The sequence below is a fragment of the Cesiribacter sp. SM1 genome (assembly GCF_020178975.1).
GTDB lineage: Bacteria > Bacteroidota > Bacteroidia > Cytophagales > Cyclobacteriaceae > Cesiribacter.
In genome coordinates, this window is record NZ_JAHXBU010000046.1 from 1 (window position 1) to 57,671 (window position 57,671).

42 protein-coding genes and 1 other RNA gene (1 of these 43 running past the window's edge) are annotated in these 57,671 nt (G+C 46.7%); 21 read left to right on the forward strand and 22 right to left on the reverse strand.

Going from position 1 to position 57,671, the window contains the following annotated elements; translation table 11 throughout:
• Window positions 1-72: 72 nt before the first annotated feature.
• The gene (locus tag KWJ01_RS10110; RefSeq protein ID WP_224996320.1) at window positions 73-552 is read right to left on the reverse strand and encodes an SRPBCC family protein; all 480 of its coding nucleotides are present in this window, start codon (window positions 550-552) and stop codon (window positions 73-75) included.
• 1,193 nt (window positions 553-1,745) lie between these two features.
• Here KWJ01_RS10110 and KWJ01_RS10115 point away from each other — a divergent pair.
• The gene (locus KWJ01_RS10115; protein ID WP_224996321.1) at window positions 1,746-2,093 is read left to right on the forward strand and encodes a hypothetical protein; all 348 of its coding nucleotides are present in this window, start codon (window positions 1,746-1,748) and stop codon (window positions 2,091-2,093) included.
• A gap of 1,274 nt (window positions 2,094-3,367) precedes the next feature.
• Here the strand turns inward: KWJ01_RS10115 and KWJ01_RS10120 are convergent.
• Entirely contained in the window at window positions 3,368-5,008 is a 1,641-nt protein-coding gene (locus KWJ01_RS10120; RefSeq protein WP_224996322.1) for a hypothetical protein, read from the reverse strand.
• Between the two features lie 483 nt (window positions 5,009-5,491).
• Between KWJ01_RS10120 and KWJ01_RS10125 the strand changes: the two genes are divergently transcribed.
• The 7 genes from KWJ01_RS10125 to KWJ01_RS10155 all read left to right on the forward strand — a co-directional run bounded on the left by KWJ01_RS10125 (window position 5,492) and on the right by KWJ01_RS10155 (window position 13,138).
• Entirely contained in the window at window positions 5,492-6,118 is a 627-nt protein-coding gene (locus KWJ01_RS10125; RefSeq protein ID WP_224996323.1) for a hypothetical protein, read from the forward strand.
• A 104-nt stretch (window positions 6,119-6,222) separates the two neighbouring features.
• On the forward strand, window positions 6,223-6,528 hold the full coding sequence (locus KWJ01_RS10130) for a transcriptional regulator (protein WP_224996324.1): 306 nt from the start codon (window positions 6,223-6,225) through the stop codon (window positions 6,526-6,528).
• A gap of 455 nt (window positions 6,529-6,983) precedes the next feature.
• The gene (locus KWJ01_RS10135; RefSeq protein WP_224996325.1) at window positions 6,984-10,664 is read left to right on the forward strand and encodes a hypothetical protein; all 3,681 of its coding nucleotides are present in this window, start codon (window positions 6,984-6,986) and stop codon (window positions 10,662-10,664) included.
• Between the two features lie 30 nt (window positions 10,665-10,694).
• A complete protein-coding gene (locus tag KWJ01_RS10140) occupies window positions 10,695-11,459 on the forward strand; it encodes an oxygenase MpaB family protein (protein ID WP_224996326.1) in 765 nt (254 codons plus the stop codon).
• A gap of 184 nt (window positions 11,460-11,643) precedes the next feature.
• Window positions 11,644-12,237: a class I SAM-dependent methyltransferase gene (locus KWJ01_RS10145; protein WP_224996327.1), complete on the forward strand. Its 594-nt coding sequence runs from the start codon at window positions 11,644-11,646 to the stop codon at window positions 12,235-12,237.
• Window positions 12,221-12,724, forward strand: coding sequence for a hypothetical protein (locus KWJ01_RS10150; protein ID WP_224996328.1), 504 nt, complete (start codon window positions 12,221-12,223; stop codon window positions 12,722-12,724). The genes KWJ01_RS10145 and KWJ01_RS10150 overlap by 17 nt, the downstream gene beginning before the upstream one ends.
• A gap of 12 nt (window positions 12,725-12,736) precedes the next feature.
• The gene (locus tag KWJ01_RS10155) at window positions 12,737-13,138 is read left to right on the forward strand and encodes a diacylglycerol kinase family protein (protein WP_224996329.1); all 402 of its coding nucleotides are present in this window, start codon (window positions 12,737-12,739) and stop codon (window positions 13,136-13,138) included.
• 117 nt (window positions 13,139-13,255) lie between these two features.
• Here the strand turns inward: KWJ01_RS10155 and KWJ01_RS10160 are convergent, their stop codons facing one another.
• From KWJ01_RS10160 to KWJ01_RS10215, 12 genes are all read right to left on the reverse strand, one after another.
• Window positions 13,256-13,702 (reverse strand): hypothetical protein, encoded by a 447-nt coding sequence (locus KWJ01_RS10160; RefSeq protein ID WP_224996330.1) that lies wholly within the window; start codon window positions 13,700-13,702, stop codon window positions 13,256-13,258.
• 606 nt (window positions 13,703-14,308) lie between these two features.
• Window positions 14,309-14,869, reverse strand: coding sequence for a hypothetical protein (locus tag KWJ01_RS10165; RefSeq protein ID WP_224996331.1), 561 nt, complete (start codon window positions 14,867-14,869; stop codon window positions 14,309-14,311).
• A gap of 737 nt (window positions 14,870-15,606) precedes the next feature.
• Window positions 15,607-22,899: a S8 family serine peptidase gene (locus KWJ01_RS10170; RefSeq protein WP_224996332.1), complete on the reverse strand. Its 7,293-nt coding sequence runs from the start codon at window positions 22,897-22,899 to the stop codon at window positions 15,607-15,609.
• A 609-nt stretch (window positions 22,900-23,508) separates the two neighbouring features.
• Window positions 23,509-24,192, reverse strand: coding sequence for a basic secretory family protein (locus KWJ01_RS10175; RefSeq protein WP_224996333.1), 684 nt, complete (start codon window positions 24,190-24,192; stop codon window positions 23,509-23,511).
• Window positions 24,193-24,268: 76 nt separating this feature from the next.
• Complete coding sequence (locus KWJ01_RS10180; protein WP_224996334.1) at window positions 24,269-25,681, reverse strand: PKD-like family lipoprotein; 1,413 nt, start codon at window positions 25,679-25,681, stop codon at window positions 24,269-24,271.
• An 11-nt stretch (window positions 25,682-25,692) separates the two neighbouring features.
• Window positions 25,693-26,520: a DUF4843 domain-containing protein gene (locus KWJ01_RS10185; protein ID WP_224996335.1), complete on the reverse strand. Its 828-nt coding sequence runs from the start codon at window positions 26,518-26,520 to the stop codon at window positions 25,693-25,695.
• Between the two features lie 18 nt (window positions 26,521-26,538).
• Entirely contained in the window at window positions 26,539-28,029 is a 1,491-nt protein-coding gene (locus KWJ01_RS10190; protein WP_224996336.1) for a RagB/SusD family nutrient uptake outer membrane protein, read from the reverse strand.
• A gap of 11 nt (window positions 28,030-28,040) precedes the next feature.
• A complete protein-coding gene (locus KWJ01_RS10195; protein WP_224996337.1) occupies window positions 28,041-31,514 on the reverse strand; it encodes a SusC/RagA family TonB-linked outer membrane protein in 3,474 nt (1,157 codons plus the stop codon).
• A 608-nt stretch (window positions 31,515-32,122) separates the two neighbouring features.
• Window positions 32,123-32,701 carry a sigma-70 family RNA polymerase sigma factor gene (locus tag KWJ01_RS10200; protein WP_224996338.1) on the reverse strand — a complete coding sequence of 193 codons (579 nt, stop codon included), beginning with the start codon at window positions 32,699-32,701 and terminating at the stop codon, window positions 32,123-32,125.
• A 507-nt stretch (window positions 32,702-33,208) separates the two neighbouring features.
• Window positions 33,209-34,303 (reverse strand): TlpA disulfide reductase family protein, encoded by a 1,095-nt coding sequence (locus tag KWJ01_RS10205; RefSeq protein WP_224996339.1) that lies wholly within the window; start codon window positions 34,301-34,303, stop codon window positions 33,209-33,211.
• An 80-nt stretch (window positions 34,304-34,383) separates the two neighbouring features.
• The gene (locus KWJ01_RS10210; RefSeq protein ID WP_224996340.1) at window positions 34,384-35,268 is read right to left on the reverse strand and encodes a serine protease; all 885 of its coding nucleotides are present in this window, start codon (window positions 35,266-35,268) and stop codon (window positions 34,384-34,386) included.
• A 103-nt stretch (window positions 35,269-35,371) separates the two neighbouring features.
• Window positions 35,372-36,445: a FecR family protein gene (locus KWJ01_RS10215; RefSeq protein ID WP_224996341.1), complete on the reverse strand. Its 1,074-nt coding sequence runs from the start codon at window positions 36,443-36,445 to the stop codon at window positions 35,372-35,374.
• A 329-nt stretch (window positions 36,446-36,774) separates the two neighbouring features.
• Between KWJ01_RS10215 and KWJ01_RS10220 the strand changes: the two genes are divergently transcribed.
• Window positions 36,775-37,146, forward strand: a complete 372-nt coding sequence (locus tag KWJ01_RS10220; RefSeq protein WP_224996342.1) for a hypothetical protein — start codon at window positions 36,775-36,777, stop codon at window positions 37,144-37,146.
• A gap of 123 nt (window positions 37,147-37,269) precedes the next feature.
• On the opposite strand, the gene KWJ01_RS10225 is transcribed toward KWJ01_RS10220, so the two are convergent.
• On the reverse strand, window positions 37,270-37,953 hold the full coding sequence (locus KWJ01_RS10225) for an HAD family phosphatase (RefSeq protein WP_224996343.1): 684 nt from the start codon (window positions 37,951-37,953) through the stop codon (window positions 37,270-37,272).
• A gap of 410 nt (window positions 37,954-38,363) precedes the next feature.
• Here KWJ01_RS10225 and KWJ01_RS10230 point away from each other — a divergent pair, with 410 nt between their 5' ends.
• Both KWJ01_RS10230 and KWJ01_RS10235 read left to right on the forward strand, forming a co-directional pair.
• On the forward strand, window positions 38,364-39,071 hold the full coding sequence (locus tag KWJ01_RS10230) for an NUDIX hydrolase (RefSeq protein ID WP_224996344.1): 708 nt from the start codon (window positions 38,364-38,366) through the stop codon (window positions 39,069-39,071).
• Between the two features lie 212 nt (window positions 39,072-39,283).
• Entirely contained in the window at window positions 39,284-40,414 is a 1,131-nt protein-coding gene (locus tag KWJ01_RS10235) for a DUF819 family protein (protein ID WP_224996345.1), read from the forward strand.
• A gap of 21 nt (window positions 40,415-40,435) precedes the next feature.
• Here the strand turns inward: KWJ01_RS10235 and KWJ01_RS10240 are convergent, their stop codons facing one another.
• Window positions 40,436-41,095: a hypothetical protein gene (locus KWJ01_RS10240; RefSeq protein WP_224996346.1), complete on the reverse strand. Its 660-nt coding sequence runs from the start codon at window positions 41,093-41,095 to the stop codon at window positions 40,436-40,438.
• Window positions 41,096-41,243: 148 nt separating this feature from the next.
• On the opposite strand from KWJ01_RS10240, the gene hutH reads away from it, so the two are divergent.
• The gene (gene hutH, locus KWJ01_RS10245; protein ID WP_224996347.1) at window positions 41,244-42,815 is read left to right on the forward strand and encodes a histidine ammonia-lyase; all 1,572 of its coding nucleotides are present in this window, start codon (window positions 41,244-41,246) and stop codon (window positions 42,813-42,815) included.
• A complete protein-coding gene (gene hutU, locus KWJ01_RS10250) occupies window positions 42,781-44,463 on the forward strand; it encodes a urocanate hydratase (RefSeq protein ID WP_370634709.1) in 1,683 nt (560 codons plus the stop codon). Before hutH ends, hutU begins: the two co-directional genes overlap by 35 nt.
• 132 nt (window positions 44,464-44,595) lie before the next feature.
• Here hutU and KWJ01_RS27975 read toward each other — a convergent pair whose 3' ends face one another.
• The gene (locus KWJ01_RS27975) at window positions 44,596-44,727 is read right to left on the reverse strand and encodes a hypothetical protein (RefSeq protein ID WP_255651058.1); all 132 of its coding nucleotides are present in this window, start codon (window positions 44,725-44,727) and stop codon (window positions 44,596-44,598) included.
• A gap of 158 nt (window positions 44,728-44,885) precedes the next feature.
• A complete protein-coding gene (locus tag KWJ01_RS10255; protein ID WP_224996349.1) occupies window positions 44,886-46,562 on the reverse strand; it encodes a TonB family protein in 1,677 nt (558 codons plus the stop codon).
• 83 nt (window positions 46,563-46,645) lie between these two features.
• Between KWJ01_RS10255 and hutI the strand changes: the two genes are divergently transcribed.
• From hutI to KWJ01_RS10270, 3 genes are all read left to right on the forward strand, one after another.
• The gene (gene hutI / locus KWJ01_RS10260; protein WP_224996350.1) at window positions 46,646-47,926 is read left to right on the forward strand and encodes an imidazolonepropionase; all 1,281 of its coding nucleotides are present in this window, start codon (window positions 46,646-46,648) and stop codon (window positions 47,924-47,926) included.
• A gap of 142 nt (window positions 47,927-48,068) precedes the next feature.
• Window positions 48,069-49,058: a formimidoylglutamase gene (gene hutG, locus KWJ01_RS10265; protein ID WP_224996351.1), complete on the forward strand. Its 990-nt coding sequence runs from the start codon at window positions 48,069-48,071 to the stop codon at window positions 49,056-49,058.
• Window positions 49,059-49,197: 139 nt separating this feature from the next.
• Complete coding sequence (locus KWJ01_RS10270) at window positions 49,198-49,350, forward strand: hypothetical protein (protein WP_224996352.1); 153 nt, start codon at window positions 49,198-49,200, stop codon at window positions 49,348-49,350.
• A gap of 8 nt (window positions 49,351-49,358) precedes the next feature.
• On the opposite strand, the gene KWJ01_RS10275 is transcribed toward KWJ01_RS10270, so the two are convergent.
• Together KWJ01_RS10275 and KWJ01_RS10280 are read right to left on the reverse strand one after the other, a co-directional pair.
• Window positions 49,359-49,904: a phosphoglycerate mutase family protein gene (locus tag KWJ01_RS10275; RefSeq protein WP_224996353.1), complete on the reverse strand. Its 546-nt coding sequence runs from the start codon at window positions 49,902-49,904 to the stop codon at window positions 49,359-49,361.
• A 125-nt stretch (window positions 49,905-50,029) separates the two neighbouring features.
• On the reverse strand, window positions 50,030-52,120 hold the full coding sequence (locus tag KWJ01_RS10280; RefSeq protein WP_224996354.1) for a carboxy terminal-processing peptidase: 2,091 nt from the start codon (window positions 52,118-52,120) through the stop codon (window positions 50,030-50,032).
• A 288-nt stretch (window positions 52,121-52,408) separates the two neighbouring features.
• Here KWJ01_RS10280 and KWJ01_RS10285 point away from each other — a divergent pair, with 288 nt between their 5' ends.
• The 5 genes from KWJ01_RS10285 (at window position 52,409) to KWJ01_RS10305 (ending at window position 56,520) form a co-directional block, all read left to right on the forward strand.
• On the forward strand, window positions 52,409-53,290 hold the full coding sequence (locus KWJ01_RS10285) for a DUF2279 domain-containing protein (RefSeq protein ID WP_224996355.1): 882 nt from the start codon (window positions 52,409-52,411) through the stop codon (window positions 53,288-53,290).
• A gap of 30 nt (window positions 53,291-53,320) precedes the next feature.
• The gene (locus KWJ01_RS10290; RefSeq protein WP_224996356.1) at window positions 53,321-54,289 is read left to right on the forward strand and encodes a Smr/MutS family protein; all 969 of its coding nucleotides are present in this window, start codon (window positions 53,321-53,323) and stop codon (window positions 54,287-54,289) included.
• A gap of 114 nt (window positions 54,290-54,403) precedes the next feature.
• A complete protein-coding gene (locus KWJ01_RS10295; protein ID WP_224996357.1) occupies window positions 54,404-54,802 on the forward strand; it encodes a YbjN domain-containing protein in 399 nt (132 codons plus the stop codon).
• Between the two features lie 72 nt (window positions 54,803-54,874).
• An RNA gene (gene rnpB / locus KWJ01_RS10300) (RNase P RNA component class A) lies at window positions 54,875-55,335 on the forward strand.
• A gap of 21 nt (window positions 55,336-55,356) precedes the next feature.
• Entirely contained in the window at window positions 55,357-56,520 is a 1,164-nt protein-coding gene (locus KWJ01_RS10305) for a sigma-54 dependent transcriptional regulator (RefSeq protein WP_224996358.1), read from the forward strand.
• A 28-nt stretch (window positions 56,521-56,548) separates the two neighbouring features.
• Here KWJ01_RS10305 and KWJ01_RS27980 read toward each other — a convergent pair whose 3' ends face one another.
• Both KWJ01_RS27980 and KWJ01_RS10310 read right to left on the reverse strand, forming a co-directional pair.
• Window positions 56,549-56,683 (reverse strand): hypothetical protein, encoded by a 135-nt coding sequence (locus tag KWJ01_RS27980; protein ID WP_255651059.1) that lies wholly within the window; start codon window positions 56,681-56,683, stop codon window positions 56,549-56,551.
• Between the two features lie 139 nt (window positions 56,684-56,822).
• Window positions 56,823-57,671, reverse strand: partial view of an acyl transferase gene (locus KWJ01_RS10310; protein ID WP_370634702.1) — the 3' portion only. 150 nt of this gene lie beyond the right edge of the window; the window shows 849 of its 999 coding nt (coding positions 151-999); the start codon falls outside the window, past its right edge — the gene reads right to left on this strand; its stop codon occupies window positions 56,823-56,825.

Genomic DNA, 57,671 nt, shown 5'->3' on the forward strand with positions numbered 1-57,671 from the left:
TAAGCTCAAATCAACCCTTAGCAATAACCCCTAAAATAAAGTAGCTTAACTAACGCTTCTACTCATCCATTCCTATAGGGTGTTCACTTTACCCGGAATAACCTGTTCAGTTTTAACGGAATATGCATGATTTCTTCGTTGCAATAAATTCTTCATGTACAATTCAAGAAACAATTTATCAGCGATCCTGCCCAAAATCATCAGCGGTGATTCATAATTGAAGTAGTCCATCATCTCCACTACATCTGCGTCCTTTTGTCTGAAATGATGCTCATGACGGAAAGACCTAAAGGTTCCCTTTACCATTTCATCAGCAAAGAAAACAGGCCTGTGGTAATCTGTAATCTTACTCGTCAAATCTTGCCAAATCCCGAAATGCTTTGCTCTCCACGTCACACTTTCGCCGAGCTCAATTAGTCCTGAAGTTACTCCATCTATTGCTCGTTCACCTGTATGTTGAGTTGAAATCACATGCAGATCAATACTCCTTGATAAATCAAAACACCTTTCAATTGGTGCCTTAATCTCTGTGATCAACTCTATTTTTGGCATTTATGTGTGTTAGTAGAGTCATATAAGGGAGCTACACCCACATACGTTCTCACTGATCTGAACGCGAAAGTCTCCCTTCATACGGCTCTTCTTGTTTAATCACTAATGTAATAACATTTTGGATGTGCCAGTACCTTTTCAGGTAATTGGCAGTGATCTTGTATCTAGCTATTCAATCATCCCATTAACAAAACAAGCCAGACCCTTCGCTCCAGCTCCATTACAGAACCATCATCACTACTATGATCTGGTCCGCCACCACTATCTCACACTATCCTTATGTGACTGCATCCCCTTCAAAGAGGGTTAACAGTGCGATAGTGGCTTTTCTTATTCCGTACAAAGCCTGTGTTGAGTTCCTGCCACCTTTACCCCGAATGCCGTGTGAGCAGTGATCAGGACGTCATTCACACCTATCGCAGAAGAAGAGGCAGCACCTGCTTTTGACATTAATTTATATCCTAACAAGGCTTCATAGGTAGTTCAGACTGGGCGTCCCAAATTATTCAGCTCCTCAACACGCACCTACAGAGACCATGGTCTCCGTTTTTCCTTGTCGTAACCACCAGAAGCAGCTACTCTTCCATCAGCACAATGACTTTTGCAAATTTCCCTTGACGGGCGTATACGGATGCCCAGTTCTTCCATTTGAAAGCAAGTCGGCTAGCCACCTCGCTTGGCCTCCGCACTTGTGGCGTTTACAATGTAACAGCCTTTTGTACAGTATCCTTCTCCAACTATTGCAGGGATCGATTCAAGACATACATGTCCTTTATATATAGCAGGGGACGGCTACTGCTGACTCTAACATTAGCTTAGCGCATGTTTTTAACACAGGCTAACAGTTGTGAATTTCATTAAAATTACTCTATTACTGTCACCGTACATTGTGACTGTTTTACCTTTAATGTGAGAATTTTTCGATTGAAGGCAAAAAGTAGACTGTACAGAGCAATTTGGTACAACATTTTTTATTGCATTATTGCGAATATCATACACTTAAAGCATTTTTCAATATGAAGGATATGCTTGTAAAGTTCTTTCCAAGGGTTTAGTTTCGTACCGAATCACATGATAACAACTTCCATAGAGGGCTTTGTTGAGCTGTTTAATCAACAATAAGAAATTTACCTTGATATCGTTTCGTGTGACTAAAAGTTATTTATAGGTACTATCAATTAATGCTATTAAAAATGAAATTGAAAAATTTGATGTTCGTGGCTTTTTGCCTTTTCACCTTATCAGTAGCCGTATCTTCTTGTAGTAAGGAGGAAGAGCCTGTAAAACAAGAGGTATTCAACAACATGATTGGAACTTGGAAATGGGAAAGCACTACAAATACTTACTGGTATCAACTTGAATTTAACGAAGATTTGACAGGAAGAAGAACTGATGCGGATGGTGAAGATACTGCATTTACCTATACCTTTACTGATTCAGAGGTCAACTTCACTACAGGATTTCCGAATGGAAAGTATGAATATTCGATCATTGAAAATAACAAGCTGAATCTCTTTGGGAATGTTTTGTTGAAACAATAGATTCAAAGATTTTCATTAGAGTATAAGCAAAGATAATTCAGTCAATGTTGTTAGAATTGCTCCATAATTAAACAGCATCTGGTAGCTTATGACAGCTTGTCGACACACTCGGATGTAGGTAAGGTGTTAGTGTATCAGAAGTAAGGCTGGCAATTTGTGAGTCAGTCAAAAATTTAGGGTTCAGAGCTGGCCAAGGCTGGTTTTTCATAGTAGGTGATATAACCTCAAGAAGTCTCAGCCTTACATCTGATACACTACCGGTAAGGTTACAAAGGAAAGCTTCGAGCGCCTAATAAGCAGCAATCACTGACTACTCCAGCTTTTCTATAAGTTCCGCCAGCACTGCGGTATGTATAAAATAGTATAGCATGATAGGACTGAATTAAATTTCTAAATCTTACAGCCTGACTTCACTAATATAGTGAAGTCAGGCTTTTTTTTGCTTGCTAATTGTTAAAGATTCCCTGCTTATGAATTTTACTGTAAGCAGCACCTGTACGGCTTTCAAAACTCACATACAGGACTCTGATGATGTGCCCAACATCAAGAGTGGGATCACTGAAGTTGTGAATTGGGTGAGAAAGAAGCTGATTGATATGGCTTTAGGGGAAGTGTTGTGTGATGATGACATGTTCATCAACACTCTATAACGCTCATGAAGTACAGAATATCTCCCACGATTTACCTACTGTAGAAACACCACTACAGCCTTACGATTACTACCATTTAGCTTTTATATCTACTAAGACAGTACTCTCCAGTACCAAATTTTCATACTGCTGAATCTCTCGTCTACTGGAAGAGATACAATAGGTCATAATGAGGTCATCATATTCATAGGTTTCCAATATATGTGCAGGTTGGCCAGCAGCAGTTGGTAGTTTTTACCAAAATAAACCTGTTCAACCGAGGAGATATATACAGAAAAAGGATATCCCAATGCTGTATATAAAGTCATATGAACGGTTCAAAGCATCATTTAGCAACTTTGATGGACTAAAGATGTACCACCATACCAAGCCTCGTAATCTGGAGGGGATTTTGAAAAATGGTTTGTTAACCACAATGGAGACGTTATGGCGCGGGGGGAAAGACTTACTAGCACAATCTATCATACATCAAGGAAATTTATGGAATGGTGCCAGTATTCCTGACGATGAACCCGCAGCTATTCCGTGCAAGTACAGACAAAACGGTGCAAATAACCAACCTTGATGGGCTAGTATTTGATGGGGATGCAGCCTCCTTGATGGACTACTTCTTTGACAACAACATCAACTACAAGAAAATCGCACAAGTGACTGATCTGCATAAGCGGTTGCAAGTTTATACTCCAGCTGGAGTTTACCGTTTTTCTGTAATTTGATTTCAGGCAAACTACTGAACTGAGGAGCATCCAGTACAGGTGGAACAACCTCAATTACACTCGCAGCTTCCAGTCCGGAAGGTGTGGCTGCTGTTATAATTACCTGCCGGCTCCTATCTCCTGTGTTGGTGGGTATTACCTGACAGTTGCTGCCGGTTTTACTTACTTCTAGTTTTACCAGTGCAGAATCTTCCGGGGCAACATGCCAGCTTACTGTTTCTGCCTCTAGTTCAAAATTTCCAAACCTTAGCACCTTTGCCGATAAGCCTGCCCTGTTTTTACCTGTTTCAACAGACAGCCTGGTGGGTGAAACCAACAACTGTACGGGGAGCATGCTGTAGTTTTTCTCACGCTCTTTTTCGGCAGCCAAAACTATTTCCCTGATTCCCATGGGGTCCCAGCCGTCATTTCCGCTCAAAAGGTTATAGGTGTTGTAAACCACATTGTCTCTGTGTACAAAGCGGTAGGCATCCAACACTTCTTTGCCGGCCATTTGAACCGTCGAGGCAGGACTGTTTTTACTAATCACTACATCTTTACCATTCAGACTTACATTGTGTTGGTAGTTTCGCATTTCCTTAGGCGGAATATCCATCCAGCCAATATCCAGGGATGTTTCGGCGGTAAAGCGGGTATCCACCACGGCTAGCTGACCTTCCACTTTTGTAAAGTACTGCTCTCCCCGGGTAAACAATCTGATGTCGGAATTAAGAAAAACAGCCCCGGTACCGGTGGTATGATAAAAGGGTTTTGAGCTATAAAAGTCCAGTGTACAGTTGAGGTATACTGCAGTGCCGCACAATGCATCGTCGGTAGATTCGAAATGACAACGGTCGAAGAGCACGCGCTTACCACCAACAAATGGGTTAAGGTTGAGCCTGCTGATAAAATGTGTATTGCGGGCAACGATCTTATCTCCATTGCAGTGAATCAGCTGCGCCTGCACAATAGCCGTTGCTCTTTTTTTCCTGTTTAGCTGGGGCTTCAGGGGATACACCAGGTCTACGTTACAGTAATTGCCGAAGGTAACATTTTCTGCACTTGTGCCCTGCCCTATGAATTTGAACATGGTAAAATTACCCTCCGCACCAATGGTCTGTCCACGATTGCTGGCCAGCACCACATTTTCTGGCTTGTCAGTCAAACCATAAAACCGCAGCCATTCACATTTGATCACCAGGCCATAAGGCGGCCCTTTATCTGTTGATACACGAAGGGCAGGATCATCCGGATCGTCGATCCAGTAGACATAGGGAGCCAGGTAAAGCACCATCGGAGATTCTTCAGCTCCATCTGTGAGCTTTTCCGCAGCCTTCCTTACCGAATTATACACATAAGGATAGGCCGCCACCTCTGCATCGGTGAGCTGTCCGTCTATAAAAAAAGCTTTAGGACCTAGAGTAAACGTATCATCCTGGTATATGATATAATCACCACCAAACACGATAGGATTTTTGGTATCGAGCGATTTGTAAGCTGTATTTTGTTGAGCTGAACAATGAATGCTGGCCCAAAAGACCAGGCACATTAACAATAAAAAATGCTTCATCTTTTGATTTTTACACTGCAGAACCTGGCATATGTATTTAACGAGACCCTCTCGCAGCAGACAACAGCTGGTATTCACCCGTCTTCATTCTGACTTTTCTCAACATTATCTTTATCCACTTTGGGAGTTGGCCACCCTTACGTCATTTTTAAATATAGTAAATAGTGTGCTATCAAGGTTTCATTAGTTGAAGCTTGTACCCCAAAATACCTTGCAGATACCACAGCAATCAGAATCCGACAAAAGCTTTAAATCGATATATATATCAGGAGCTTACCCTTGTTTACGATAATTAAAATCAGAAAGTCTGCGGCACCATAATTCGAAGTGATAGCCTATAAGCTATTTAATCTAGCAGAAGATCAGGCTAAGCGTAGTCTGTGTCCCTTCCCCATCAGATCTTTCAGCAGCAGTCAAAATATTTTACCTCCTGCTCTTGCCGAACAAAATATTTTTTGCACTTTGCATTACAAAGTACTTTACATGACGCAGCAACACGAACAACTGGCAACCCTGCAGGAGATCCGCAGTATCATGGATCGGTCCTCCCGATTTATTTCCCTTAGCGGCTTATCCGGTGTGTTTGCTGGCTTATGTGCACTGGCTAGTGCCGGAGTGGTAAAGTGGTACCTCTACATCCGTAGCATCCGCTACAGCGATCTGTACAGCTTGCAGCTCGAGTTGGAAACTGCTGTATTTCTGGCAATGGTAGCAACCCTGGTGCTGACAGGGGCCGTGGGAACAGCTTTCTGTTTCACCTTCCAAAATGCACAGAAAATTAAACAACCAATCTGGAATAGCCACGGTAAACGCCTGCTGATGAACTTATGTATACCACTGGCATTTGGTGCGCTGTTTTGCCTGGTGCTGATTTATCATGGTATTCTTTACCTGGTTGCTCCCGCCATGCTCATTTTCTATGGTCTGGCCCTTATCAACAGCAGTAAGTACACCTACCGGGATATCCGCTACCTGGGCCTTTGCGAAGTAGGGCTGGGCCTGGTTAGCTGCTTTTTTATCGGCTGGGGCTTATTATCCCGGGCCACTGGTTTTGCAGTGCTGCATATTGTATATGGCACACTGATGTACTATAAATACGAGCGGGCTTAGCTTGCTCTTGAAACAAGACAAAAGCAAGCCGAAAATGCAATGGCTTAGGCAAAGATTACAGTTTAACATAACCAAAACACATAGATCGCAAACAGGGAGTACAGGTGAAGGAATATCTCGAACATATTATCAAGGGGTTTGAAAGCAGGTTCCGCCTTGGCATTATGTCTGTACTCATGGTTGAAGACAAGGTGGATTTCAATACCCTGAAAGAAAGCCTGCAGCTAACTGATGGCAACCTGGCAAGTCACCTGCGGGCGCTTGAAGAGGCAGCTTATCTACGGGTGGAAAAGCAGTTCGTAGGCCGTAAGCCCAACACCAGTTACTTTGCCAATACAGAAGGATGGGATGCTTTCAAAAACCACCTTGATGCATTGGAACGCCTGATTCTGGAGAGTAAAAATATATAGAGCTATTTTTTTATGCATCAACTTTGAAATACAAAGTACTCTACATGATAAATGCCCCACCAATACTCAACTCTGCGCTCAGCTGAATACCTAAAGCATGATTGCCCATAATCCCGGAAACACCTGCCCTGCTATACATCAGATTTAGATGTATCGTTGCTGTACATCAACCTGGCTCACATCAACAAGGGAAATTCAGCTGTGGGCGCAACCACTGCAGGCTTGGCAGCATATAGGGCAGGATCTGTGGAAAGCCGGGGCGAGCAAACAATCCCGGCGCCTGTGCCACACAAACCGGCACATCACTGCATAAACCCCTTCCAGCTGCTCGATTGGGAGGAGGGCTAAGAAGAAATCAATATCGAGTAGGTAATGGTAGAGCAGACAAATACAAAAGCAGCTGCACTCCCTGAAGCCAGCGAGGGTGCCAACGTAGCAAACAAGAAGATAAAGCCATGAAGTTCTGGAAAAGCTTACGATTTGAGACTAGCTATCAGTTGCGCAAGGTTTCTACCTGGCTCCTGTTCGCTGTATTTCTGTTATTCGGTTTTATGATTCTGCGGATTGTCACACTTACCGACGAAACTCAACTCAGTGCGCCCGGTACAATTGCCTTTTTCACTGTTTTCGGCAGTGTGATATGGGTGGTGATTGGCGGTGTCATTTCCGGCGATGCTGCCACTCGGGATTTGCAGACACACATGCATCCGCTTACCTACACCATGCCGGTAAGCAAACTTAATTACCTGGGGTCGCGATTTCTTGCGGCCTTAGTACTGAATATTTCGATCCTGCTGATTCTTTATGCCGGGTTCCTCCTCTCCTTGTATGGTCCCGGAGCAAAAACACAGTTCGTGGGCCCATTCCGCTTTGCTTCCTACCTAACCAGCTTTGGTTTTCTGGCCCTGCCAACGGTCATCGCCACAACGGCTATTCAGTTTACTTTTGCCGCATTGAGCGGTAGGGCTATCTCCAGCTATATTGCCAGCATTGCCATCATCGTTTTTTCTCAGTTCGGCGGCACAACGGTACGCTTTATGCTTGAGTGGAAAACACTCGGCAGCCTGATGGACCTCCTCGGCACCAGCATACTGGCGGATATGGAAGGCTGGACGCCAATCGAAAAGAACACGCGGCTGATCCTGCTGGAAGGCACCTGGCTCTGGAACCGCATCCTGTGGTTTGCCATAGCTGCGGGAGTGCTCCTGTTTACCTACTTCCGGTTTCAACTTGCACATGTTAGGCCAGCGTTCTCCTGGCCGGTTTTTTTCAGGCGCAGGCCAGATCCGCTGCGCCCCGTAGCCCAGGTTTTATGGGAGGCAGCTCTTACCCACAACAATAGCACCAACCCTTTCCTTGTGCCACAAACAAAAGGTCGCTTTGTTTTCGCAACGCATGTGTCCCAGGTCCTCACAATCGCATGGGCATCGTACAGGGCAATTGCCGGCAGCCGCGGTGGTCTTACGCTCGTCGCTATGATGGCCCTCGGTACTGGTTTGTTTGCTACCGAATATATGGAGTGGCTTGGTGTTCCGCTCTTTGCCAGAACAGAAGAGGTGTTAAGGGTACTAACTCCCTCCCTGAGCAGCTACAGTACACAGTGGATCATCATTCCCCTACTCACCATCTTCTACGCTGGTGAACTCGTTTGGCGCGAACGTGAAGCAGGTATACATGAACTAACCGACACTACCCCCGTACCTGAATCGGTGATGTTCTTAGGTAAATTCCTGGGGCTCGCACTCATCATCACCACCTGGATCGCATTGCTGATGTTGGCTGGAATAATTAACCAGCTGGTGATGGATTATTACCATTTCGAGATGGCTGTATACATCAAGGCTCTTTTCGGTATTCAGCTAACAAACTACCTTCTATTCGCTGTGCTCGTTTTTGGAATCCATGTGGTGGTTAATCAAAAATACATCGCACACATGGTAGCCTTCTGCGCCTATGGATTTATAGTTTTTGCTTCCATCATTGGGGTTGAACATAAGTTGCTGATTTACGCATCCGATACCGGTTGGTCTTACAGCGATATGCGCGGCTTTGGCCCTTTTATAAAGCCCTGGTTGTGGTTCAAGTTCTATTGGGCATCATGGGCAGTCATCATTTCTGTGCTGGCAACCCTGTTATGGGTACGAAGCAAAGAAAAGAGACTCAGCGCAAGGCTTCGCCTGGCACAGCAGCGGTTCGCACAGCATAAAGCAGCTTCATGGACAGCACTGGCGCTGGTTCTGGTATCAGGTGGTTATGTTTTCTACAACACCAATGTGCTGAATGACTATACAACCACCGAAGATAAAATGGAAATGCGCGCGGAATACGAGCAGCGCTACGGGCAGTATGAGAAAACAACACAACCAGTACTGGTGCGTACGAAGCTGCATGCAGAGATCTATCCCGACGATGGTAGTGCCGACATACAGGGTAAGTACCTTCTCGTGAACCACAGCAAGGCCGCCATCGACTCCATTCACCTTTCTACCCCTCAGTACCTTGCAATTACAGGAATTTCCTTTGACCGCGCAGCAACCCCTGTGGTACTCGATGAAGATCTCGGCTACCGGATTTATTCCCTGGAGAATCAGCTTAAGCCTGGCGACTCTTTACAAATGAACTTCGAAGTCCATATAAAGCACCATGGCTTCAGCAACAGCGGTATAGATGCCTCTGTGGTAGCGAATGGTACTCACATTACCAGCGATGCCTGGATGCCTGTCATTGGCTACCACAAAGACCGCCGCCTGCGCAATGCGCGTGAGCGCGAAAAGTTTGGACTTCCTCCGCGTCCGGAGAGACCTTCTCTTTACGATGTTTCAGCGCACTACGATGCACATCATGCTCAGCAGATAAATTTTGAGGCTGTTGTGGGCACCAGCAAAGACCAGACTGCTGTTGCGCCAGGTGCATTGCGCCGTACCTGGACTGAAGGAGATCGTCAGTATTTCCACTATGCTACCAATGCACCCATTCACAACGATTATGCTTTTTTCTCGGCAAAATATGCTGTACGTGAAGCACAGTGGATCCCAGGGAGTTCTCCACCTGACCAAGCATCTACAGTCTCAGTTCAGGGGTCTGGGAGTAAACCAGTGCCTGTCACGATCCAGGTATTTTATCATCCCGCACATAATGCAAATGTAGAACGCATGATAAAAAGTGCACAGGCTTCGCTGGAGTATTACACAAAGGAGTTTGGCCCCTACCCCTACAGCCATTTTCGGGTGCTGGAGCGCCCTGGGCCTGGCCGCGGCATGCATGCCGACCCTATGACGATTGATTACCAGGAAGGGTATTCACTGATGAATCCCCGGCCGGGTGGCCTCGACCTTCCCTACCACATCATGGCACACGAAGTGGCGCACCAGTGGTGGGGGCTTAAGCTTTCTCCCGCAGCGGTAGAGGGGGCTGGCTTTCTTGTAGAAAGCCTGGCAACATACTCTGCAATGCAGGTTGTGGAAGAAACACTGGGCTATGAGCACCTGCTCCGGTATTTATCTCAGATGCGACTGGAGTATGAAGTGCCGCGCTCCCGTGCTGCACCTCCCTTACTTCAGTCCAACAACAGGTTCATGCTTTACCGCAAGGGACCTTTTGCACTCTTCGCGCTAAGGAATTACATCGGAAAGAACAGTGTCAACAATGCACTCAGGCGGATGCTACGCGGCTATACACCAGCGCCCCCTCTGCCAACCACCCTCAATTTCTACAGAGAGTTGCAGGCGGTAACGCCTGATTCTCTTCAATATCTGGTGCATGATCTCTTCGCGGCAAACACCTTCTGGGAACTTAAGACAGAACGAGCCTCCGCAAAACAGAGCAGCAATGGTAACTGGCAAGTGGCGCTGGAAGTGGACGCGCGCAAAGTAACAGTCGACAGCGTTGGCATCGAAACAAACATGCCTATGGATGACTGGATAGAAGTAGGTGTGTATGCGCCGCGTGCAGCAGGAGATTCAATAGCAAAAACACTCTACCTGCAAAAGCACCGGATTAGCTCCGGCAAGCAGACGATCCTCGTTAATGTGTCGGAAAAACCCGGGAAGGCCGGTATTGATCCGAACTACCTGATGATTGATCTCAAGATGGAAGATAATATCAAAAGCGTGAAGATTGAAGGCCCGGAAGAATAGGAAGCAAATCAAAACTAAACTTGTATGATTATGGAATATTTTGTGGATAAGCACTCGGTGGTGCGGCAGATCTGGGGAAAGGGTGATACCATTCTATTCATATTTGCTGGTGCCTCCGCTGAGTTTGCACTCAACAAGGCTGTAGACTGGCTATACTTTACCGGACGGCTGCCTGCAGATCCGCTCGGGAGGCTTTTTTCTACTGTTTCCTACGCCCGTGCAATCATCTTTTCAGAGAAAAAATCGGCCCTGCTTGCTATTGATGCCATGACAGCGATACATGCCGGTGTGGAAGCAAAGCGCGGGGCAAGTATTCCCGACTGGGCTTACCGAGATGTACTCTTCATGCTAATCGATTATTCCATCAGGGTATTTGAGGTGCTGGAACGAGAGCTGAGCAAGGCAGAAAAGCAGGAAGTGTTAGAAGTATTCAACAGGGTTGGAAGCCGTATGGGAGTAAAGGAACTGCCTGATACTTTCGAAGTATGGGAAACGATGCGCCAAGGGCACCTGAACCAAAATCTGCAGTACAGCCACTACACAGATAATTTAATAAGCCAGTATTGTAAACACCTGGGCGTAGTACGCTACAGGCTCCTGTTGGAGGCGCAGGTGTTGGTAGTGCCACAGCAGGTGCGTGCGTTGCTTGGCTTGAGGAGCATCTCTCTGTTGAAGCCCATGATCTGGCTGTACAAGCTAACGAGAAGCATGAAGTTTGACTGGCTGTTAAGAGACCTGATAATGCCATACAGGTACAAAAGTGAGATCAAGGCACTGGATAGTTTACCACTTTAGCGAATCGGGTTTATTACCGGCTAACTGACCAGGGCAATACTTTAGAAAAGCAGGTACAGCGGATGATTTAAAATTTCAATAAAACTAACGCAACGCATCTACTGATTTAAAAGGCCAGGCTCCTGAAGGTTGCCTGAAAGTATCCCATAGAACTCCTGCGGAAAACAGTATATAAAAACAGAATATGAGTAAGCAGACTGAATCTTTTTACAATAGATTTTCAATATTCTATCCTCTGATAGACTTGTTTCTGAGGCCACAAAAGCAATTGTTACTCAATAAAATAAACCAGCTCCCGTATGGTCAACTGCTTGATGTTGGTGTGGGTAACGGGGCCCATTTATCACAGTATAAAACCCATAAAATAACAGGAATAGACACCTCTTTAAAGATGCTCGAAATTGCGCGCAAAAGAAAAGGGAGTAATGTGGTACTTCTAAAAATGAATGGAGAAGCTTTAAGTTTCCAGGAGGAGTCCTTTGATTATGTTGTCCTCTCCCATGTACTTGCCGTGGTAGATAATCCGGAAAAACTACTGGAGGAAGCCTGCAGAGTATTAAAACCCAGTGGCAGGCTTTATATTCTCAATCATTTCACACCTGATAATTGGCTTAAATGGGTTGACAGATCTTTTGAGAGCTTCTCTGCATTATTCCATTTCAAATCTGTATTCTACACTAATAGCTTAAGTAAAACAGAAAAGCTTACGCTACTGCACGAGGTTAACGCAGGCCTGTTTTCATACTTTAAAATTTTGATCTATGAAAAGAAGCTATAGCCTCATTGCTCTAACATTAACCATCAGCCTGTTTATTTACCTGTTTTATCGAACTGAAAGAACAGTCGTTAATGAATTAGTTATTTTCATTCTGTCGTTTGATACATACGCTGCAATCAGAGGCAGTATTACAAATGCCATACCTTTGAACGGACCTGCTATCTTTTCTTTACCCGGAGGCCTATGGGTATTTTGCACAACAATTCTTTCGAAAGATTATTACATGAAGATCAGAAATCACAAAATGAGAATTGTTGTTGTGCCGATAGTATTTGCAGTAGGTCTGGAGTTGCTTCAGCTCATTCATTTCACAAATGGAATGTTTGATTTTTGGGATGTTGGGTTCTATATAATGTTTTGGTTCCTGGGGTATTATTCATTTCATTCTCAAAGATCTCAACAAAACATATTATCTCCCTTTACACTCAGTAGTTTTATCTGTTTGACATGTTTTCTCGCTGTATACCTGGCACATGTGCGCCAATGAAACAAGCCCAGAATGAAAAGTTTTTTACCCGAAAAATACAATGAGCAAAAGAAGATGAATACGATCAGGAAACATCTGGCCAGCTATCAATATGGCGCACGAGGGATATGGCTCGCATTCCGCTATGAACACAACATGCGCTATCATCTGGCCGCTGCGGTGAGCGTTCTTGTGGTTAACTATCTGCTTCACATCAGTCATACAGAATGGCTCATCACGCTGATGCTGATTGGACTGGCATGGATGGCAGAGGTGTTCAACACTGCCATTGAAAAGTTAGCTGATCGGGTTTCTAAGAATCATGATCCACTGATCGGCCAGGTGAAAGACCTGGCTGCAGGAGCAGTAACCATTATATGCTTAATTGCGGTGGTATGTGCCCTGATCATTTATTTGCCTTATTTTCTGCTCTAAGTTCCCTCCATTTTTAGAACAGCTGTTAAAGCTAAACAGGAATCAAACACTGCCATCATCCAACTGTTCAGAAACTGTAACAGCTGGAGATGGGTAAGCAGGAGCAGTTTTACTGAGTTATTTTGTTAACTCAAGCAGCTCATATTTCAAAGCGTTTTCCAGGTCATCATCAAAGCTGTCATCATAAGAAAAAGCAAAGAGTATCCATTTGTCCTTCGGCTTGTAAAATTCAAAATTGATCCGGATTGGCTGCCTGTCGTATTTTACCAGGTAGGTTGCTATGACAAAGCAGTCTTTAATATTCTTCTTTATCAAAAGCTCATGCCCGTTGTATTCTCCTACCAATGTCTTCAAATCCCTGAATTGCGTCTTTAGCTTTTCCACATCATCTTTAATTCTTTCCAGCCAGGGGGTATGGCTGTAAAGCTCATCCAGGGCCTTTACCGGCTCATTTTTCTGGTAAGTCTTAAAGAAACTATCCATCATTTCTTCGGGAGATTGTGCATTTGCAACATTTACAATGCCCATAAAGGCAAGGGCCATGATAAGGAGCTTGATTTTCATGTTAAGTTTATTATTGATTATAGAACGAAACCAGAATTACCTATTGATTACTTCTCGCCTATAGTTCCTATCATCTGGAAAATAATCTGAAAAGATCGGAGAGAAGAAAGTATAAGTGAAAGTTGGCAAATATCAACTGTATCATAAAAATAGTCTTTACTACGGACCTGGCCGTGCTTATTTGCAGAGGCTCACCTTTTTTCTTAGTGAAGGCTGCAATGCCCCCACCTATTATCAGTCCTAAGATGTTCCAGGAAAAGGCCCAGGTTATAAGATTTGTTGCGAAGGCTGTACCATAATCTAACGTACCGTCTACACCAGTGGGCACATAACCAGCTGTTAAAGGATGAAGAATGGTATTGATCAGGATTAATACTAAAATGAATAAAAAGTATTTTTCCTTGTTATAGGTGAAAATATCTGCTAACACGATTTTATCTTCTGTTTATATATGGTTAGATGCCAAAGCAATATTTAACTTCTGCATGTATAGCCTACACCCATCGTAGATTAAATCTAACCCAGACCTATTATATTGTCGAGCATCATAATTTTTGATAAGCCAAAATTATCATCTTACGAAGCTTTGCCTGTACTGCCTTTTCTTTAGGTTGTTCTGTTGCTGGTCCTTATCCCTACATACATAAAACCATAGGTAATACTGCCCATTATTACAGGAATCAATACGTCCATTTTAAATTCAATAGCCAGGTATAGTGCCGGCACAAATGAAACTACCAATCCTGCCATAGTCAGCAGCAGTATGTTTCTATTTGCAGCCTTTGCTGATTTTAGTTCATTTTCAAGCCAATATATGTTTGTCTTTCCGCTCGCTATCAGTGTTTCGTAGTTCATAAATACTCTTTCCCAAACAAGGGCTTCTTTTTTAGTAACCCATTGGTGTTTGGTATTGATAATAAATTTAGTTTTCACGTATGTAGTCGAACCCTCCTGACGAAAATCAATGTAGATATCGCTTTTCCACTTAAGCGGATTATAGGTGTACCCATTCCGGAATTCACTTCCTCTTTTTATGTGCAAAGCATCATTTCTTTCTTCAATCTGCCTAAAGCCCATAGCTTGAAAGAAAATAATAATTGCACTCTTCAATTCTGGTAGTGCGAGCTGTGTAGCCAGATTGATATCTTTCACCACTTCTTCTATCATCCCTTTTGATGTTTTGGCATGAAAACACTTTATATCCTATTTTACGATCAGGAAATAATCTTACCTAGGTCTATTTATCGAACACATAACAAGGAAGACTAAGACCAGCAGTCACCTACTTATAATCTAGATATATGGAATAACTTACCGCTCCCCCTTCCGGATCTTTCGCTTCTGTTCATAAGATAACTGCAGATTTGGTAAGGGCATCCAACACCGTCACCTTAAACTCAAATGGTTTTGGCTTCCTATGACTTTATCTTCTTTCTCACATGATATAATCAGGAAAACAGAAATGATCAATAGTAATTTTTGTTTCATTAATTCCAGCACTAAATGCATTGAGTAGTAACACTGCTGCTTTGCCTGAAACCTAAATTAGATATGATTCTTAAAATATGAATGCACAGAATATGCCCATGAACATTTGAGTATGTACCTTTTACTGAATCCTGTTAACAATGTATGGTCTTAGTACTTAAATTAGGCATGAATCAGCCATTCCAAACTTCTTGTCTGTTGATATTTTCAAGACTCAGCCACAGTCTTTTTTTTTGCTATTTCCACATATCTGCTGCGCATTTGTTCATATTCATTAACAAAACTTGATGTCTCATTAAAAGAAAAAAGCGGACTAAAAATTAGCCCGCTTTTCCGGTAGCACAATCTCTGAAACGCTTGTGTAGTGATTGCTTCAGCTTGTTTCTGCGCACACTAATTTGTGTGCTTGTAGTATTCTATTGTTTTACAAAAGTCTGTGATTGCTTAAATCCATCTTTGCCAACCAACTGCAGGTAGTATACCCCAGGCTGTACGCCCATGCCTTGCAGGTCAATGGAAAGTGTGGAAAGGCTTTCGCCTGCTACCTGCTTTTTATAGATGGTCTGCCCCTGCGAGTTGCGGATCAGTACTTCTACCGCTCCACTTACAGGCTCCTGTAGCCTGAAGTGCAGCGCATCCCGTGCAGGTACCGGGTAAAGGGTTACCACGGCTGCTGCTTTGGCATTTTCCTTCACCACCTCAAACTCCAGGGTATAGGCCTCACCGGCAATACCAGTGGCATAAGGCAGCGAATACGGTACTACGGTTAGGGCATAATGTCCTTCTTCCACAGGCCAGGGCATGTAATCCTTCTTCTTGTCACCTGTTAAGGAGAAAGGCGCTGCGTTATCAGTGCCATAGTACGTGCCATTGAGGTAGAACTTCATGCTGCCTACCCGATGGCTGCTGTGCGCCAGAAGGCTGATCTTTTTGTATTCTTTCTCCTGAATGTTGATGGTATCTCCACTCTGCAGCTCCTTCAGCTTAATACCTTTGGTGCTGACAACCTCCACCCCTGTTATGGTGGCTGTATTTATCAGGTAAAGAATTGCTTCTTTGCCCAGCAGCTCCTCTCCTCTTCCGCCGGTCTGGCTAAAGGCTTTGGTAGAGAGTTGGTGCGCCCCCTGGCTAAGCTGTGCCAGGGCAAGCCTGGAGAGCAGGTATGGCTGCTGGTTTACCAGGTTGTTTACACCGCCATCGAGGCTAAAGCTTACACTGCCTACCGTAGCCGTGGTATTGGCAACTATGCCATAGGTAAAGAAGCCGGCATCTGCTGCATCAATGGCAAGGCTATCGGTAAAGGTGGAAATAACATTGCCACTGTTTACATCAACCAGGCTAAAACTTTCAATACCTGGTTTTACAGCGCCCGGCATTACGCTTAGTACAAAGGGATGGTAAGCATAATCAGGAAAACGCGGATCGTTCGTTTTGTAGAACAGGGTATCCCTGTAAACACCCGGGCTTAGTGCGCTTGCATCGAAGTTTACATTAACTGTTACCGAAGCACCATATTCCAATCCTTCTGCACCTTCAGGACTAAAGCTTAAGTAGGAAAGATCATTAAGATTCTCCATGGAGAAATTTAATAAGCCCTCGCCCCAGTTATAAACTGTAATCGGTACTGAAACAACACTGCCAGATTCTACTTCTGCACGAATGGTGTCTGCAGGCTCTACGCTAAAAGAAGGTACCGGCGGCAGCACTTTTAGCGTAACAGGTATCATGATATCCGGGTAGAAAGACTCCTTACTCCTGATGTAGAGGGTATCATGGTACAAGCCCTCATCCTGTATGGTATTCAGCTGTACTGTAATTCCCTTGCTGCTTTCAGCTTCAACAATCAGCTCTGTATTGAGTGGATCTGGAAATGCACCGATCCAGTTCTCTTTACTTTCAAACGAAAATTCATAGCTGCTTGCTCCTGTATTGGTCAATACCATTTTTTGTTCTGCAAGGTAGCCCCAGGGTTGCTCTATATAGATAGAATCATGGGATAGTGTAACCAGGGCTGGCTTCCGCACCTTTAAGCTGGCAACCACACCAACTTGTGGAGCATTGGCGGCATCGCTATTTACGACCAGTCCTGCCACAAAATCACCAGCTTCCAGATAAGTGGCATCAAAGGTAACTTTAATATCGGCAGTACCCCTGGCTGGCAATACCCCGGATGCAGGGCTTACCGTGAGCCATGGTTTGGCATCTTCCAAAACCTGCACATTATCCAGCTGCGCATACCATGCCTCGCTGTTGCTGCTGCTGTAGTGCCAGCGCAGCTGGAAGGTGGCGGCATCCTGAAGGTATTCGGCTAAGGCTACCTGCACAAGTTCTCCGCTGCCATGCAGCTGGCCATGGTCTTCGTTCCAGTGCAGAATATTAGTCCAGGCTTTTTCTCCGTTTACACGAATATCCAGATCGAGAAAATCCTGGTTGGCGTAGTTCTGGTAATTGGCTCCATACTGAAGTACCAGCTGCTTGCTGGCCCCTACTTTGATTACAGGCGTAATCAGTTCCTGGTCTGTAGCGCCATTTTGGTCTGCTTCCATCACAAGGGTTGCTGCCCCTCCGCTGCCGCTGTAATTGTTTACACCGGGGGCTTTGGCTGTTTTCCACCCCTGTTTGCCCATGCTCCAGCTGGCAGGCGGGAAGCTCTCTTCAAAATCTTCTGTTAACAGTGCTTTGCCTGCCATTACCTGTACAGCAGTGGCTGTAGTGGCTGCAACAGGTTTTGATCTCATCTCATCCTGCAGTTGTTTCTCTTTAATATGCAGGAGTTCAGCAGCGGTCATCTGCGGAGCTACCCTGGCTGATGTACTGTCAATCACTACAGTGCCGCCCACAACATCAATAGAGTAGTTGATCGGCGAGCCCCCTGTGTTGCTGATTTCGAACTGGCTTTCTGCCTGCTTTTTGTAATCAATCGTGTTGTTAAGCACTGTTCTGTTCAGGCTAATGGCTGATGCGCCAGTGAGCGTTAAGGCAGTGGGCACCACTATTCTCTGTGCACCGGCAATATTTACCAGCAGATCAGACCGGTAAGTGCCATAGCCAATCAGGGTGCCATCAAAATCTACCGTAATTTCTGCCTCCTCTCCGGGAGCCAGGCTACCGGATTGGGGATAGAAGCTTAGGTAAGCAGGTGGTTCCTCGCGGGCACCTTCGCGTATCTCGAAATCATCAATATAGAGGTGCATGTTATCCGTTTCTGTGCCAGAGCCAAAAACTACCCTTTCCACGTCTCCATCACCCATTGCCTGGCCGGAAAATACTTTCCTGTCGTTCATGTAGAGGGTAAAGATATGGGTAGCCCTGTCCAGCTCCAGTTCCAGCTCAAAACTTCCCTGCGGCAGTATTTCATCCATTGAAACAAGTGAATACCTGTTGTCTTTACGAACTGCGGCATGCATGCTTCCATCAGGTTTTATCGCCACAATAGTTACCGGAGCACCAAATGGATTAGATATATTGAATACAACCTCCCAGTTTGCTCCCCTTCCCTGGAAATTCAGGTTCATGCGGGTGGTAGATTTGGCATCTGTGCCGGGCGTTACCATAGGAGAATACAGGCTAGACCAGGTTGCCGGATTCGATACCTTGTGTACATACTTTTTACCACTGCTGGCATAATCTCCAACAGTATCTATGTCCCAGCCACTAAAGCTACCATCTCCATTCGCTATTGCCCATAGCTCCTGGTAGTTAATGCTACCATAGGCAAAACCTTCAAAGTCAGTTTTATAGGCTCCCGGAGATATTTCTGAAGCATTGATCTGTGCGGGTGCTCCGTAGCGGGCTTGTATTTCCCTGATATCGATCGGTTCCTCCGCGGCTGCTTCGGTCTGCTTCAGCTCCTGCTGTACCATGCTTCCGGCTGCTTCCGGAGCCAGGGGGCCTGTGGCAATGTGGGTGTTTTGCTGGCTGATGGTAAAATCATAGGTGCCGGTTCCGTTATTTTTCAACACCACAGTACGGCGCAGCTTTTCTTTTTTATCAATGGTAATCTCCAGCGAATCGGGTGTAGCGGTAAACATAGGGCCTGCTACATCCATGGTAAGGGGAACATAAACTGGCTCATGTTCAGGAATATTATTATACACAGCCAGCGCTGCTTTAAAGATGCCGGTATTCAGCCCTGTCGCATCCAATGCTACTGTTACTTCCTGCTCCTCTCCCGGGGGTACCACACCACTCTTTGGTGTAATGGTAACATAGGGCGCTGGTATCAGCCAGCGGATGGCATTGTGGTAAAGGGTTGGCACATCGCCAGTCCATACCCCTTCTGTACTACCATAAATGATAGGGAACATATTGATGCCCACCGTATTCTGATTGGCTGCTGCCATGATGTAGCTTATATCCTCATACTCGCTCTTCCATTCGGCCAGTGCAGTTGCGCCATTTGCTACCTTTACCGGCAGCACCATACCATCAAAGAAAACAGCTTCTACCTCAGCCAGGATAGGATGTTCCGGCACCAGCTTCTTCGACATGTTTACATGATCATACCATGGCTGCTCCGTAATTTCCAGGAATGGACCATAATTCTCGGTTATGAAGCGGCCCTTCATCCTGAATACATCATAATCAGCGTTCAGATAAGCGCCCCCACTTACAATTACTTTACCACCAGCATCAACATAGTCGGCAAGGGCATTGCCTACCTGCTCTGCATCTACCCCTGCAGCCAGCCAGGGTATATTGTTGGTGATGATCACCACGTCGTACGCTGCTAATGCCGCTCCGCTTATGCCAGGCATTTCACTGAGGGGAAACGCAGCTGCTTCTATATCTTCAAAACCATCTAGAATTTGTACAAATTCGCTCACATCCTGATCCGGAGATAATATACCGACCTTCAGCAGGTTTGCAGCACTTTTCATGGCTTTCAGGCTAAGGGTTCTGGTATTGCCAGGCGTAGCGGGTGCTTTGTGCAGGAAGTTTGTACCCTGTATGCCCTCCTGAGCAGTAGCCTTTGAAGAAAGCTGAATTTGTGTGGTCGTGGGTGAGCCATTTTCCGGTGCAACTGCCTGAATGTTATAAGCAAGATCGCTGCCCCCGGTATTACGAATCAGGAGGCTGTGCTGCTGCTTTTCATTACTCTTCAGGCTGGCGTAAATTGAATCAGGGCTCACAGAAATGCCTGGTTCAGGAACACCCGTACCTGCTAAGGGAACTTTTAGTACAGGATTAGCTGCGTCATTCGTATTGATGGTGAGTATACCAGTTCTAGTACCCAATCCCGAAGGTGTGTAAGTTACAGGAATCATCAAAGATTTGAATGGTGCCACTACCAGGGCATCCTGCCAGTTTACAGAAAAACCGGTTCCGCTAATGGCTGCATCCTGCAGTGTTAGCGTATCAGCGCCAGCGTTATGGATTTTTACATGCTTCTGTTCTTTAACACCCAGTATAACAGCGCCAAAATCCAGTTCAGTGGTTTCAAGTATGGCAATTGGGCTGTTGTTACTTGTTACCTCCAGGCTGAGGGTAAGGGTGATGGCTTCATTGAGCGGATCGTTGGTGCTGATGTTGATGGTTTGCTCATAGGTGCCGGACACCAATGCTGCTGCATCGAAAGTAACTGCAAGTGTAATACTCCCGGCAGGCGCTACGGTGCCACTTTTCGGAGAGATGCTGGCAAACTTTACAGCACCGCTGCTCCCTTCAACATTGAACTCCAGCTCACCGGGACCATTATTACTAATCAGTACAGATTCGGTGGTAGTTTCTGCAGTAAGCAGGCTGGCTGAAAGCGTAACCGGGGTCAGCGTGATGGCCGGAGCAGGATTGGTTTTCTGCTCCACCACATTTGAAATAGCAGAGATGTTACCGGAGTAATCCACTGTTTTTACTGCCACATAATAGGTGGTTTCCGGCTCCAGGCCCTTAAACGTAAAGCTTTCGGTACTACCCGGGGCTTTGGGCACAAAAGAGCCTTTCCAGGGGGCAGGCGTAGCCTCTTCAAAATTCTCTTCCGTAATGGGTATAGTGGCATAGCGTACATCATAAGCACTGAGGGTTGTATCCCCATCTGCCGGTACCGTCCAGCTAAGGGTTAAGTAGTGAGGCCCGGTCTTGTCGACAGTAAGATCTGTTATAGGATTGGGTGCTGTTTCATCTGCAGTTTGCAGGGCTTTCAGGGCATTGAGCCTGCCCGCTCCCAGCAGCCCCAGGTGAAACTGGTTTTGTGCATTGATATTATCGGTGCTCTCTATAAGCCTTCTGCGGAGCATTTCAGGTGTAAAACCAGTACCTCCAAATTTTGACACTACCAGTGCCGCCACACCAGATACGTGGGGGCATGCCATGGAGGTACCTGATACAGCTGCATAGCCGCCATCGATCCAGGTGCTAAGCACACTGCGCAGGTCTGTAATATCGCGGTTATCACCATCGCCACCGGGGGCAGCAATATCAACCCAGGCACCATAATTGGAGTAGGATGACTTAATATCTTTAAATCCTGTGGCTGCAACAGATAATACAGGCTCATACGCACCGGGATACCACAGTCCTCCATGGTTCTCATTACCAGCTGCAAAAATTACAATACCGCCCTTCATGGGGCCGGTTTGGTTGCCGTTTTCGTCTGTACCTGCTTCGGCAATAAAGTAGTCTATGGCATCCAGCACTACCTGCTCATAGTAATCAGGGGCGGTATACCCCCAGCTGTTTTGTGAGATAACAGCACCGTTATCAGCAGAGTAAACATAGGTTTGTGCAAAACCGCCACTTTCTTCGCCACCACTCGGGAAATATCCCTTAAAAACAGCGCACGACATCAGCCTGACACCATCGCCATTGCCGGTGCCTCCCGCTACACCACCAACACCTATGCCATTGTTATTGCTGGCAGCCACAGTACCGGCCACGTGCGTACCATGAAAGTGCTGTGCAATATCAGCGTTATCATTTACAAAATTGTACCCATGCACATCATCTACAAATCCATTGCCATCATCATCAATGCTGTTGCCGGCAACCTCTCCTTTATTTATCCAGAGGTTATCCTTTAAGTCGGGGTGGTTCAGCTGTATACCACCGTCTACAACAGCAACAATCACATTACTTTTCCCTGCTTCTAACTGCCAGGCATCAAACAGGCTGATATCGGCACCAGCGGTGCCATTCAGCTGGCCGGTGTTATTGTAATGCCACTGCTTGGAGAGCAGCTCATCGTTGAATGGTGCATCTGCATCAGCAGCCAGTGACTGCATCCTGTTTTGACTCTCCGCCAGTTCCTTGTCCAGGTTCAGTGGGTTAAAACCTGATGCATCAGGACCAATCACTTTTTTCTTCAGCACAGGCTCAGTGTGGGTTACCTGCTCCAGACCATCATAGGCCTGCATGGCCGATTGCAGCGAAGCACCTTTGCCTACCTCCACTTCGTACCAGAGGTGCAGGCCGTGCTTGCGGTGCTTTGCTTCGTATTTGCCGGCATGCGGAAACACCCGCTTCATGGTGCGGGCATTGTATTGCTGGTGTACTTTATCCAGTGGCTGTACGCCGGTGAGCACTACATTGGAGGGCGACATTCTCATGTTGCTGCTCTCCAGCTGGCGGGCATATGCTTCTGTAACTTTAATACGAACTATGCCCTCCTGCACTTTGGAAATATCCAGCGGCTTTGGTGCCTGGGCAAAACTAACACTCGCCGACAAGATGATCAGCAGCCCGACCAGCAGGTGTAGCAGTGTTAATTTCTTCAAAAAAAAAGGATTACTTTTCATTCTAAAAAAGATGTGTTCTGAATGGATGATAAGAGCGTGATAAAAAACTGGTGTAGGGACACCTGTTGATGATAAATTCAGATCAGTTGATCTGCAGCAGTAGATCCGGCAGGTACATAGAAATCCTGGACTGCTTTAAAAAAAGCAATAGGAATCACGGCAAACCCTGCGTAGGGTATGCCTGTAAAATGTGAATAGGCAGCTTTTTAGCGCTTCAGAAAAGAAGCAGATTAACAGGATTTCTGATCAAGGAAGAGTGCGTAAATGTTGCATCATAGATGGGTAGTGATTAATGAGGGGTTTATACTAGTGAGTATCTTTTATAGCCCTCATCCCTAAAGAGAAAGTGGATTTATTTTCTGTATGCTGAAAATTATTGCTCCTCCAGGGGAATTAAGCATTAAATTCACTTTTAGTGCTCAAAAAATATAGCGATCACTATCTGATTTATAGATTAAAATATATGCTTGAAAAGGTTGACAATAAAACAATCCCCCCTACCTCCTTTGCCAGGGTGGATTACTGTACCATTACTCACCTTTACTAGATATGCTAAACCTTAACTCACGTTTGAACTAAACCATTGCATTAGATGATGGGGTCCCGGGTGTAGCTTTCCCAAAGCGCATCAAGATCTTTTCCGCTTAGTTCTTTCCAACTGTTTGTGCTATAAGTTTTGCTGCGCATGTGCTCATCCAGCTTTTTTACGATACCCGGTCGCTCCTCTTTTTCCAGCCAGAGCAGAAAGCGTGCTGTAATACGATAGCCATCGGTATAGTGCTGCTCCGGGGAGTAAGGTGGCAGGAACCAGCCTCCACCCTTATTATCCACGCCATAGGTGTAGCGTACATAATCGGCAATGCCTTCAGCCACCCAGCGGGGACCAGTACCATCGGGATAGGCCTGTACTACATGCATCAGCTCGTGGGTCACAACGTCAATGTCACCAGGATGATCGCGAAGCCAGCCGGCACCAAAGAGCACCTGGCCGCCACAGGCTTCTGCAACAGAGTGATAGGCAGTATCGATTTTGAACACCACCTCTGTTTGGGCCAGGGGGTTATAGTGCAGTGCCAGCAGGGGATACAGATCAAAAAAAGTAGAGATGATTCTACGCTTCACCTCCTGATTAAGCGCAGGATCATTGTTGATAAAGGTAAGGCTGTATCCGTTGCGGGCAAACACTTCGGTTTCCTGGGCCGGCAGCAGCAGGGGCATAAGCAGCAGTAAAAGTAGCACCCTTAGGGAAAGAGAGGTAAAAATAAGATTCATTGGCTGATGCGTTTGCCGGTACTTTGGGGCTAAACCTGGCTTTTTTAAGAAGCACTGAGAGGTTTTTAGCGTCTTCTTACATATCCCGCACAACCACATCTACAGGTGCTCCGGGAATGCCCTCTATCTTCTGTACTAGCGATCCGTTTTTACCAGTGCCTACATCCAGTATATACAGGGCTCCTTCTGTTGCAGCAAGTAACAAATCGTTATTACCAAAGAATCGGAGCATGGATACTTCCTGACCTGCAAAACTGGTGCTCAGGGTTTTCAGCTCCTCGTTCAGGGGGTTGTAACGAAAAATTTTATCGCCGGAGCTAAAGAAAATAATCTCCTCCGGATTTGCAGCCCATTTGGTGTTTTCCGTTACCAGTTCTGAGCCGGGGAATACCTTTTTATAGCTGGTAAAGAACATATCGGCTGCATTAGAGAATTTAAGCTCATACACCTGTCCGTCTGCTCCTTTTCCAAAAGCGAAGCTGGCATTGCTGTTCAGGTACTGCATGTAGAGCAGGTCTATGCCGGGATTTTTGGGATCAAAGCCCTCTCCTACAGGAATTACCGTATAGTCGGTACCAAAATAGGCGCCATTGCCCTCAAAGCGCACAAAGTTTTTTTGCTTTTCATCAAAGCCAATGTAGTACTGAAAATCCTGGTAAATGAAATGGGGCGACAGTTCATAATCTCCTGCCGATCCGTTACCGAATACCCCGTAGAGGGGGCCGAAAGGTGCCGTACTGGTGGTGCCGGTGTACAGCTTGCCACTAATTACCCCGGTGGTAACCCCCGACATGGTTGGTTTCAGGGCTACGGGTTTTAATGTGGCAGGTGCATCAAAAAAATTGTCGTTGATGTATTTGGTCCTGATCATGGTACTGGCATCCAGGATAACGGCCGGCTTTTCGCCTTCGCCGCACAGCACCCAGTAACTTACTATTGTTTGTGGCTGCCAGGCTTCATTTACTGCCACCAGCTGCAGTGGTTTGCCGGGCAGCGGTTCTCCATGAATACCCTCGTACAGATCCGGAAGCACGCTATTGTCAGGTTTAATGAAGGAAAGCCTTGCATGGCCACCCTCATCACTTAGCACCACCATGCCCTGGGTAAATTCCGTTCTTCCTTCAATTTCAAAATTGTAGAAGTACTTCATTTCGTTAGAGTGGTCGGTTACCGTAAGCAGCCCCTGGTACTGGCCCGGCTTAAGCCCGAAAAGTATCTTTAACTCCGGCCCTTCGTAATGTTCTGCACGGGCCTCCTGCGGAACTACAATCTGCCAGTTGAAGGTAAAGTTATCTGTTTCGGCCAGGCTGTGGGAAATGCCCGGCACTATGTGGAGGGTATCGCCTATGTAGGCTACAAAAACTGAATCCCGGATGCCCGTTACAATGGGTTCTTCCGGTGGAGCGTAATCATAGTTGCCAAGATCTTCATAGCATGCTGTAAGCAGCACAGACGATAGTAGCAGGTAGTATAGTGAAAGCTGTTTCATATGCTCACAGGTTAAAACATCGTGACACGCTGGCCATTTTCATCAATAAAGTAGTAGCGCCCGTCAGACTCGTTCTTTTGCAGCAACAATGCCCTGGCGGGATTATCGGTATGGTAAAAATCGTAGCCTCCGTCGGCACGCTCCTCCAGTATATAGCCCTGGGTATTTTGGGCCACCCAGGCAAAAGGATCCCGGAGAAAAACCCTTAATTTATCGATGAGGTAAAGGTTTCGGGGAATCTCCAGGTACGCATCGCCCTCCATGGAGGCCAGGAGGTCTACATTACCAACCACTACCAGGTAAAGCTCATGCTTTACCCTGGAGTAGTTGGCGAGCTGGTCTTCCCAAAGTGTCCACCAGAGGGGCCTTTCCAGCCTGTTTGAAAACTCAATGGTGAATTTGTTCCTCTCTGAAAAGAGCACATCAAAATCTTCTGAAGCAGCCGTAGTAAAGGCAATGCTAACTGTTTTTTGCTGAAGCTCCGGATCGGTATTATAGAGAATTACCGGTACCTGCAGCTTACCCGAATCTGCCGGCAGCACATAATATTCCTGCAGGGGCTCGAAATGCAAACCTGCTGTAGCAGTAGTTTGCTCCTGCAGTATGGCAAGTTTCAGCTTCCGATCATGCACTACCCTGTTACCGGCTATGGCCAGGGGCAGAAAAAGGGTATCTGCAGTTTTTTCCGGATTGTAGGCAAAGGTATAGGAAAGGCTATTCTCATCATCCTTATAATTGAAGTAGACGTTATCCTTTGAGGCATAAGGCTCTACATTATCCTGCTGGCAGGCCAGGCAGCCAAGCAGCAGCAATACCGGTATAAAAGTCTGGTGCTTCATAATCTTGTTGTTTAAAGCTTACTGGCCAAAGGATATCTCATCGTCGGGAAGTGGCAGTACAAAAATGCTGTTGCTGGCAGCGTAAATGCTACCAGACTGGCCCACAATATTGCGGTGCAGTCTTTTGTACATATAGAAGATCTGGCCCTCGCCAAAAAACTCCTTCCGGCCTTCCTTGATCAGTTCGTTTAAAAAAAACTCCCTGGAGTTTTCGCCCTCTACACGGCTGCCAATACCCCTGTTAAAGCGTACAAGGTTAAAATATTCCCAGGCCTGTGCAGGGTCGGCATCGAAAACGCACTCTGCGGCTATATAATACATTTCACTAAGCCGAAGGCCTGGCGCAACCAGGTGGTGCAGGTTGCCTTCATTATCATCCCGGCGGTATTTCTGAACATAGAGCCTATTGAATAGGCCATCGCTGTCTTCCTTCAGCCACTGTTTGTAGCGCAGGTCTTCGGCACCGGGGCCTCCGGTTTCAAAAATTAGATTGCCCTCGCTGGCATAGGTACTGGTGCTGTTGCTTAGGTGCTCAAAGCGGGTGCGCAAATGGTCTTTCCTGGCGGGTATATACCAGGCAAATACCAGCTCTTTATATAAGATCCGGTCCTTTAGCTGGGGATCGTCCGTGATAAAATCTTCCTTTTTAGTCCACTGCAGCTTTCCGGAATTAATTACCTCCAGGGCATGCTCCAGTGCTTTTTGCTTATCCTCTTTGTAGAGGTAAACACGGGCAAGGCTGCCGCAAACGGCATAGTAATTCATGCGGTGCCGCCTGTTCTGCAGAAAAAGCTCGTTCAGTTCTTCTGTTGAGCCATCGTCCGGAAGATCATTCGCATCACCGTTGAGGGTATAGCCTACCACGTAGCCCTCGGTAACAATTGGGTCTGCTTCCTTTAGCAGGGCTTTTGCTTCCAGCAGATCGGCAATGATTTTATCCAGCACCCCGGCTACCGGCTCCCTGGGCGTTACCTTGTTGGTGAAACTGGTTACATAAGGAATACCTGCTTCCCCGGCACCCTGTGCATGCGAGGGCGCAAAGAGACGCAGCGCATCAAAATGAAGATAAGCCCGTATGGCCAGTGCCTCTCCTTTAATCAGCTTAGCCGTGTTTGCATCCCGAAAAACGGCTTTCTTTTCCTCAAGCTTTTCCAGCAGGATGTTACAGTTTGAAATGGCATTGTAGAGCCCGGCCCACAGCCTGTTTTTACGTGCTATAAAATCCTGGTCTTCATAATTATACTGCATGGCTGGCCTATACCTGAAAAAGTCGCTGGTACCAATTGAATAGTTCTGGGCCAGCACATCGGGCAGGCCAAAGCTAAGCTCACCGCCATAAAGATCCTCCTCTGCACAGCGGGAGTAAATGCCAACCATGCTTTCATAAAAACCCTCTTCGGTCGCGAACAGCACATCTTTATCTATCTCTGATGAAGGCTTTACATCCAGGTAATCGTTACAGGCAGTACCCAGCACCAGGATTGTCAGCAACAGTAGGTATTTTTTCATGGGTCTTCTGTTTAGAATCTGGATTGAAGGGAAAAAGTAACGCTGCGGGCAAAGGGGTAATCAATGCCCCGCTCCTGCTCTACCGCCGACCACCGCCAGATGTCGTTCATTGTTACCATCAGGCGCAGGCTCTGCATTCTTACTTTGCGGGCAGCAGCGGCGGCCAGCTCATAGGAAAGGTTGAGGGAGCTAAGTTCCACCACCTGATCGGGCTGAATAAACCTGGAGGTAACATAGCTGCCATCGAGGTTGGCTATGTCTTTGTAAACAGCCCTATCGCCAGGCTGCTGCCAGCGTTGGGCAAGCACCCGCTGGTCTACATTGTAGCGGGGGTCTGCATTCTCCACCCGGTCTACCAGCGTCTGGTTATAGGTGTCGCCACCAAAGCGGGTGTAGAAGTTGGCTGTGAGCAAAAAGTTCTTAAAGCCCAGGCTACCCCCGAAAAAGCCTTCGGCATCTGGCGAGGAATCGCCTATCGGAACAATATCTTTTACGCTGTATTTATAGGTAAGGGAGCCATCGCGCTTCACATAGATTTCTTTGCCCGATTCCGGATCTATGCCCAGAGAGCGCACGCCGTACAGGGTATTTAGGGATTCTCCCTCATTAAAGCGTGTCATGGGGGTGCCCCTGTTGCCTTCCTCTTCCTGTTTCTGATCTACCTCGTCGTTATACTTTTTCAGGGATTGGGATATCTCCATGATGGTGTTTTCATTGCGCACCATATTGGCGTGCACACGTACAAACCAGTTTTTGGTTCTCACCAGCGCTGCATTCATGTTCAGCTCAAAACCTTTGTTTTCCATTTTACCCAGGTTGGCTTTGTAAGAGGCAAAGCCCATGGAAGGAGGCACTACAATATCGGCCAGCAGATCTTTGGTAAGTTTATAGTAATAGCGGGGCGAAATAAATATGCGGTTTTCAAACAGCGATACCTCCAGGCCCAGGTCATAGTTCTGGGTGCGTTGCCATTTCAGAAATTCGTTACCATAGCCTTTGTGCCTGGCGCCCACCCCACTGGAGTACCATTCGTTGTAGTACTCGTAGGTGGTTTTGGCCATATATGCGGGAAAAGAAACCTCACCGGTAAGACCGGTGCTGGCCCTGATTTTCAACCTGTTTACCACGCTGGAGGAGGCCAGAAAGCTTTCGTTTTGCAGGTTCCAGCCAATGCCTGCCGCCCAGAAGGGGGCATATTTGTTTTCGGTTCCGAATTTGGATGATCCATCCAGCCGCACGGCCAGGTCCAGTAAGTAGCGGTCGGCCATTGAGTAGTTCACATTAAAAAAACTACCCATCAGTCGCTCTATGGTCTGGGAGCCCTGCGGCGACTGGTGCTCTGCATACTGGTTGGCAAATCCAATGTTATCAAATTTATCGCTGGTAAAACCAATGGCCGTAAAGCCTTTATAGTCAGAAATATAATCAGTAACATTAGCCCCTAAAGTAGCATTGATGAAGTGCTTTCCCAGGTTACGGTGATAGGCCAGCACCATGTTTCCGTCGAGGGTGGTTTCATCGTTGCTCCGGAAAATATACTCCCCGCGCTTGTGCAGGTCATAAGCGGGATAGCCATAAAACTCATTGCTTAGGGGAGATTTAAACCTGTCGGCTGCCGATTGGGTGCTGGTGATACTGAACAGGCCGCGCAGGTTCAACCCCTCCCTTATTTTCCAGCTGGCCGAAAAAGAGTTAATGATTTGGGTATACCTGCTCTGGTCGTAGCTGCTAAGGGTAGCATCATAAGCCGGATTCAGCACCAGGTCTGTCCGGATTACATGCGTATTCTCCTCATCGAATTCACGGCCCACCCAGCTATCAACCTCGCGCAGTATGTTGCCATTTGCATCATATTTAGGGTAGTAGGGATTCATCCGCACATAATTCTGGAAACTGCCCCAGGGAGATTCCCTTGACTTTACTTCGGAGATGGAGAGGTTATTCTGAAATAGAAACCTGTTGTTGAGGTTATATGAAAGAAAAACATCACCACCATAGCGGGTCCTGCCAGACTCTTTCATGGCACCATTTATATCCTGGTAGCGGCCGGTAAGGCTGTAGAGCAGTACGTTAGATCCACCCTCAATGGTAAAGGAGTTGGTGTGGCCCAGGGCTGTTTCTACCGGCTCCGACAGCCAGTAGGTATCCACACCGCTCACCACATTCTTTTTCTTCTGATAATAGATTTTATCAAGCGTTTCCTGCGTTTGGTTGCCGCCATTGAGCATGGAATTGTAAAGCCCCGCCAGCCGCTCGTATTCAAGCTTGTCTTCGGCATTCAGCACATTGTAATCGCTAAGATCAGGCCCGGTAACCGAAAGCTCATAATTGTAGGTAAAGCTAAGCTTGCCCTCTTCCGGTGCCCTGGTGGTAATTACCAGCACACCATTGGAGGCCCTGGAGCCATAAACGGCCGTAGCTGCCGCATCTTTCAGCAGGGTAACAGATTCTACCCGGTTCATGTCCAGGTCGTAAACCGTCTGGATGCTTACCTCAAATCCGTTCAGGATAAAGGTGGGCTGGTTTGGGTTATTGCTTAGATTATTTTTGCTAAGGGTGTTGTTATCCAGCTGCTCACCACCGCCACCGGGTAATCCTGTTGCACCCCTCACGGTAATGTTAGGCAGGCGGTTAGGGTTAGAGCCCGCGAGGTTGTTTTCCGTAATTTTGAAAGAGGGATCATAGGCCTGGATGCTCTGCAGGATGTTGAGGGGATTCACCTGTTTTAGCTCTTCGCCACTAACGGTAATGGCAGTGCCGGTAAAGCTCTCCTTTCTAATTTCCTGGTAACCTGTAACTATCACAGCATCCAGTGCTGCCACATCTTCCTGCAGGCTTACATGAATGGTTTGCTGGTTATTGATCTTTACCTCGGCGGTGAGGTAACCAACAAAGGAGAACTGCAACACGCCATCGGTTATGCTATCTGGTATCTCCAGTCCAAACAAGCCATCCTTATCGCTGATGGTACCCCGGTAGGTACCTTTCAGCAGGATGTTTACCCCGGGGATGCCTTTGCCCTTTTCATCTGTTACCTTTCCTGTTACAAGCCTAAGGTCATCTGCTGCTTTACGGAGTTGCGGGGCAGGCTCTGCAAAATAGGTTGGTGGTTTTGACTGTGCCTGCTGTTCAGCTTTAAACAGGAGAATCCTTTCATTCACAACTTTATAGCTGATCTGGTGGGGTATCAGTATCAGGTCCAGCACTTCGCCCAGCTTCTTGTCTGCTGCATGTATGGATGTTTTATTACTGACGGGTATGGCAGAGGAGCTATAAACGAATTTTACACCAGCCTTTTCCTGAAGCTCGTGAAGGATTTCCCTGATCTCTACATCCTCTGCAGAAATTGACGTTTGCTTCTCCAGGATCTGTGCCTTCAGCGGACCAGCCAGTAAGGCGCATGCCAGGAAAAGACCTATTTTAATACTGTTAAGACGTATGATGCCTGTAGTAGTCACAAAAGCAAGGGTACAAATTCTCTTCATAGGTTAGCGTCTTTAGTCCGTAAGTCAGATCAGGGAAGAGGCAAGCAGTTTACTTACTAATCATCTGCCAGCTGGCTGGCGTATATTACATCTGTGCTGTAGCATATTCATTATCAAATCATTTCAATAACTAATCCCATTTTCAGGGTCAGTAGTAGCTTCTATAACCACCACCCCTGCTAAAATTAAACTACCCTTTAGAGGTGCCTGCCAAAGTATATACTTGATAGGTGGCTAAGGCAGCAGCAGTTGATACAGGTAAGTAGCAGTTCCTCCCCCCGACCCCTAAAAAGTAAATGAAAAATTAAAGGTGTTTTTACAAAAACTTAGCAATACCTGCTATAGACCAGTTCTGGATAGGACGAGGATGAAGGTTTTGGTCTTAAGATTAAAGGAAATCGGTTTACACTAAAAGCAGCTACAACAAGGGAAGGATTGCTTACATGTGATCAGTAATGCTGCCTTTTACAAACCCCCTAACATCAAAATTCTATTCAGGAGCTAACAGGAGGCTAGCATATGCTTAGCGAAAAAAACCAGGAGCAGAATGATCATACAGATCAGTAAAAAACCACGCTGGAATAGCTACCAATCAGGAAGTTTTTTTGCTAGAAATGAAGAAACAGTATCAAGAGCAGGAGGTACTCTTTCAGATGTACTTTCATCACCTTCAGGGATTGGGTAATATGGTATTCCACTGCTTTTTCGGAGATGTTCAGCGTCTGTGAAATTTCTTTAACCGTGCGGTTTTCGATGCGGCTTAGCTTAAATACTTTTTGTGTTTTTACGGGCAAAAGTGCAACGCCCAGCTCAACGGCCTCAGATAGATCTTTCAGAAAAATCTGCTGTTCCGTAGCATCAGAGGCTACTTTGGCATGGCTATGGGAATAGCTCACGTACTTTTCGTGCACCATTTGCGATTTGTACTGGTTAATGATGCTGAATTTAAGAGCCCCTAATAACCACGAACGCAGATGTTGTACCCCATGACCTACCCTTCGCTCCCACAGACTTACAAAAATATTTTGTGTTAATTCTTCTGCAAGTTCTTTACTGCGCAGCTTTTTATAGGCCAGCGTGAAAACTTCTTTCCAGTAACGTACATATATTTCCCGAAACGCAGCATTATCCTCTTTCTCTCTCACTAATTCCAACAGTTCGCTATCCTGGAGTAAGGCGTAATCCATAGAGTGAAAAATTAAATCTTAACAAGGCATCAAAAATACTGCTTCACACAAAGCCACAGGTACAATATTCTGCAAAGGAGGGTATCAGTTATAGGAAATTAACGAAAAATGCTTAATCTTCAAAATTTTTAAATGTGCAACAGCAAGGAAAATTAGCCCCTTTTTCCAGCTTTCTTCAGAAGGTATAAAGACATGTGTATTTATGCATTGTTAAAACGGTTGCGTAAATATTACTTATGCATAATTTTATTTATGGCTATCCTAAAATATTTTCTTTTTCTTTTGCTTTAGATGTCTCCTGACCTATCCCCGATCAAATAGTTACAGTTTGCGTGCTATTGCCAGGAGGAGCTTTTTCTTACTGTATCTTTTACAATAAGAACAAAAAAGACAATGAACCGATATGGCTCATTGTCTTTTCCTATAGTTGAAAAAATTCCAGTAAAATAATAGCTTTTGATGGTGCTACTCTGGCAAATTTCTGTTGATTTTTAATCACTAAGCGCGCTATTCGAAGAGCGTTGCCAACTTCTCATTCAAGGCTTCTCCTCTAAGATCCCTGGCGACTATGTTTCCATCAGGATCTATGAGAAAATTAGCGGGAATGGCACGGATGCTGTACTGCTTTGCCACCTCATTATTCCATCCCTTCAGGTCCGATACCTGCATCCAGCCAAGGCTGTCTTTTTCAATTGCTTTCAGCCACCTTTCCCTGTTGTCATCCAGCGATACGCCCAGGATATCAAATCCACTGTCTTTGTACTTCTGATACTCGCTGCGAAGGTTGGGATTTTCGTGGCGGCAGGGGCCACACCAGCTGGCCCAGAACTCCAGCAGCACATATTTGCCTTTGTAAGAGGCAAGGCTGACAGCCGTACCTGCAGTATCCTGCTGACTGAATTCCAGCGCTGGCTTTCCGGGCTGGGCAAGTCCCAGGTTGGTAAGATAAGTTTCCAGCTCTTTTCCTTTTGTGGTAGCTTTCAAATCTGCATGCAGGCCGGCAAATATCTCCCGGGCTTCAGCGTAATTAACGGGATTTGCATAATTCAACAGTTCATTAATGCTTACAATGCTGTTAGGATGCGCCAGCACAAACTGCTTCCGAATTTCAGGCTCTTTGTTATAAAATTCCTCAAAGCGTGCCTCGTATTCTTTCATCATTGCACTATCGCCCTCCTCACCAGCTTTTACCGATTTCTCATAAAAGGAAATTGCCTGCTCCCTGTTCTTCATGATCTGCGCCTCCAGTGCTTCGTAATCATCCTGTACTGCAGAGCCAGATATGTTTATCCGTTCAAGAGAATCAGCACTTCCTTCTAACCGCATACTGGTATTATCCAGGTAAAACACCTTTTGCAGCCTTGCCTCTGGAGAATAGAGCAGCACCATGCCTGGCTCATCAACAGTACCTTTAAATGTGAAACTGCCCTCCGCTACTGCCGATGAATCATTCTGTTCCTCACCGTTTAGGGTATACTTCATGTAGATGTATGGCACATCCAGTCCGTTGATGTTACCCTGCAGGGTAAAGCCCTCCTGCTTTTGCTGGCTCTGGCAACCAAAAAAAAGTGTGACAGAAAGTATGACTAATAATTGTTTCATTTGATACAGGGTTAAAATGCAATCTACCACCGAGATAAAGGGGCAGAACAGCGCTAAAAAATATTAAACTTCAGGAGCTGCTACTCCAGCAGGCTCAGTATCGCTTTTACAGGTATGGTTTCTTTCGATACCATCTGCAGATTATTATCGGTATTATACAGCGAGAGGGTTGCCGAAACTACGCCTACCACTTCCCCCTTGTTATTGAGCACCGGACCACCGCTTGAACCCTGGGCGAAATCTGCTGTAACACTCATTTTTTCTCCACCCTCACGCCAGTACAGGCGCGATACAGTTCCTTTGGTAAAGGAGTAAAACATGGAATGGGGATGGCCAATTACCTGCACATCCGATCCTATACTGGCTCCAGTTCCCAGGGGCAGTGCCTGGAGGCGTTCCTCACCGGCATCGAAACGAAATATTGCTATATCATCTGTTTTACTGGCAGCCAGTACTTCTTTGATGGGATAGACATTACCCTGATAATCCATGGCTACATGGGCAATATCCGCCCTTTCGTCAGTTGCATTGCCCTGGAAGATGTGGTAGCTGGTAACCCCTACACCCTCATCAGAAATAACAAAACCAGAAGCAGCCCTGATGTGGTCATTGGGGCACCTGGAACATTTATAGAGGGTACCAATCACCAATACACTGTTTTTACAGGCTTCATAGACCCCATCCTCATTAATTTTTTTCCTGCGTTTCCGGGCCTGCGCCACCTTTGCCTGGCTATTGTTTAATTGCCCCGTGAGTGTGGCCAACTCTGTAGTAAGCTGTTGATCTACCAGATTTCTTGCGCTTGTTTCAAGCTGCAGGTATAGCTGGTCATCCTTTATCAGCCCTTCTGTGGTGGTATAGTTTCCTTTTACGGTTTGCTGGGCAATGGCTACAGGAGCAGAAATACCCATAATGAGCAGCCATGCCAAAAGCCCTGCTACAAATACTTTAGAACATTTTTTCATGCTGATGTGGCTTATGCTAGAAAGAAGAAACAGCTGAAAGTCAGGTACCATAAAATTTGAATTTATGCAGCAAGTGTATGGCAGGCAGCCTGCAGCAAACATGCTATTTTGATTGGCAGCCGGTACCCTCCAGTAAAATGGTAGTTTCCCTGATCGAATAGCTTGCCCCAATCGACTGACAAATCAGCTCCAGCTGGTTATACAAATCCTGGTTTGCCAGATCGCCGGTAAAGCTACAATTGAGCAATGTCGGCTCAGTGGTTTTGATATCTACACCATAGGTCTTTTCGAGCACCCGGAGTACTGCCCCCAGCCCTTCCTCTTCAAACAAAAAAGCTTCGCTGCTGCTGGCAAGCTTTTCTGCTTCAAGCGGCACTGGTTCTTTTACCAGGGTAGCCACCAGCTCGTTTGTTTCCTGCTGATAGATAGCCCGCTGGTTAGGGGTTAGCACAACTTTTTTAGCCTTGTTAGGCAAAACCTTCTGGTACAAGCTTTCATCCGGATCATTCTTTAGCACAATCACCTTTCCTGTGAGTACAGCCACTTCATCCTGATGCTCACCATCACTAGTTTTAACATTGAAACTGGTACCAACCACCTGCGTTACAAGGCGGTTACTATATACATAAAAAGGTCGACTGGGATCTTTGCTAATGTCAAAAAAAGCCTCACCCTGCAGCTTCACCTCCCGCTTTGCGGCAGTAAAATCACGGGGGTATTTCAGTTCCGCCCGGGGCTGAAGCAGAACTGTACTTCCATCATTCAGCTGTATCTGCATGGGTCCCGTAGTTGTGTTCACTACTTTCAGTACATCCAGCTGGGCAGTAGTCATAAACTCTGCCTGCATGGGCTGTGGCATTAACAGGTAACCAGCCAGCAGCAACAGCCCAACGAAAGAAGCAGCAATTGCCAGTATGCTGCCCAGGGAGCGTACCCTGGCGGCTGGTTTTGCAGAAGCTGCCGGATTATGTGCTAAGGCCTGCTTTGTAACACCTATCTTCTCATTAATCTCCCCCCAAACCTGCTCGTCAATCTCAGCAAGTTCTGCATCCTTCAGTACGGGCAGTTCGTCATCATCAAGCAATTCATACCACTGCTCAACTATCTTTCGCTCCTCTTCCGTACCCGTTCCTTCCAGGTACTTTTTTAACAGTTTATGAAATGCTTCCCTACTCATGTTCAAAGGAATTATTTGCCGTATACAGATTAGTATGACTTCTCCCCTTTACCCCCTAAACCGAAATCGTTGTTTTTTATACCTCGCTGATAAATTTATTAAGTCACTGCCAGTGCCTGCCGCAATTCCAGGTATATGGCAGTACCATTACTAAGTGATGATACAATAATCAACTGCTTGAAAACACAAAGCAGCTGGCCTGTTTACCAGCCCGCTAAATTTCTGAATTTAAGCAAATAACATACACAAGCCCATCAGTAGCTTTAATTGCACTTTTCTTCCTGAAGATTTTATCGATAATTGTTACCTTGCAACTCAAAATTTCTGCAATGGAAAAGATAAGCAGCATACAGGTACATTTTAAAACAGCAAAAACAATAGAGCTGAACAGGCTTAGTGCATTTATTGAGCGCGTGCAGGCAGAGTTAATGTCTGGAGCCACTTTTACAGGAAGCCTGCAAACACAGGATTATCTCTACAGTAATATAGCAGACATACTGGATTTCGAAGGCCTTTACAGTGAGCATGCCGTGCAAAACTGGCATATCACCTTCAACAAAGGCAGCCTTCGGGTTTCAGTACACTTCCAGGACTACCAAAACGAGCCAGGTGTGGGTGTAGCAACCTTCAACCACGATATAGAGCGTAATAAGAAATTCAGGAATATGGTGTTGGAGGTACTGGATACAGAGCTTCGCTAAAGAACAGGCATTCAGGCAATATATTTTCCAACAGACATCTACAAATAAAGGGTTCAGCCTTACCAGCTGAACCCTTTACTGTATCCGGGAGATTTTGGTGAGGAACTACTGATGATCATTGCGTTAATAGTTCGCTTCAGGGGATGAAAACAGCTCCTGCAATTGAGGATCAGTATAATCTTCCACAAAAGCAATGATGTTATCATACTGGCTGAATTCTTCTTTTTCGTGCATGGTGGTAAGCACCACACAACGCATGCCTGCATTTCTGGCTGCTTCCACGCCCTTTGGTGCATCCTCAAAAACCACACATTCTTCGGGTTTTACTCCCAGCAGCTCGGCTCCTTTCAGAAATGTTTCGGGATGGGGTTTGCTGGTGGTTACATCATCGGCGCTAACAAGGGCACTGAAATAATGGCGGATGTCCAGGTTGTCCAGCACAAAATCCACATTGAACATAATAGCAGCCGAACCTATGGCCATTTTAACGCCGGATTGGTGTGCCTTCTGCAGGAAGCGGTCCAGGCCGTTTATCAACTTCAGGTAGGGCCGGAACTCCTGCTGGTATTTTTTCTCTTTCTCTATTGATATCCTATCTGCTTCTTCCGGGGAAAAATGGCCTTCTCCAAATATGCGGGCAAGCACTTCGCTGTTCTTGCCATACATCTGCACCTTTACCTCTTCAACCGTAAGGCTGGCCCCCAGCTCATTGGTAAGTACTTTATGCCAGGCAGCAGTATGGTAGTGCATATCATCAATCATGGTACCATTCAGATCAAATAAAATAGCTTTAGGTGTAAATTTCATGTGTAAATAGAACTGTTTATAAAAAGTAAAGCATGATCAAACCTGCTGTGGCTGCCTAAAGCCTGTTAAGGCAATTGGCAGCCTGCTTGCATCAGGAAAATACAGTAGCGTTAAATTAATCAGCTTAAGCTAAAATGCACCTGTTTTAGGCTTAAGAAGCAGGTTTTTCTTTTTAAAATGCTTTCCAGGGCTTTGCAGGTAAAAACAGGAGTAAGCCAGAAGCCCTTTCCCGATAAAATTTCTGCTTCATTAACAGAATTAAGGTTGCAACTTGTTACTTTGCTGCGTTCACTGAAAAAATAATTGTAAATTAAACCTTGCTAAAGCTTACCCCTGCCCCTTTTGCGCTGCCTACAGCTCATTTAACAGGCAGATGATGAGGCTTTAAGGCAATTTATATAGTTGATAAAATGATTAAGTATGCCGGTCAAACCAGGTTTCTGGTTGCAGTAGACTGTATAATTTTTGGATTTGATGGTGAAAACTTTAAGCTCCTGCTAATCCAGCGGGGCTTTGCTCCTGAAAAAAATAAATGGAGCCTGATGGGTGGTTTTCTGCAGCCCGATGAAAGTTTAGACGCCGCCGCAGATCGTATCCTGAAACAGTTAACAGGCCTGGACAATGTTTTCATGGAGCAAATGGAGGTATTCAGCAACCCCCAGCGCGATCCGGTAGAAAGAACCCTGGCTGTTGCCTATGTGGCCCTGGTAGACATACAGAAATACAAACAGCAGCTTAGCCAGGAGTATCATGCGCAGTGGTTCGATATCAACCAGGTTCCACACCTTATATTTGACCATGAGGAAATGGTGGAAAAGGCAAAAAACAGACTCCGCTACAAAGCAGCATTACATCCTGTGCTTTTTGAATTGCTGCCCGATAAATTTACCCTCCCACAGCTACAGGCGCTCTATACGGGCTTGTATGAAACTGAATTCGACAAAAGAAACTTCAGCCGGAAAGTCTTATCTACAGGCTTCCTGATCAAACAGAAAGAAAAAGACAAAGAGAACTCTAAAAAAGGGGCCTACTACTATAAGCTTGATAAAGAAAAGTACAAGAGCGGTTTCCAGGACTTCCTAAACTTTATACCCCGGCCGGAAAATCTGGTTTACTAGCGCTTTACTTATAGCGCAAGGCCGGCTAATAAATGAATGACACCTTTACTGATCACGATTGGATAAGGGCTTTTCTCCCATGTTAAAATTTCATATTTACAACCTAAATGTGCATGAAATCTGCTGGCCTGCCGCAATTTTGCTTTGTTGTTTAAAATACTCATATTCAGACTGAAAGACACCTAAACCCGTTAAAAAATAAGATACTGCACATGTCCGTTCCGGCCTTAACGCTTTGGTCATTCTTTCTGCTGTTATTCCCTGCTGTAACACAGTGGGGAGAGAAACGGTATCAGCCCCTGCGCTGGGTTGGGGCCATGTCCATTTGCTACCTATCCGGGCTGCTGATTGGAAATATGCCGGGCATACCCATTCCCGCAGAATTGCTGAATACCGTTACCGAAGTAAGTGTAAGCCTGGCCATACCAGCCATGCTCTTTACTGCCCATCCAAGGCAGCTGCTTAGTGGCAGCAGGCAAACGCTACTGGCCTTTGGCTTTGCATCGCTGGCTGCCGCAATGGGAGCCATGGCCGCTTACTTTCTGGCTGGACATACCATAGAAAATAGTGCTGAGGTAAGTGGCATGCTGGCAAGTGTGTACACCGGTGGCACTCCTAACATGAGCGCCGTTGGCATTGCCCTGGGTGTAGAACATGAGCTCTTCCTGGTACTGAACAGTGCAGACATATTGCTAAGCGGGCTTTACTTTGCCTTTCTGTTAACAGTCGGCCCTGTGCTGCTGCGCTTTATCCTGCCTAATGCCACTTCTCAATACGAAAACTCCAGCAGTCAGGACTGGAGCCCAGAGCATAAACCAGCACTAAAGGACCTCCTGAAAACCCTCTTACTGTCGGTGCTGCTCCTGGCTGCTGCCGCGGGTTTATGTTTCCTGTTTTTTGAAAAACTGGTGGTTCCGGTGTTTATTCTGCTGTTAACTGCTTTTAGCCTTGCAGCCGCTAGCACCAGAAGCGTGCAGCAAATCAGGGGAACTTACAACATTGCCCATTACCTGCTGCTCATATTTGCACTAAGCATTGGGAGCCAGGCAAATTTTAGCACGCTGCTCACCCTCACCGCTGCTGTACTCCCCTACTGCACCATTGTGATTTCTGTAACACTTGTGCTGCATTACACTTTCTGCAGACTGGCTGGCCTGGACCGCAACATCACCATCATTGCCTCAACTGCAGCCGTGTTCGGCCCACCTTTTGTAGGACCTGTTGCTGAAAGGCTTAAAGCGCCACACCTCATTTTAAGTGGTATGCTGCTGGGCATGCTGGGGTATGCCATTGGCAATTTTGTAGGAATAGGACTGGCCCGGCTACTGCCGCTGTTTCAATGATGTATTTTTCTCTTGATGCGCTTAAAACTCACAGTCAAAAAGCTGATCGACATTTTGCAGCTGCTGTGTGATGGCATCTGCAACAGCCAGGTAAAAGCGCTCGCTGTCTTCGGCAAGTATGGCTCCCAGGGTAGCACTTTCCTCTCCGTCTGAAAAGCGATCATATACTGAAAGCCTGATGATAGGCACATGATGAACAACTGGCAGCAAATCCTGCATAAAGTCCTGTATTGCCCTTCTCTTGATAGCCTTTTCAACAGAGGGGGCAAAAAGCTCCTCCTGCTGCATGTGCAGGTGGCAGTATTGCTCATACCGTTCCAGATCAGGCATGAGTGGCAACTTGTAAACGGGCGACTGCAGGCTTGCAAAACGATAGGAAGAAAAAGAGAGCTCTTCATCCAGCGCTATGGCAACGCCTCTCACTTCTATATCCACCGGTTCTGACTCATGGCTCATTTTTTTCCAGAATGGCAGCATTTCTTTCATAGCAGCAGAAAATACAGATTCCAGCCCTGCTTCCTGAATATCATCATAGGTAACTACCGCCTGGTACTGGGTGAAAGGCAAACCCATGTAGCGGTTAAGTATTTTTTTCAGGGAAAATCGTCTTTTGTTCAGCATGGCTGGTACCAGCTGCTGCTCTTTTTTCAGCTGCACTTGATGGAAACTTTTGCGAGACATTTTGCTAAATTTCAGCGGTAGCCTTTCCATTATAGCGGCAACTCGTGTAAAATGTTTTGTTCTAACACAAGGCTGTAAGTGTAAGAGCATCCCATGAGCACGTTAAAACAATGTATAAGTTTATCAATACTAAGCTCTTAACCAAGAAATGAATCTTATTTTTAAATACGGCCAGGACAAACTTACTGCTTCTGCTGCACTTGCACTTGCCAGAGGGCAAATTAAGGGCATTTTTAGCACTGAAGTACGGCAAAAGGTAGAAGCAAGTCGTGCTGCCGTACATGAAATTGTTGAAAGAGGAAAGGTAGTTTATGGCGTTAACACAGGCTTCGGCTCTCTCTGCAACAAGATTATATCAGCAGAGAATACCCGCCGGCTGCAGGATAACATCCTGCGCAGCCACAGTGTAGGCGTTGGTGCAGATACACCCCTGGAGGTGGTACGGCTCATGCTTGTGCTGAAGATAAATGCACTGGCACAGGGCTTCTCCGGCATCAGCATGGAGGTACTGGAAAGGCTGCAGTGGCACCTGGAAAATGATGTAATACCACAGGTGCCTCAGCAGGGTTCACTTGGCGCTTCAGGCGATCTTGCGCCACTGGCGCATCTTTGCCTCCCCCTTATTGGCCTGGGCAGAGTATGGCATGAGGGAGGCTGGCAAAACACGGCGGCTGTTCTTCAGTTGCACCAGCAACAATCGATTGAACTGGGTGCAAAAGAAGGCCTGGCCCTGATCAACGGTACCCAGTTTATTGCAGCCTGGGCAGTGCTTGGCCTCTCACGGCTGGCCAACTGTCTGGATACTGCAGACATCGTAGGGGCTATGACCCTGGAAGGACTCCTGGGATCTGGCGCTCCCTTCGATCCTGCCCTGCACCAGCTACGGGCCTACCGGGGTAACCAGTATGTTGCCCACCGCCTCAGCACACTGCTGCACAACAGCGAAATGGTTGCCTCACATAAAGACTGCGGCCGCGTACAGGACCCCTACTCCCTGCGTTGTATGCCACAGGTGCATGGCGCCAGCCGCAATGCCTGGCTGCACCTGAAAGAGCTGCTGGAGGTAGAGCTAAATGCTGTAACGGATAACCCCATTATCTTCAGCGCCGATAAAACAGTAAGCGGCGGCAACTTCCACGGACAGCCCCTGGCCCTGCCACTGGATTATAACACGCTGGCGGCTCATGAGTTAGGTAATATATCCGACCGCAGGATCTATCTTTTATTAGAAGGTGGTGTAAACGGCTTACCGGAGCTGCTGATGCGTGATACAGGTATTAACAGTGGCTTTATGATACCGCAGTACACCTCTGCCTCCCTGGTGAGCGAAAACAAGAGCCTTTGCTTTCCGCCCAGTGCCGATTCCATTCCCAGCAGCCTGGGGCAGGAAGATCACGTGAGCATGGGCTCCATCAGCAGCAGGCGGCTTAACCAGGTGATCAACAACCTGGAGAATATTTTGGCTATCGAGCTGCTGTGTGCTGCACAGGCCTTCGATTACCGCCGCCCCATGCGCAGCAGCAAGCTACTGGATGCCTGCCACGAGCTGGTACGCAGCCGCATAGACCATGCAGAAGAAGACCGCGTTTTTGCGGAAGACATACAGATACTTGGCGATATTATTCGCCAGCAGGAATTAGTTTTTTTAACTCAGGACATTGCCCAACATGAAAACATTGACCTCTATGGCCCCTTCTACGAAAGCTTCGGACTTTATTAAGCAGTTTGCACGGCACCCACATTATAAAGCCCCCAGGGGCAGCCAGCTGAATGCCCTTAGCTGGCAAACCGAAGCCCCACTGCGCATGCTGCTCAATAACCTAGATGCCGAGGTGGCCGAAGACCCTGCCGGGCTGGTGGTCTACGGCGGCACCGGGCAGGCAGCCCGCAACCAGGAATCCCTGGTAAAAATAATAGATTGCCTGCTGCAGCTGCGCGACGACCAGAGCCTGCTGGTGCAAAGCGGTAAGCCGGTTGGTATTATCCCCACCCACCCCGAAGCACCCAGGGTGCTCATTGCCAACTCTAACCTGGTGCCTGCCTGGGCCAACTGGGAGCATTTTCAGGAGCTGAAAGACAAAGGCCTGATGATGTACGGACAAATGACGGCCGGCAGCTGGATATACATAGGCACCCAGGGCATTGTACAGGGCACCTACGAAACCTTTGCCTCCTGTGCCCGACAACACTTTGGCGGCAGCCTGCAGCATAAGCTGGTGGTATCTGGTGGTTTAGGCGGCATGGGTGGCGCACAACCACTGGCAGCCACCATTGCTGGTGCAACATTTTTAGGGGTAGATAAAGACCCCTCGCGTATTCAAAAGCGAATAGATACCCGCTACTGCGACCGCATGACCTACAATTATGAAGAAGCGAAACAATGGGTGCTAGCGGCAAAAGAGCAGGGCGAAGCCATTTCTGTAGGCCTGGTGGGCGACATTGGAGATGTACTGGAAAAGCTGTTGCAGGATGGGATTATTCCGGATGTACTCACAGACCAGACCTCTGCACACGACCCGGTCTATGGCTATATTCCCAATGGCTTAAGCCTGCAGGAAGCTGCAGCACTGCGCCAGCGCGATCCTAAAGCCTATAAAGAGCAGAGCCTCAAAAGCATGGCCCGCCACGTTGGCTTTATGCTGGAGATGCAGAAACGGGGTGCCAAAACCTTTGATTATGGCAATAACCTCCGTGAATTTGCCCGCCAGGGTGGTGAGCCTAACGCTTTTGATTTTAAGGGCTTTGTGCCGGAGTACATCAGGCCACAGTTCTGCGAAGGTCGCGGACCTTTCCGCTGGGCAGCACTTAGTGGCGATCCGGAAGATATCTACACCACCGACCAGGCCCTTATGGAGCTTTTCCCCCACAATGAGGATCTCCACCGCTGGCTGAAAGCTGCCCGGGAGCGTATTGCCTTCCAGGGGCTTCCCTGCCGTATTTGCTGGCTGGGCATGGGTGAACGCCAAAAGGCCGGCCAGATATTCAACGAGCTGGTACGCAGCGGTAAGGTAAAAGCACCGATCGTAATTGGCCGCGACCACCTCGACTGCGGCTCTGTAGCCTCTCCCAACCGTGAGACCGAAGGCATGCTGGATGGCTCCGATGCTGTTAGTGACTGGCCCCTGCTGAACCTGATGGGCAACACTGCCGGTGGTGCAACCTGGGTAAGCTTCCATCATGGTGGAGGTGTGGGCATCGGCTATAGCCAGCATGCCGGTATGGTAGTGCTTGCCGATGGTACCGAACGGGCCGCCCGCTGCCTGGATCGTGTGCTTTACACCGATCCGGCCATGGGCGTTATCCGCCATGCCGACGCAGGCTACGAAAAGGCACAGGAATGGGCTGAAAGGTTTGAGCTTAGGATATGAACAGCTTTAAGATGCACCAAGCTTAGCTATCATTTCGAGAAAAATGTATTTATCAAGAAGAAGGGCCTCTGGTTAAAATAGAGGCCCCTTCTTCTTTATTGCTGATTTTCTGTATTATGGAGTAGCAGTAGCTTACGTTGATTTGCTCTTGCTGGTATACACGGGTGTGTCTACACCAGCGGTTTCAACATTACTTCCTGCCTGCTGGCTATAGCCAGCAGCGGAAATCAAGAGAGACAATAGTACCAGAGAAATACGCTTCATATGAGTTATAACAACAAGCAAACATATACATATTAGCAGAAATTTGCTATACTAAATCTTCAGCCATTCACTGGCAAAAAATAAATAAGGCTGTCTTTTGCGACAGCCCTGCCTGTTATGTGTGATAATTTTATCTGAATCCAGCCAACATATATCAATCACCCGGCTTTCTTTTCCTTTCCCTTTTGAAGCTTGAACTTGATAGGAATGATTTTGCATTGTTTGATGAACTTCCCGTCAAGCACTGCCGGATTCCATTTTGTCAGGCTTACAACCCTTACCGCTTCTTCATCCAGGCCATAACCTATCCAGCGACCTTCCATCGTGTGGGCATCCTGTACATTTCCTTCCTCATCAATAATAAAGCGAACATAGGTAATACCATCTTTCCCGCTTTTAAGTGCCTGAACCGGATATTGAATATGCTTGTACAGGAATTCATAAAAACTCATCATACCCTCTTTCGGAGTGGCCTCTATGTCAGGAGTCTCAAACAGATCAAGTCTTGAATTATTGTTACGAACATACTCTCCCCTCACAATTTTTTCGATCGGATGAGCCTCTGTTCTCTGGTGAGAGTAATTATAATTAACAGGCACTTCTAAATAAGATGCAACTTTTTCATCCCCATAAACAGCTGGTATCCAGTTATTCTCTTCATTAAAGCGTCTCATAACACGCATTGCTTCGGCATCCATTGCCGGATGTACACCCTTTAAAATCTCCTCTGAGCCGGCAATACCTTCTGCAGAAACAATAAACCTGATCACAACTTCACCCTTTGGAATCTCCCCTTTGGCAACATCAGGGTAGGCCAGATTCATGGTAAAAAACTGGTTAAGTATGCCAACGCCACCTTCAGGCACTGCATACTGTTCTGGCTTATGATACACAGGCACACCATTTACTTCCTCTGATACGGGTAGCTTTTCGAAAGCAATCAACCTGTCTGCTTCTTCAGGAGAAACATGAATGGAACCCTTATAAAAAGGGCGATTGTTGTTGTTGAGAAAAAAATGGATCATTAAAACTACCCTTGCATTTACTGCTTCTCCATCTACGCTGCCGGGTAGCCAGCCTATTCTTTTATCAGCCACTACAAGCTGGCGCAATGCTTCCTCATTCAACTCATCGTTAATTCCTTTTTTAATGCTTACAGCCTTCAACCGACCTGCATTATCAATGATGTACTCCAGGTAAACAGTGCCCTGTACCTGTGCTAATAACGACTGCTCCGGGTATTTGAGATTATCTCGCAGCAGGCTATGAAAAGCTTCCCATCCTTCCTTAGGTACAGGCATTTGCTGGGGCTGGTTGTAGACAACGGCCAGGGAGTTATCACTATTGCTTTCGCTGCTCTCAAGGCGGGCCTCATTTTTCTGCTCATCTATTTTCTCCACTGGCGCAGCATCCAGCTTAAACCACACCGGCTGAACCAGCTGCACATCTACATTTTCGCCCTGCTCCTGCCCCGGGGTCCAGCCTGGCTGTTGCTCAGATAATTTGATGATCCTGACAGCTTCCATGTCCAGGGCCGGGTCCAAACCTTTAAGCACCTCAACAGATTCAATTTTGCCCTGCGCCGTAACTACAAATCGTACAAACACCTTTCCCTGTATTCCACGTTTTTGTACTTCTGCCGGGTACTGCATATTTTCTGCTATCACCTTGTATAATGCTGGCAGACCTCCCCTGGGTTCAGGCATTTTTTCGGCTACTGTGTAAAGCGGTGTTTCTTCTGTAGCATTCTCAAAATCAAAACTTGCAGAAGGCTGCTGGCCGAAACTCAGGCCGGATATCGAGAGGAACAAAAGGAATAAAAAAGGAAATTTCATAACAATGCTAACAATAATCAAACATATCAAAACTAAATCAGACAAACCAACATCAGGCCTTAGATTACTTTTTAAGTTTTGCTATGGCGCAGTGTTATGTTATCTTTGGATATAACTTTTTTTACCTGATTCTAGTGCCTACACAAATATTAATTGGTCCCTTCAGGCAGCTGTTGCCCATGACAAACCTGCCGCTGAAAGGGCCACTCACCGATAACCAGCTGCAAGTGCTGGAAGAAGCAGCCATTGTGCTTGATGGTGATAAAATTGCAGCCATAGGTCCTTATACCCTCCTGCGAAATAAATATCCCACGGTAAGCCTGCTGGAAATTAAAGAAGATATGGTGCTCCTGCCTGGCCTGATTGATTGCCACACCCATATATGCTTTGGTGGCAGCAGGGCCCGTGACTATGCCCTGCGCATTGCCGGCACCTCCTACCAGGAAATTCTGAAGCAGGGCGGCGGCATTCACGATTCGGTAGCAAAAACAAGAGCTGCCAGCCTCGAAGAGCTGGCCCGGGCTACTGCCAAGCGCGCAAACCGACACCTGCAGGAAGGTGTTACCACCCTAGAGGTAAAGAGCGGATACGGCCTCTCTGTTGAGGAAGAGCTGAAAATGCTTCGCGCTGTTCGCATGGCTGCAGAACAAACAGCCGCCACCCTTATACCAACCTGCCTGGCTGCCCATGTAAAACCCAAAGAAGCCGAAACTGCCGATGCCTGGCTAAAAGAAGTATTGCTTTACCTGCTGCCTGTTGTAAAACAGGAAGCACTTGCAGAACGGGTGGATATTTTTATTGAAGATGAGGCTTTTCCTGCCAGACTGTCGAAGGGTTACCTGGAAGCAGCAAAAACTGCAGGCTTTTCCATAACGGTTCATGCAGATCAGTTCAGTGCACAGGGAGTACCCGTGGCCGTACAAGTTGGTGCGCATAGTGCCGATCACCTGGAGAGCAGCACCGAAGCCAACCTGCTGCAGCTGGCTGCTTCTGATACCGTGGCGGTGGCGCTCCCCGGCGCTTCCATGGGACTGGGCATGGACTTTACCCCTGCCCGCACACTACTGGATGCCGGGGCTTGTCTGGCCATTGCCACCGATTGGAACCCAGGCTCTGCACCCATGGGCGACCTCCTGCTTCAGGCAGCCGTAATGGGTGCAGCACAGAAACTTAGCACTGCCGAAACACTGGCAGCCATTACCAGCAGGGCGGCACACGCACTGCGTCTGCAGGATCGGGGCCAGCTGGCAACAGGCTTACAAGCCGATATGATTGCCTTTGATGCAGCCGATTACCGGGAAATTCTGTACCACCAGGGTAAGCTTAAGCCTGCAATGGTGTGGAAAGGTGGGCAAAAATGCTAGAATAACCCTTCAGCAGCAGGAATGAATACGCCTGTACGTAGTTTTAGCAGTGTGTTTTTTTATCTTTACATATCGCTTTAGATGTACGGCTGGCAATATTTGAGCAGCGGCAATCAGCATACTTTTTAATTTTACCTGTTTCATGTATCAAATTGCAGAGAAAAAATTCTGGGAAGGCCGTGTAGATAAAAATGATGGCCTGATGGGGCTGCGCTGGCACCAGATCCTGAACCAGCTTGACCTTACCAGCCCTATTCATAAAAATGGTGCCACACAAAAAGTTGCTTTCCTGGGCTTCTGCTCTGATGAAGGGGTAAGAAGAAACAAGGGCCGGCTGGGAGCACAACAGGGTCCCGATGCCCTGCGCAAGGCAATGGCCAGCCTGCCGGTGCACTTCGATATGGAGCGGATAGCGCTTTATGATGCTGGCAATGTACTGTGCCCTAACCAGCAGCTTGAACGTTCTCAGCAACTGCTGGGGCAAAAAGTAGCCCAACTGTTATCGCTTGGCTTTATGCCTGTTGTATTGGGCGGCGGCCATGAGGTTGCCTACGGACACTACCTGGGCCTGCACCAGCATTTACACCAGGAGCAAAAAACTTCACTGGGCATCATCAACATCGATGCTCATTTTGATCTGCGCAGCTATGAGGTTGAAACCAGCAGCGGCACTCCCTTCAGGCAAATAGCAGATCTTAGAAAACATCACAGTCTGCCTTTTCATTACCTCTGCCTGGGCATACAATATACCGGGAACACCCGTGCACTTTTCGATGCAGCCTACCGGACTGGCAGTCAGTTTGTAGCGGCAGAACATATGCGCGAATCCCAGCAGGATGATTTAATGCTGCGCATCCGCAACTGGCTGCACGATAAGGAATTTGTTTATCTTTCCATAGACCTGGATGCGCTTTCTGCCAACTACGCCCCCGGGGTGAGTGCCCCGGGGGCCTTTGGGCTCGATCCCTGGGTGGTAAAAAGCATTGTACAGGAAGTAGCCAGAAGCGGCAAGCTCCTGAGTGTTGACATCGCAGAACTCTCTCCTGCCCACGACCAGGACCAGAGAACAGCTAAATTGGCTGCACAGCTGGTCTTTTTTGTATTAGAAAGCCTGAATGATATCCTGCTGTAGCCAACATCTGTAAAGCAACTAATTACAGACTCTTTTGTTACATTAACTTTCTATTAAAAAAAAAAGAGTCTAATATTGTGCTGCCTTTCAGCAGTGTGTGCGAAGGCAAACAGATGGTAGAACACTAAATCAGAAGGCCATGAACATCATTCTGTTGGACAACAGCAATACCCTCTTTAGTAGTTATCTGAAAGGTTGGGAAAGAGCGCTCAAAACCTACGAGGAAGAGCTGGGGATCGCGGGAAAGAAATTTAGAACAAGAAATAACAAGGAAAAAAATAAACCGGAATAACATCCGGTTTATTTTTTTTCTGGTAAACGCAGGGTAACCAGTGAGGCAGGCCCTGCAGCTGGCAGCGTTACAATGTATACCTGCCCATAATCATCTTCGGCAATCGGCGAAACAACTTTATCACCCATCAGGGCATTTACCATGGAAGGTATGGTGTTAGAATGCCCCACCAGTATGATTGCTCCCTTCTCTGCGCTTGATTTTAGCTGCTCCAGCAGATCGGCAGCTTTTATAGGTTCATAAAACTGGGTGTTCAACCCTTTTTGTGCTACCAGCGGCGCAGCCGTATTAATGGTTCTGCGGTATGGTGTGGCATAAACAGCAGACACCTGCTGGTCTTTAAGCAACTGCGCCAGTGCTTCGGCCTGTTGCTGCCCATGTGCCGAAAGTTCGGGATCGGCACTTAGGTTCTGCTCCCTTTCTGCATGCCTCAACAGAATAAATGTTTTAGGAGCAGCAGTATTAGTATTAGGCTGTTTTTTCTGTGCCTCCTGTGCCTGAACAGCAAAAACCGTTAGCAGGCATAGTAGTAGTAGCACAATAGTTTTATTCATATCAATTGGTTTAATTACTATAGACCTCTGTTATACTCAGGGCTGATTTCAGTTCTGTGTTCGCACAAAAAGGTTTAAAAAAAGCCGCCCACAGGCGGCTTTTTAAATATGATATACAAACAAGACTATGCTGCAATAAGCTCTGAAATAATCCTGATGGTTTCTTTCACATAAGGATCGGTTTTCTTCAGGGCATCTTCTGCTTCCGCATCAGGCAGTTCAAAACTGTTAATTTGCTCCTCCAGGGTGTCTTTTTCACCAGTCTTTTTCTTTCTCTCTTCTATTTCCTGCTTTCTCTTTTCCAGGTTAAGGCTGATGCGGGTCTCCTGACGTGCCTGTTTCGACTGCTCAATGTTTTCGCGCAGGGCAATCAGTTCCTGATCTGTATTCAGACGTTTCTGATAGCTGCTCCGCAGCTGTGCCATCTCGCGTTCGGTAACAGTTTTTGTTTCCTTGAACTTGCTCGATTTTATCTGATCCCATGGCATGGCCGAAGGATAAGAGCTTTCTCCAAATTCTTCTGCACTAAACTCGCTTGGCAACTCAATATCTGGCGAAACACCTTTGTGCTGGGTGCTGCTACCCGTTACCCTGTAGAACTTGGCAAGCGTAATCTTTAGCTGCCCCAGTTTGGCTGCTTCCTGGGCACTGCCGCCACTGTTTCTGCCTGCCACACTTTCGTTTCTGCTCACCAGTCTGTCAAGATCTACCAGGTTTTGTACAGTGCCCTTACCAAAGGTTTGTTCACCTACGATGATACCTCTTTTATAGTCCTGGATTGCACCTGCAAAAATTTCAGAAGCAGATGCACTAAAGCGGTTAATTGTTACTGCCAGTGGTCCGTTGTAGAATACTGCAGGATCCGGATCATCGCCGGTGTTGATTGAGCCATCGGCATTACGTACCTGCACAACAGGTCCGCTTGGAATAAACAGGCCGGTAAGCTCGATGGCTTCTGTAAGAGAACCACCCCCGTTAAAAGTAAGGTCAATTACCAGTCCCTGCATGCCCTTCTGCTCCAGCTCCCTGATCAGGCGTTTTACGTCTCTGGTAGTACTGGTGTAATTAGGGTTACCCTTCTGGGCTTCTGCAAAATCCATATAGAAATCAGGAATGGTAATAACACCAACTTTATAGGTTTTACCATTATGCGTATAAGGTACAAGCTGTGCCTTGGCTGCCTGCTCTTCCAGTTTAATCTTATCCCGCAAAATAGTGATCTCTACGGGAAGGGCATTCACACCATCGGAAGCCTTCAGCACGTTAAGCCTTACCTTGCTGCCTTTGGGGCCGCGGATCAGCTGTACCACATCATCCAGGCGCCAGCCTATTACGTCTACCATCTCTCCTTTTTCGCCCTGGGCAACGCCAATAATTCGGTCGTCTTTCAGAATTTGCTTGCTTTTAAAAGCAGGTCCGCCGGCAACCACATCGGCTACCTTGGTATAATCGCCATCGGTGGTAAGGGTTGCGCCTATCCCCTCAAGCGATTTACTCATGTTGATGTTGAAGTTCTCGGCCGTACGGGGAGAGAAATAGGATGTATGCGGATCGAATGACTCAGTAAAAGCATTCATGTACACCTGGAACACATCCACACTCTTTTGCTGGGCTACACTTTTATTGATCTGAGTGTAGCGCTTATTAAGGTTACTCTGGATTTCGGGCCATTCTTTATTGGCTACCATATAGCTTAGTGCCTGGCTTTTGATAATTTTCCGCCAGATCTCGTTCAGCTCCTGCTTGTTTGTTGCCCAGCTGGCATTTTTCCTGTCAGCCTCATAGAATTCATCTACAGTAAAATCGTGCTTTACCTGGGTAAGAGAATCGATGGTTTTCATGCGCTCATCGAAACGCTTGCGGAAGGTATTGTAGATATCATAGGCTGCAGTAAGGTTTCCCGCCTGAAGGTCGTCGTCCAGACGATGACGGTACTGCTTGAATGAATCTATGTCGCGCTGCAGAAAGTAGGTTTTGTAGGGATCTAAGGACTCTACATAGTTCTGAAGTACCACCTCAGATAAGGAATCGCTTAGGTTTACCTTTCTGTAATGAACACGGTTGAGCACCTGGGAAACCAGCTGCGATTCCTGCGCTAGCTCCGGCGTTGGCGACAGGTAGGTTGTATCGGCTATTAGTGTGTATTCACTGTGCTTTGCCTGACATTGCACCAGCGAGCTAGACACCAACAGCAACATTACAAAGATTTTCTTCATGTATATCATATTCTCTGATGGATCAATTTAAAGGTAGAACGTAAATAGATTCTTTAATTATAAAACCAGGGCTTATTCTAGGCAAAAACTTTCAGGCCCGCAAACCACTCATGTAAATTGTAGACTAATCTGCTACTTGTCTTTCTTTTCTACGAATAAACTCCAAAAAAAGTGCCAAAAAAAAATTAATCCGGTTTATCAGTCCTATTTTTGAAAGAGCGTTTGCCCTTATGCTTTCTATAGCCCCTTTATACCCCACAGGTCCCTGCTTTCTATCATAATCTGCAGATGAAAAACTTTCTGCTATGCTTTTTTTTGCTAACCACACTTCTGCATCAGGAGGCGCCTGCACAGGCTATCCCCGATACCCTGCAGCCCCGGCGTATGCGTACGGTACTGCTGGTAAGCGGCACGGCTTATACAGGCCTGGTCCTGGGCCTGAATGAGCTGTGGTATAAAGGCCATGAACGGGAGTCTTTTCACTTTTTTAATGATAACAGGGAATGGCAGCAGGTAGATAAGGCAGGCCACGCCTATAGTACCTACCACCTTAGCCGTATTCATTACCAGACCCTGCGGTGGGCGGGAATGCCCGCCCGCAAAGCAGCTCTCTGGAGCAGCATTGGCGGGCTTGCCTGGATGTTACCCGTAGAAATTCTCGATGGCTTTTCGGCTGCCTATGGTGCCTCTGCCGGAGATCTTGTTGCCAATACCAGCGGTGCACTTTTATTTGGGAGCCAACAGCTGCTGTGGGGGCAGCAGTTTGTAAACCTGAAGTTCTCCTTCCACCCTAGCACCTGGGCACCCAAGCGCCCCCGCTTGCTGGGCAAAAGCTTTCCGGAACAGCTCATGAAAGATTATAATGGCCAGACCTACTGGCTAAGCGCCGATATAGCAGCCATGAGCAGAGGCAAATGGCCCTCTTGGCTCAACATTGCCCTGGGTTATGGTGCCAGCGGAATGGTGTATGCAGACCCGGCACAAAACCAGGCGGCTGGCTACATGGATTACCGGCAACTGTTTATAGCCCCTGATATAAATTTAAGCCGCATCCGCACTAACAAAAAGGCATTACGCGTGCTTTTATTTGTGCTGGAGGGTATTCATTTACCCACCCCTGCAATTGAATTAAGCCGTAAAAAGCTGTATTTTCATCCTATCTATTTTTAACTACTCCAATTGCCCGTAAAGGGAACCCATATGAATGTAGGTGATAAAGTAAGAATGCTTCGTGGTAAAGAAGAAGGTATCGTTACCAAAATTATTGATCAGAAGCTGATTGAGATTGAGATCGAAGATGGTTTTCAGATCCCCGTGCTCAAAACAGAAGTAGTGCCCGTAGCCCGTGAGGAAGCAAGCTACTTCAGGAGAGAAATACCACAACCACAGCAGGCAGCACCCCCTACCCCTGCAAAAAAGCGGGGACCTACGCAGGAAGGACATTTTGTTGCCTTCAAACCACTAAACGACAGGGTGGTAAGCGTGCACCTGATCAACAATACCGAAGACATTATCCTGTACTCCATCCTGGAGGAAAGCAATGGCATGTATCATTCGGTGCTATCGGGGCACCTCAAGGCCAGGCAGGCGCATAAATTTACCGAGGCCGATATGCATAAGTTCGATCAGTGGCCGGTATGGCACATCAGGTTACTGCTGCACCCGGGCCAGCCTCTAAATGAGCTGCCTGCTCCTGTACACCAGCGGCTGCACCCCAAAGCCAGCTCTTTTTTCAGGAGCCTGCGCGAAACGCCTGTACTCAATACAAAATCGTATCTTATTCCTTTAGGCGCTGCCAGTAAGCTGGCCGTAGCAACAGCAGAAGAACTGCAGAACAAGCTGGAGGATAAACGCGAGGAAGCACCTAAAGCTGCAGTGTCCCAGAGAACACCTGCCGAGGTAGACCTGCACCTCGAAAAGCTGGTTGACAACCCAAAACAGATAGCAGAGAAAGATATACTGCCTCTGCAGCTGGAAACTTTTGAAAGAGTGCTGGACAGAGCCATTGCCAGCGGAATGGATGAAATAACCTTTGTTCATGGGGTTGGCAACGGTACCCTTAGAAAAGAAATACATCGCCGCCTGGGCAACTTAAATACAATTGCCTGGTTTAAAGATGCACAGAAGGAGAAGTGGGGATATGGCGCTACCCTTGTTCGCTTGAAATAGTGAAAAATAGTAGAAAACTATACATGCCGGGCAATCGATAGACTTTTTGTTTTTTCCTCTGCGAAAAGATTGCGTTAATCGAGTTCTGAAACTTAAACCGCATACTATAGTATCATGAAGTTTAACGAATTCATGGAAAACTTCGCCCGTGAGATCAACGGCCAGTTTTCCGAGTACGACAAGACAAAGTCTGTTATCATTGTTCCCCTCGATGGCAACCGCTTTCAGACTGTTTTAGGTGTCATCAGGTACAATGAGAGGTACGATCGGGAAGGCGTAGAGTTCTCTTCTAAGATATGTGACTTCTCTCCTGAGGTAGATCTGGAGGAATTATTGCGAAAGAACACCGAATTCACACATGCAAAGTTTGCCCTGTTCGACAGCTCTCTGAAAGTAGAAGCCTCTGCTTATTTAGATAACGTAACAGAAAGCCTGCTGAAGGAAATTATTCTGGAAGTTGCGAACGCTGCCGATGAGTGGGAATACCGCTTAACCGGTATGGACGTTCATTAATTCAGCCACACATTTGCAGAATTGATTTTTTTGGCAAACTTTTACTGACAAAATTGTTGTTTAGTAACGGTAAACGCAAGCTGCCTTATCGTTTGCATCTCCAGCCGGCTTAAACCGGTTGGAGCTGTAAGAGGAAAGTCCGGGCAACACAGAGCATCCTGCTTCCTAACCGGAAGGGGCCGTTTGTGCGAACGAACGGCTACAGCCAGTGCCACAGAAAATATACCGCTAAAGGTTGCATGGCGAGCCCAGCTCGCCATGTACATTAGTAAGGGTGAAAAGGTGCGGTAAGAGCGCACCGCCCTGGTAGTGATACCAGGGGCATGGTAAACCTCAGGAGTTGAAAGACCAAATAGGTCCTTCTTTCCCGAATCAAGTTCGGGCTAAGAGTGCTCGCTCAAATTCCGGTCTTGTGCCGGAAGAGAAGGATGGGTAGGTCGATAGAGCCAGGTGGCGACGCCTGGCCCAGATAAATGATAAGGATACCGGTGCAAACCGGGAAACAGAACCCGGCTTACAGGCTTGCGTTTACTTTTTTTATTTTTTTTAAGCCCATGGCAAAAGTTTTAGTCATTGATGACGAAAAGAGCATTCGTACCACCCTTCGGGAAATCCTTGAGTTTGAGAATTATGCTGTAGAAGAAGCTCCTGATGGCGAGGAAGGCCTTCGGAAGGTAATCAGCGAACATTTTGATGTGGTGCTATGCGACATTAAAATGCCAAAGATGGATGGCCTGGAGGTATTGGAACGTGCAATGGAGGCTGGCGTGGAATCACAGTTTATCATGATCTCTGCCCACGGCACCATAGAAACTGCCGTAGATGCCACCAAAAAAGGCGCCTTCGATTTTATTGAGAAACCACCGGATTTGAACCGCCTGCTGCTGGCTGTGCGCAATGCGCTGGACAAGGGCAAGCTGGTGCACGAAACAAAAACCCTGCGCAAAAAGGTAGCCCATAAATGGAATATGGTAGGTGAGTCTGCCGCCATGCTGGGTGTAAAAGAAACCATAGAAAAGGTTGCTCCTACCGACGCCCGTGTGATGATCATTGGCGCTAACGGTACCGGTAAGGAACTGGTTGCACGTTCGCTCCATGAGAAGAGCAATCGCAGCAAAGGTCCTATGGTAGAGGTGAACTGTGCAGCCATCCCATCGGAGCTGATCGAGAGTGAACTCTTTGGCCATGAGAAAGGAGCCTTTACCTCTGCGGTAAAACAGCGGATCGGTAAATTTGAACAGGCCAATGGCGGTACCTTGTTCCTGGATGAGATTGGTGACATGAGCCTTTCGGCACAGGCAAAAGTACTGCGTGCCCTGCAGGAGAACCGGATTACCCGAGTGGGTGGCGATAAGGATATACAGGTAGATGTGCGCATTCTGGCTGCAACCAATAAGGATCTGCGCCAGATGATTGCAGAGAACAAATTCCGGGAGGACCTTTATCACCGCCTAAGCGTAATCGTAATTAAGGTGCCTGCCCTGCGGGAACGTAAGGATGATATTCCGCTACTGGTTGACAGGTTCCTGGAAGATGTAGCCCAGGAGTATGGTACAGCTAAAAAGAATATAAGCCCCGATGCCATAAGCCGCCTGCAGGCAGGTGAATGGACGGGAAATATACGTGAACTTCGAAATGTAGTGGAAAGACTGGTAATTATGAGCGGCGATGCGATTACCGAAGAAGATGTGCTCAAGTATACGGAAATCAGCCTCTAAGGGCTGATTTCCACTTTTATATACTTTATTAAACTCTTACTTCGCTACTTGCTGCTACTTCCTGTTTCTGAACATCGTTCTTGGTGTAGGTCGGGCAGGTTTTCTGAGTACAGGCGCCCATACCAAACAGCACCACAGCAAACAATAACACTCTTAATTTCATGATTCTTTTATTTGTTGGCACAACAATTAATCTAAACAAAAATAGAAGGACTTGGCCCTTCTTACAATAGTACGTAATTTATTTGTACATGTTGAATTTTTTCGATACCAGACATGCCTTAACAACGTTGAAAGGGCCTTTAACTGTACAACATAAGGTTACATCCCCTGGCTTCAGAATTATCAAATCTTCCCAGCACCTCAAAAGTTCCATTTTCATGTTTTAAGCCCAAATCAGCCGTCTCAATAAAGGAACAGGTACTGTAGTTGGCCAGGTCTACAACATTTATACCCCCCGTTCGGCCTGCTGCAATTTGTTTAAAAGGATCGTTAACCTCACGTATGTACACCTGCATCCAGGGTGGTGCAATAAAAAGACCTTTCCTGGCTGCATAGGCCTGCGAAAGCAGTTCCGTCATACCATATTCACTATGAATATATGAAACTCCGAATGCATTGCATAAAATGTTGTGCAGTTCTTCACGAATAAGTTCCTGCCGCCGCCCCTTCATCCCTCCTGTTTCCATAACGATGAGGTTCTTCCAATCAAATGGTCCCTGCTCTGCAAGATCAAGCAGGGCAAAGCTTACCCCCAGCAGCAACACCTTTTTACCTGTACCCAATGCCTTTTCTACTGCAGCAATCAGCTCATTGTGCTCGTAGAGGTAAAAACCAGACAGCGGATGCCCGCTCAACTCCATAAAATGCTGCGCCATCAGCACCAGTGAGGAGTGCTGACGCTCTAAATAAGAAGGCAGCAGCGCCAGTATGATAAATTCATCCAGGGGGCCATAGGCAGCCTTAAAGATCTGCTCTGTTACTTCCAGGTAAAAGTTTACACCGGGTATGGCATGCCTGCTTCTGGCACCAGTGCCGGTACCACTGCTTTCAAATACAGCCTCTGGCTGCCACGCGCCTGTTTTTACCTCATGTCCTTTAAAAAACCCAATTGGCAGAAAGGGAATATCTGCTGTTTTGTGTACAGACAG

Excerpts from the sequence above, each read along its gene's own strand:
- KWJ01_RS10275 (WP_224996353.1), bottom strand. The coding sequence starts at position 49,904 with ATGAATAAAACTATTGTGCTACTACTACTATGCCTGCTAACGGTTTTT.
- KWJ01_RS10120 (WP_224996322.1), bottom strand. The coding sequence starts at position 5,008 with ATGAAGCATTTTTTATTGTTAATGTGCCTGGTCTTTTGGGCCAGCATT.
- KWJ01_RS10240 (WP_224996346.1), bottom strand. The coding sequence starts at position 41,095 with ATGTCTCGCAAAAGTTTCCATCAAGTGCAGCTGAAAAAAGAGCAGCAG.
- KWJ01_RS10225 (WP_224996343.1), bottom strand. The coding sequence starts at position 37,953 with ATGAAATTTACACCTAAAGCTATTTTATTTGATCTGAATGGTACCATG.
- KWJ01_RS10145 (WP_224996327.1), top strand. The coding sequence starts at position 11,644 with ATGAGTAAGCAGACTGAATCTTTTTACAATAGATTTTCAATATTCTAT.
- KWJ01_RS27975 (WP_255651058.1), bottom strand. The coding sequence starts at position 44,727 with ATGAAGCGTATTTCTCTGGTACTATTGTCTCTCTTGATTTCCGCTGCT.
- KWJ01_RS10190 (WP_224996336.1), bottom strand. The coding sequence starts at position 28,029 with ATGAAAAAATACCTACTGTTGCTGACAATCCTGGTGCTGGGTACTGCC.
- KWJ01_RS10165 (WP_224996331.1), bottom strand. The coding sequence starts at position 14,869 with ATGATAGAAGAAGTGGTGAAAGATATCAATCTGGCTACACAGCTCGCA.
- KWJ01_RS27980 (WP_255651059.1), bottom strand. The coding sequence starts at position 56,683 with ATGAAATTAAGAGTGTTATTGTTTGCTGTGGTGCTGTTTGGTATGGGC.
- KWJ01_RS10220 (WP_224996342.1), top strand. The coding sequence starts at position 36,775 with ATGGAAAAGATAAGCAGCATACAGGTACATTTTAAAACAGCAAAAACA.
- hutH (WP_224996347.1), top strand. The coding sequence starts at position 41,244 with ATGAATCTTATTTTTAAATACGGCCAGGACAAACTTACTGCTTCTGCT.
- KWJ01_RS10210 (WP_224996340.1), bottom strand. The coding sequence starts at position 35,268 with ATGAAAAAATGTTCTAAAGTATTTGTAGCAGGGCTTTTGGCATGGCTG.
- KWJ01_RS10215 (WP_224996341.1), bottom strand. The coding sequence starts at position 36,445 with ATGAGTAGGGAAGCATTTCATAAACTGTTAAAAAAGTACCTGGAAGGA.
- KWJ01_RS10180 (WP_224996334.1), bottom strand. The coding sequence starts at position 25,681 with ATGAAACAGCTTTCACTATACTACCTGCTACTATCGTCTGTGCTGCTT.
- KWJ01_RS10150 (WP_224996328.1), top strand. The coding sequence starts at position 12,221 with ATGAAAAGAAGCTATAGCCTCATTGCTCTAACATTAACCATCAGCCTG.
- KWJ01_RS10125 (WP_224996323.1), top strand. The coding sequence starts at position 5,492 with ATGACGCAGCAACACGAACAACTGGCAACCCTGCAGGAGATCCGCAGT.
- KWJ01_RS10295 (WP_224996357.1), top strand. The coding sequence starts at position 54,404 with ATGAAGTTTAACGAATTCATGGAAAACTTCGCCCGTGAGATCAACGGC.
- hutI (WP_224996350.1), top strand. The coding sequence starts at position 46,646 with ATGGCGCAGTGTTATGTTATCTTTGGATATAACTTTTTTTACCTGATT.
- KWJ01_RS10205 (WP_224996339.1), bottom strand. The coding sequence starts at position 34,303 with ATGAAACAATTATTAGTCATACTTTCTGTCACACTTTTTTTTGGTTGC.
- KWJ01_RS10140 (WP_224996326.1), top strand. The coding sequence starts at position 10,695 with ATGGAATATTTTGTGGATAAGCACTCGGTGGTGCGGCAGATCTGGGGA.
- KWJ01_RS10155 (WP_224996329.1), top strand. The coding sequence starts at position 12,737 with ATGAAAAGTTTTTTACCCGAAAAATACAATGAGCAAAAGAAGATGAAT.
- KWJ01_RS10255 (WP_224996349.1), bottom strand. The coding sequence starts at position 46,562 with ATGAAATTTCCTTTTTTATTCCTTTTGTTCCTCTCGATATCCGGCCTG.
- hutU (WP_370634709.1), top strand. The coding sequence starts at position 42,781 with ATGGCCCCTTCTACGAAAGCTTCGGACTTTATTAAGCAGTTTGCACGG.
- KWJ01_RS10185 (WP_224996335.1), bottom strand. The coding sequence starts at position 26,520 with ATGAAGCACCAGACTTTTATACCGGTATTGCTGCTGCTTGGCTGCCTG.
- hutG (WP_224996351.1), top strand. The coding sequence starts at position 48,069 with ATGTATCAAATTGCAGAGAAAAAATTCTGGGAAGGCCGTGTAGATAAA.
- KWJ01_RS10270 (WP_224996352.1), top strand. The coding sequence starts at position 49,198 with ATGAACATCATTCTGTTGGACAACAGCAATACCCTCTTTAGTAGTTAT.
- KWJ01_RS10230 (WP_224996344.1), top strand. The coding sequence starts at position 38,364 with ATGATTAAGTATGCCGGTCAAACCAGGTTTCTGGTTGCAGTAGACTGT.
- KWJ01_RS10285 (WP_224996355.1), top strand. The coding sequence starts at position 52,409 with ATGAAAAACTTTCTGCTATGCTTTTTTTTGCTAACCACACTTCTGCAT.
- KWJ01_RS10235 (WP_224996345.1), top strand. The coding sequence starts at position 39,284 with ATGTCCGTTCCGGCCTTAACGCTTTGGTCATTCTTTCTGCTGTTATTC.
- KWJ01_RS10115 (WP_224996321.1), top strand. The coding sequence starts at position 1,746 with ATGAAATTGAAAAATTTGATGTTCGTGGCTTTTTGCCTTTTCACCTTA.
- KWJ01_RS10200 (WP_224996338.1), bottom strand. The coding sequence starts at position 32,701 with ATGGATTACGCCTTACTCCAGGATAGCGAACTGTTGGAATTAGTGAGA.
- KWJ01_RS10195 (WP_224996337.1), bottom strand. The coding sequence starts at position 31,514 with ATGAAGAGAATTTGTACCCTTGCTTTTGTGACTACTACAGGCATCATA.
- KWJ01_RS10135 (WP_224996325.1), top strand. The coding sequence starts at position 6,984 with ATGAAGTTCTGGAAAAGCTTACGATTTGAGACTAGCTATCAGTTGCGC.
- KWJ01_RS10175 (WP_224996333.1), bottom strand. The coding sequence starts at position 24,192 with ATGAATCTTATTTTTACCTCTCTTTCCCTAAGGGTGCTACTTTTACTG.
- KWJ01_RS10280 (WP_224996354.1), bottom strand. The coding sequence starts at position 52,120 with ATGAAGAAAATCTTTGTAATGTTGCTGTTGGTGTCTAGCTCGCTGGTG.
- KWJ01_RS10160 (WP_224996330.1), bottom strand. The coding sequence starts at position 13,702 with ATGAAAATCAAGCTCCTTATCATGGCCCTTGCCTTTATGGGCATTGTA.
- KWJ01_RS10305 (WP_224996358.1), top strand. The coding sequence starts at position 55,357 with ATGGCAAAAGTTTTAGTCATTGATGACGAAAAGAGCATTCGTACCACC.
- KWJ01_RS10110 (WP_224996320.1), bottom strand. The coding sequence starts at position 552 with ATGCCAAAAATAGAGTTGATCACAGAGATTAAGGCACCAATTGAAAGG.
- KWJ01_RS10290 (WP_224996356.1), top strand. The coding sequence starts at position 53,321 with ATGAATGTAGGTGATAAAGTAAGAATGCTTCGTGGTAAAGAAGAAGGT.